Here is a 44,938-nt window from a genome sequence, read left to right as displayed (position 1 = left end):
CGTTTCCGACTCTATCAGACTCTTTCGTGTCCGATTCCCGGTCGAAGCGGGCCCTGCGATCCTGCTTGTTTCGCTTTCCAGGTCTTCGCTTTCGCGTTTTCCCTTTCCAGCGACTCCAACGTTACCAGACTCTTTTTCGTTCCGTTTCCGGTCCGAATTCAATTTCCGGTGGCCTGTGGAGTGGCCTTGCCTTTCGGCGGGCCCGACTTTATCAGAGATTCTGAGTCGGATTTCCCGCCCCGTCGGGCTCAGCTCCGGGCACGCAACCGTGCGCCGTGCTTCCCGTTCAGGCGGAAACGTAAACGTACTGGAGCGGGGCTCCCCGATGCAAATCGAGGGCCCCGCTCCAGGTCAGGCGGTCATCGAGGGGTCAGACCTCGACGACGACCGGAAGGATCATCGGGCGGCGGCGGTAGGTGTCGGACACCCACTTGCCGACCGTCCGGCGCACCATCTGCTGGAGCTGGTGGGGCTCCATCACGCCGTCCTGCGCCGACTTGTCCAGGGCTTCCTGGATCTTCGGCGTGACGCCGGCGAAGGCGTTGTCGTCGATGCCGGAGCCGCGAGCCTGGATGTGGGGGCCGCCCACGATCTTGCCCGAGGAGCTGTCGACCACGATGAACACCGAGATGATGCCCTCGTCGCCGAGGATGCGGCGGTCCTTGAGGGAGGTCTCGGTGACGTCGCCGACGGAGAGGCCGTCCACGTAGACGTAACCGGCCTGGACCTTGCCGACGATCTTGGCCTTGCCGTCGATGAGGTCGACGACCACGCCGTCCTCGGCGATGACGATGTGGTCCTTCGGCACGCCGGTGAGGGCGCCCAGTTCGGCGTTGGCGCGCAGGTGGCGCCACTCGCCGTGGACCGGCATCAGGTTCTTCGGCTTGCAGATGTTGTAGAAGTACAGCAGCTCGCCGGCCGAGGCGTGGCCCGAGACGTGCACCTTGGCGTTGCCCTTGTGGACGACGTTCGCGCCCCAGCGGGTCAGGCCGTTGATCACGCGGTAGACCGCGTTCTCGTTGCCCGGGATCAGCGACGACGCGAGGATCACCGTGTCGCCCGGGACGATCCGGATCTGGTGGTCGCGGTTGGCCATCCGGGACAGGGCCGCCATCGGCTCGCCCTGCGAGCCGGTGCAGACCAGCACGACCTCGTCGTCCGGCAGGTCGTCGAGGGTCTTCACGTCGACGACCAGGCCGGCGGGGACCTTCAGATAGCCCAGATCACGGGCGATGCCCATGTTGCGGACCATCGAGCGGCCGACGAAGGCGACCCGGCGGCCGTACTCGTGGGCGGCGTCCAGGATCTGCTGGATGCGGTGCACGTGGCTGGCGAAGCTCGCCACGATGATGCGCTTCTGGGCGTTCGCGAAGACCGTGCGCAGGACGTTGGAGATGTCCCGCTCCGGCGGCACGAACCCGGGGACCTCGGCGTTCGTGGAGTCGGAGAGGAGGAGGTCGATGCCCTCCTCGCTCAGCCGCGCGAACGCGTGGAGGTCGGTGAGACGGCCGTCCAGCGGAAGCTGGTCCATCTTGAAGTCACCGGTGGCCACGGCCATGCCCGCGGGGGTGCGGATGGCGACGGCGAGGGCGTCCGGAATCGAGTGGTTGACCGCGATGAACTCGCAGTCGAAGACGCCGATGCGCTCCCGCTGCCCTTCCTGCACCTCCAGGGTGTAGGGACGGATGCGGTGCTCCTGGAGCTTCGCCTCGATCAGCGCGAGCGTCAGCTTGGAGCCGATGAGCGGGATGTCCGGCTTCAGTCGCAGCAGGTACGGGACACCACCGATGTGGTCCTCGTGGCCGTGCGTGAGGACGATGCCCTCGATGTCGTCCAGGCGGTCCCGGATCGTGGTGAAGTCCGGCAGGATCAGGTCGATGCCCGGCTGCTCCTCCTCGGGGAAGAGGACGCCGCAGTCGACGATGAGCAGGCGGCCGCCGTACTCGAAGACCGTCATGTTGCGGCCGATCTCGCCCAGGCCGCCCAGCGGGGTGACCCGCAGGGCGCCCTTCGGGAGCTTCGGCGGGGTACCGAGTTCAGGGTGCGGATGACTCAAAAGACTCTCCTTACCACGCGCGCCACGTACCGCTGAGGCACGTGGCGCGCATGTCGTTCGTGCACTTGCTGTTGTCTTGGGTGCTGCTCGATGCGAGTCGCCTCGCTGTTCAGTTGTGAAGCTGTTCGGTTGTGAAGTCCGTACTCAGAGCTGTACCCCGCCGGCGGCGAGATCGATCTTGAGCTGGGCCGTCTCCTGGGCGCTGAGCTCCACCAGGGGCAGGCGCAGCGGTCCGGCCGGGAGGCCCTGGAGGGTCAGGGCGGCCTTCGTGGTGATGACGCCCTGCGTGCGGAACATCCCGGTGAAGACCGGGAGCAGCTTCTGATGGATCTCGGTGGCCTTCTGGACGTCGCCGCCCAGGTGTGCCTCGATCAGGGCGCGCAGCTCCGGGGTGACCACGTGGCCGACCACGGAGACGAAGCCGACCGCGCCGACCGAGAGGAGCGGCAGGTTGAGCATGTCGTCGCCGGAGTACCAGGCGAGGCCCGACTCGGCGATGGCCCAGCTGGCGCGCCCCAGGTCTCCCTTGGCGTCCTTGTTCGCGACGATCCGCGGGTGGTCGGCGAGCCGGACGAGGGTCTCGGTGTCGATCGGCACCCCGCTGCGGCCGGGGATGTCGTACAGCATGACGGGCAGGCCGGTGGAGTCGGCGATGGCCGTGAAGTGCCGGAGGAGGCCCTCCTGCGGGGGCTTGTTGTAGTACGGCGTCACCGCGAGCAGTCCGTGGGCGCCGCTGTTCTCGGCCGTCCGGGCGAGTTCGACGCTGTGGCGCGTGTCGTTGGTGCCGATTCCGGCGACGACGTGCGCGCGGTCGCCGACCGCTTCGAGCACCGCCCGTACGAGCTGGTCCTTCTCCGAGTCACTGGTGGTCGGGGACTCACCGGTGGTGCCGTTGACGATCAGGCCGTCGTTGCCGGCGTCCACCAGGTGGGCGGCGAGCCGCTGGGCGCCGTCGAGGTCGAGAGCGCCGTCCGCCGTGAAGGGCGTGACCATAGCGGTGAGGACCCGCCCGAAGGGGGTCTGCGGAGTGGAGATCGGAGCCATGGGTACCACGCTACTCGTTGCTCAGCGCGCGGGGTCCCCTCGGGGGGACGGGGAAGAGGAGCCCGGCACTGCCTGCTCGGGGGTTCAAGCAGTGCCGGGTCCGTTTGATCAGCCTATATGAACTTCACGAAACGCCGCAATACGGACACCGCCTATGGGGCGACCCGTCCATTTTTGTTGAAGGCGGCATGAGTCAGCGGCATGAGCTGCTCCCAGTGGGCCTCCATCTGCTCGCCGACCATCTCGATCTCGCGCTGCGGGAAGGACGGGACCTTCGCCAGCTCGTGCTGGGTGCGCAGGCCGAGGAAGTGCATCAGCGAGCGCGCGTTGCAGGTGGCGTACATCGACGAGAAGAGGCCGACGGGGAGGACGGCGCGGGCGACCTCACGGGCCACGCCCTCCGCCAGCATCTCCTGGTACGCGTCGTAGGAGGCCCGGTAGGACTCCTCCATCGCGCGGGTGGTGACGTCGTACTGCTCCTCGGTGCCCTGGACGAACTCGTACTTGCCGGGGCGGCCCTGCTGGACGAGCTTGCGGGAGGTTCCGGGGACGTAGAAGACCGGCTCCAGCTCCCTGTAGCGGCCCGATTCCTCGTTGTACGACCAGCCGACGCGGTGCCGCATGAACTCGCGGAAGACGAAGATCGGGGCGCTGATGAAGAAGGTCATCGAGTTGTGCTCGAACGGGCTGCCGTGCCGGTCCCGCATGAGGTAGTTGATGAGCCCCTTGGAGCGCTCGGGGTCCTTGGTGACCTCTTCGAGGGACTGCTCGCCGGCGGTGGAGACCCGGGCGGCGAAGAGCACGTCCGCGTCGCGCGCGTCGCTCTTCACCAGCTCGACGGTGACATCGCTGCGGAAACGGGGCTTTGCGGGTTCGGGGGTGTCGGTCACCGACAGGGGTCCTTCCAGTGGCGGCGCGGGGAGGCCCGAGGGCATCGCCCGGGCGGCGACCACTTTACGGCCCGGGCGAGGGAGGCATGTCGGCGGCGGCCTCGGGCAGCCGTTCGTGGAGTCTCCACAACAAGTACGGCGATTCGGGCACCGATCCGGCCGTTCGTACGTCTGACTCATTAGCAGCACCCGCCACAGAGATCAAGGAGAGTTTCCTCATGTTCCGCCGGCGTGAATCCGTCCCGTTCTCGTTCGTCGCCGAGTCCGAGCGGTTCCGCAGTAATGTCACTCCCCCGCCCGCCGCACGCGCCTCCGTTCCCGAACTGCTGGGGCGGTCCCTCGTCGGTCTGACCGTGGTCGCCGGGCTCGCGGGCTCCCTGCTGCTCGGGCTCCCGGCGCTCGATTCCGGGTCGTCCCCGGACCGGGGCACGCAGTCCACCGCGTCACAGGGCCGCTGACCCGTACGGACCCCCTGGGGTGGTCGGGCCTGCGGGACGCTCGGTAGCCTCACCGGGCACAGCAATCGAGCGTGCTTGTGAGTGAGGATGAGTCGTGCCCCTGCCCTTTCTGACGGCCGACCGCGCATTCGACGCGAGCGCGGAGGACGTCGCGCTGCCGTTCGACGACCACGACAGCTGGCGGCGGCCCTACCGCCCCGGCCCGTGGCGGGTCGCGGCGGCGGCCACCCTGTTGTTGCTGGCCTCGTTCGTTCTGCTCGCGGCCATGATCATCGGGGTGGCCGGAGCTCCTTCGGGCGCCACCGTGTGTCTGGTCCTGGCCGGTGCGGTGATCGCCGCCGCCCTGCGTCTGCTGCGGGTCGGCGCGTGGGTCAGCCGCCACGGCGTCCGTCGCGTCGGCTTCCTCCGGACCACCACGGTGGCCTGGGGCGACGCGGCGGCGGTCCGTACGGTCCAGCAGCCCGTCAAGTGGATGGGCTTCCCCCGTACGGTCCAGGGTCAGGCGCTCGTCGTGGTCCGGCGCGGCGGTGAGACCCTGCCGCCGCTGGCCAGCGACCACAACGCGGACTTCCTCGGACGCCAGGAGGCGTTCGAGCGGGCCACGGACGCGGTCGAGGCCTGGGCGGACGAGTACCGGCCCGGGTGAGTCGCCGTACGTACATGAGTGGGCCCGGAACCCCCGCGGGGGTTCCGGGCCCACTCATGTACGGCGTGAACGATCCGGAGACGTCCTCAGACGCCGGACAGGCGTGACCTGTGCAGCGCGATCGCCCGCTGCATGGCCTTGCGGGCCCGTGGCGTGTCCCGCGCGTCCTGGTAGGCGACGGCCAGCCGGAACCAGGCCCGCCAGTCGTCCGGGGCGTCCTCGGCCTCCTCGCGGCGCCGGGCGAAGACCGCGTCGGCGGCGTCCCGGTCGATCCTCCCGGACGGCGTACGGGCCAGGTCGTCGACCGGGAGGCCGCCCTCCGCGTCCAGCTCCGCCGCGAGGGCGTTGGCGCGGCGGACGAACTGGGTGTTCTTCCAGAGGAACCAGACGCCGATCACCGGCAGCACCAGCACGGCGACGCCGAACGCGACCGTGAGCGGCGTGCCGTGCCGGATGAGCATCAGGCCGCGGCTGCCGACCAGGACGAAGTAGAAGACCAGGACGACGGCCGTGACGATGTAGGTGATCTTTGCGCGCATGGGCTCAGTCAGTTCAGGTCGAGGTAGTTTTCCAGGCCGAACGTGAGGCCGGGAGTGGTCACCACGCGGCGGACGCCGAGCAGGATGCCGGGCATGAAGCTGCTGTGGTGGAGGGAGTCGTGGCGGATGGTGAGGGTCTCGCCCTCGCCGCCGAGCAGCACTTCCTGGTGGGCCAGCAGGCCGCGGAGCCGGATCGAGTGGACCGGTACGCCGTCGACGTCCGCGCCGCGCGCGCCTTCCAGGGCGGTGGCGGTGGCATCCGGCTGGGGTGCGCTGCCGGCCTCGACGCGGGCGGCGGCGATGAGCTGGGCGGTGCGGGTGGCGGTGCCCGACGGGGCGTCGACCTTGTTGGGGTGGTGGAGCTCGACGACCTCGACGGACTCGAAGTAGCGGGCGGCCCGCTCCGCGAACTTCATGGTCAGGACCGCGCCGATGGAGAAGTTCGGGGCGATCAGGACACCGGTGTCCGGGGAGTCCTTCAGCCAGGTGTTCAGCTGCAGGAGCCGGTCGTCGGTCCAGCCCGTGGTGCCGACGACGGCGTGGATGCCGTGCCGGACGCAGAAGTCGAGGTTGCCCATCACCGAGGCGGGGGTGGTCAGCTCGACGGCCACCTGGGCGCCCGCGTCGGCGAGCGCCTCCAGCTTGTCGCCCCGGCCCAGGGCCGCCACCAGCTCCAGGTCCTCGGCGGCCTCGACGGCCCGTACGGCCTCGGCGCCGATCCGGCCCCGGGCGCCGAGAACGGCTACGCGCAGCTTGCTCATCGTGATTCCTTAAGGGGTGCGAGCGCTTGGGAGGTCAGGGGGACCGGCGGATCGGGACCGGGTGCCGCCCCGATCCGCCGGCCGTTTCCTAGGAGACCGCTTCGTGGAGGCGGTCCGCCTGCTTGTCCTTGAGCGGGCCGATGACCGAGAGCGAGGGGCGGTGGGTGAGGAGTTCGCCCGCCACCTGCCGTACGTCGTCGGGAGTGACCGCCGCGATACGGGCCAGCATGTCGTCGACCGACATCTGCTCGCCCCAGCACAGCTCGCTCTTGCCGATCCGGTTCATCAGCGCGCCGGTGTCCTCCAGGCCGAGGACGGTGGAGCCGGAGAGCTGGCCGATGGCGCGGACGATCTCGTCGTCGTCCAGGCCGTGGGTGGCGACCCGGTCCAGCTCGTCGCGGCAGATCTTCAGGACGTCGTGGACCTGGCTGGGCCGGCAGCCCGCGTAGACGCCGAAGAGTCCGCAGTCGGCGAAGCCCGAGGTGTACGAGTACACGCTGTAGGCCAGGCCGCGCTTCTCCCGTACCTCCTGGAAGAGGCGCGAGCTCATGCCGCCGCCGAGGGCGGTGTTCAGGACGCCGAGGGCCCAGCGGCGCTCGTCGGTCCGGGCGAGGCCGGGCATGCCGAGGACCACGTGGGCCTGCTCGGTCTTGCGGTTCAGCAGCTCGACCTTGCCTGCGGCGCGCAGGGTGCGGGAGCCCTCGCGGGGCGCCATGGGCACCGCGTCCGTACGGGAGAGGGCGCCGGCCTTCTCGAAGGCGCGGCGGACCTGGCGGACGACCGTGGCGTGGTCGACGTTGCCCGCGGCGGCGACGACCAGGTGCGTGGGGTCGTAGTGCTTCTTGTAGAAGCGGGCGATCTGGCCGCGGTTCAGGGCGTTGATCGTGTCGACGGTGCCGAGGACGGGGCGGCCGAGGGGGGTGTCGCCGAGCATGGTGTGCGCGAACAGGTCGTGCACGCAGTCGCCCGGGTCGTCCTCGGTCATCGCGATCTCTTCGAGGATGACGCCGCGCTCGGCGTCGACGTCCTCGGGGGCGATCAGCGAGCCGGTCAGCATGTCGCAGACGACGTCGATGGCCAGCGGCAGGTCGGTGTCGAGGACCCGCGCGTAGTAGCAGGTGTACTCCTTCGCCGTGAAGGCGTTCATCTCGCCGCCGACCGCGTCGATGGCGGCGGAGATGTCGAGGGCGGTGCGCTGGGCGGTGCCCTTGAAGAGGAGGTGTTCGAGGTAGTGGGTCGCGCCGTTCAGGGTGGGCGTCTCGTCGCGGGAGCCGACGTTCGCCCAGATGCCGAAGGTGGCGGACCGGACGGAGGGCAGGGTCTCGGTGACGATCCGCAGACCGCCGGGGAGGACGGTGCGGCGGACCGTTCCGATGCCGCCGGTGCCCTTGAGAAGCGTTTGGGTACGGGCGACGGCCCGCCCCTCCGAGGAGGTGCGGGCCGTCGCGCGGGAACTACGGGACGTCACTTGTCGGTGTCGTCCTTCTTCTCGGACCCCGCGGCGGAGCCGCCGTCGGACTCAGCGCCCTCGATGACGGGGATGAGGGAGAGCTTGCCGCGGGAGTCGATCTCGGCGATCTCGACCTGGACCTTGGCGCCGACGCCGAGCACGTCCTCGACGTTCTCGACGCGCTTGCCGCCGGCGAGCTTGCGGATCTGCGAGATGTGCAGCAGACCGTCCTTGCCCGGCATGAGCGAGACGAACGCACCGAAGGTGGTGGTCTTGACGACCGTGCCCAGGTAGCGCTCGCCGACCTCCGGCATGGTCGGGTTGGCGATGGCGTTGATCGTGGCGCGGGCGGCCTCGGCCTGCGAGCCCTGCTGCGCACCGATGTAGATCGTGCCGTCGTCCTCGATCGTGATGTCGGCGCCGGTGTCCTCCTGGATCTGGTTGATCATCTTGCCCTTGGGGCCGATGACCTCACCGATCTTGTCCACCGGGATCTTGACGGTGATGATCCGCGGGGCGTTCGGGGACATCTCGTCCGGGACGTCGATGGCCTCGTTCATGACGTCCAGGATGTGCAGACGGGCGTCACGGGCCTGCTTCAGCGCGGCGGCCAGGACCGAGGCGGGGATGCCGTCGAGCTTGGTGTCGAGCTGGAGCGCGGTCACGAACTGCTTGGTGCCGGCGACCTTGAAGTCCATGTCGCCGAAGGCGTCCTCCGCACCGAGGATGTCGGTGAGGGCGACGTAGTGGGTCTTGCCGTCGATCTCCTGCGAGATCAGGCCCATGGCGATACCGGCGACGGCGGCCTTGAGGGGCACACCGGCGTTCAGCAGCGACATGGTGGAGGCGCAGACCGAGCCCATGGACGTCGAGCCGTTGGAGCCCAGCGCCTCGGAGACCTGGCGGATCGCGTAGGGGAACTCCTCGCGGGTCGGGAGGACCGGCACAATGGCGCGCTCGGCGAGAGCGCCGTGGCCGATCTCGCGGCGCTTGGGCGAGCCCACGCGGCCGGTCTCGCCGACGGAGTACGGCGGGAAGTTGTAGTTGTGCATGTAGCGCTTGCGGGTCACCGGGGAGAGGGTGTCCAGCTGCTGCTCCATGCGGAGCATGTTGAGGGTGGTGACGCCCAGGATCTGGGTCTCGCCACGCTCGAACAGCGCCGAGCCGTGCACGCGCGGGATGGCCTCGACCTCGGCGGCGAGCGTACGGATGTCCGTGACGCCGCGGCCGTCGATGCGGACCTTGTCCTTGATGACGCGCTCGCGGACCAGCTTCTTGGTCAGCGCGCGGTACGCGGCGGAGATCTCCTTCTCCCGGCCTTCGAAGGCCGGGAGGAGCTTCTCGGCGGCGATCTCCTTGACGCGGTCCAGCTCGGTCTCGCGCTCCTGCTTGCCGGCGATGGTGAGCGCCTGCTTCAGCTCGGGCGTGACGGCCTTGGCGAGGGCGTCGAGGACGTCGTCCTGGTAGTCCAGGAAGACCGGGAAGTCACCCTCGGGCTTGGCGGCCTTGGACGCCAGGTCGGCCTGCGCCTTGCAGAGGGTCTTGATGAAGGGCTTCGCCGCTTCCAGACCGGCGGCGACGATCTCCTCGGTGGGAGCCTCGGCACCGTCCTTGACGAGCTGGATGGTCTTCTCGGTGGCCTCGGCCTCGACCATCATGATCGCGACGTCGCCGTCCTCCAGGACGCGACCGGCGACGACCATGTCGAAGACGGCGTCCTCGAGCTCGGTGTGCGTCGGGAAGGCGACCCACTGGCTCTTGATCAGGGCGACGCGGGTGGCGCCGATCGGGCCGGAGAAGGGCAGGCCCGCGAGCTGGGTGGAGCAGGAGGCGGCGTTGATCGCGACCACGTCGTACAGGTGGTCGGGGTTGAGCGCCATGACCGTCTCGACGATCTGGATCTCGTTGCGCAGGCCCTTCTTGAAGGACGGGCGCAGCGGGCGGTCGATCAGGCGGCAGGTGAGGATCGCGTCCTCGGAGGGGCGGCCCTCGCGGCGGAAGAAGGAGCCGGGGATCTTGCCGGCCGCGTACTGCCGCTCCTCGACGTCCACCGTGAGGGGGAAGAAGTCGAGGTTGTCCTTGGGCCGCTTGGAAGCGGTGGTGGCCGACAGCACCATGGTGTCGTCGTCCAGGTACGCGACGGCGGAGCCGGCGGCCTGCTTGGCCAGGCGGCCCGTCTCGAAGCGGATGGTGCGGGTGCCGAAGGTGCCGTTGTCGATGACGGCCTCGGCGTAGTGGGTCTCGTTCTCCACTAGTGATTTCTCCATACTCGTCGTCTTTCGTCCTCACACCCGTGTGGCGCGGGACGGTGCGGGAGAGGCGCACCGTGGATGCGGGCCGGTCTTCGATCGAAGCTCCCGGGCATGTTCCCGGGGGCCACTACCGAGGACCGGCGGCGGCGTCGTAGCGCCTCTCCCTCGTTCGTGCTGCCGCGCGTGTTCGCCGCGCGGGTCGTGCGGGTGCCGCTGTCCCCAGGTTACTGAGGTCGGCACCGGTCTCGCACGTACGGCAAAGGGAGCGGTCCCCTCAGACGCGGGAACCGCTCCCTTTCCACAGCGTGCTTACTTGGCGCCGCCGGCCGCACCGCGGCGGATGCCGAGGCGGTCGACGAGCGCACGGAAGCGCTGGATGTCCTTCTTGGCCAGGTACTGCAGGAGGCGGCGACGCTGGCCGACCAGGATCAGCAGACCACGACGGGAGTGGTGGTCGTGCTTGTGCGTCTTGAGGTGCTCCGTCAGGTCCGAGATCCGGCGGGAGAGCATGGCGACCTGGACCTCGGGGGATCCGGTGTCACCCTCCTTCTGGGCGAACTCGGCCATGATCTGCTTCTTCGTAGCGGCGTCGAGCGGCACGCGTACTCCTCTTGATGTTCGAAGCGCCCACGAGTGCCCCTGGTCTTGGTCTCAGGGGAGCTTCCGTGACTCGGAGGCGAAGGTCCGATGAGCGCAGCCCCCAGGATGATCCGGAGGCGCGTACACAAACGGCCACTGGACAGGTTACCAGCCATTCGGGTCATGCCCCGCCGGTCGTCGCGCGGCGGGGGCCCGGGCCGCCCTCTCCGGTCAGCTGGTGAGGGCGCGGATGGAGCGGTAGACGTCGAAGACGGCGAGGCAGAGCGGGAGCAGGGTCAGCAGGACGACCGTCTCGGCGATCTCCAGGAAGCGGCCCCAGAACGGGGTCACCCCCTTGCGCGGCACGATCAGGCCGATGGCGGTGATGAGGATCGCCGTGCCCGCGACGGCCGCGGCGAGCCACACCGTACGGATGTCGAGGGCGGTCCCGTCGCCGCGCAGGGCGTCGCGGACCATGGCGACCGGCGGGTTGAGGGAGAGCCCGAGGCCGAGGAGGACCAGCGAGGCGAGGCCGGCGGCGAGCGCGCAGCCGACCTGGGCGGTGTAGCGGAAGAGGTGGGCGCGCATCAGCATGGCGACGCCGGTGGCCAGGGCGAGGAGCTGGCCCCAGACGTCGTCGGAGAAGCCCAGGACGGCGGAGGCCGCCACGGCGACCAGGGCGCAGCCGCCGACCAGGCCGAGGAGCAGTTCGTGTCCGCGCCGGGCCTGCGCGGCGAGGCGGGCGGCGTCGACCGGGCCGGAGGGGGCGGGCTCGGAGGTCCCGTAGTCGCCGACGGTGGTGCGGGGCGGTTCGAAGCCGATGGGCAGCCGGGCGAAGCGGGTGGAGAGTCCCGGGAGGAAGGCGACGGCCCCCACGGCGAGCGGGGAGCAGACGGCGGCGGCCTCGATCGGTTCCAGGGCGCTCAGGATGGCGACGAAGGTGACCAGGAGGCCGACGGCGCTCGCGAAGACGAAGGCGACGAACGGCCCGTCCCCGCCGGGCGCGACGATCATGAGGATGACCGCCACCACGAGGACGGCGGCGCAAGCGAGCAGGAACTGCAGCCGTCCGACGCCCTGCCCGGCGCTCAGGGGCAGCAGTCCGGAGCCGGCCACCGCCGCGTTGACCAGGGCGCCGGTGCCGAGCGCGATGGACGAGGCCCGGTCCTCGTAGACGCGGGCCCGTACGCACGCGAAGGCGAGCAGGAGGAGGGCGACGACGGCGGCCAGGATGCCGGGCAGGCCGTGCATGTCGTGGCGCGGGTCGGCCGTCCAGAGCACGAAGCCGAGCAGGGCCAGCAGGACGGAGCCGCCGAAGAGGCCGGCGCCGCGCATGAGGGCGTCGCCCCAGAGCGTGCGGTCCTTGGCGACGGCGATGGCGACGGCGTCCGAGACGTCGTCGAAGACCGCGGGCGGCAACGATGCGGAGAAGGGGCGCATCGACAGCAGCTCGCCGTCGAGGATGCGCTGCCCCGCGAGGGTGCGCGCGCTGTCCAGGACGGTGCCGTCGCGGCGTACGAGGTGGTAGCCGACGGGTGCGCCGGGTGCGGGGCTCTGGCCGGAGAGCCGGAGGATCTCGGGGTACAGGTCCGCGACGGGGATGTCCTCGGGCAGGGCCACATCGACGCGGCCGTCGGGTGCGACGACCGTGACCCGGCAGAATCCGGTGGCGCTGCCGGACGGGGTCCCGTGGCTCTGCCGTCCGGGTCCGGTCGCTGCCGCTTGGGCCGTCGTGGTCACCTGGTGCTCCCCCTGGCTCGTTCCGCGCTCGCCGCCGGTGCGGCTGGTTCCGCGCCCGCCGCGCGTCGCGCGCTCGTGGCGTGTGCTCGTACTCGTCGCGTGTGCTCGTGCCCGTCGCGTACCGCTGGCGTGCGTGTCGCGGGCGTGGCGCCCCGGCCCCGGGCGGTGCGTGCGGACGCTCCCGTCCGGACGCGTCCGCTTCCGTCCGGAACACGCGCCGGGAGCGCCGATCGCACCGCACGTCCCGAATGACCGCCTTCGCGGGACAGTTAGCGGATGCGTACGTGCGTCGCGACACCCTATCGCCATCGGGTCGCCGTCACGCCAGTAGGATCCCTCCCGCGGATGGAGCCCGTCGCCACGGGGGCGCCGATAGGAACACTTCCGTCCGGCAAGGGAATTGGTGAGCCGTGAGCCAGATCGTCGTCAAGCGCCCACCGCGGGCCCTGCCCTCCGAAGTTCCGGTGGAGCAGGTGCAGTTGCAACCTCCGCCGGAACTCCCCCGAGGCCAGCAGGAGGGGGCGCTGATGCAGCTCCTGCCGATGCTGGGCATGGGCGGTTCCGTCGTCTTCTTCTTCATGACGCCGAATCCGGTCATGCGCATCATGGGCATGATCATGATCGCCTCGACGGTCGCCATGGCCGTCGCGATGCTCGTGCGGTACCGGCGGGGCGCCCAGGGGGAGCTGGCGGACCTGCGCCGCGACTACCTCAAGTACCTGACGCAGACCCGGCGTACGGTGCTGAAGACGGCCCGCAAGCAGCGCGACGCGCAGTTCTACCTCCACCCCTCCCCCGAGCAGTTGTGGGCGCTCGTCGCCGAGGGCAGCCGGGTGTGGGAGCGGCGTACGGGGGACGCGGACTTCGCGCAGGTGCGGATCGGGCTCGGCAGCCAGGAGCTGGCGACGCCGCTCGTCGCGCCCGAGACGGCGCCGGTGGACGAGTTGGAGCCGCTGACCGCCGGTGCGATGCAGCAGTTCCTGGCGACGCACTCCACGCTGGACGGGCTGCCCATGGCCGTCTCGCTGCGGGCGTTCTACCACCTGACGGTCAGCGGTGACGCGGAGTCGGCCCGGTCGGCGGCGCGGGCCGTGGTGGGCGGTCTCGCCGCCCTGCACTCCCCCGACGACCTGGTGATCGCGGTCGCTACGGGCGCCGGGGAGGCGTCGCGGTGGGAGTGGGTGAAGTGGCTCCCGCACGCGCAGGCTCCGGGCCCGGCGGACGGGGCGGGCAGCAGGCGCCTGATCACCACCAGCCTCCCGGTGCTGGAGGATCTGCTGGCCGGGCGGCTGGAGGGCAGGCCCCGCTTCCAGCCCGGCGGCCAGCCGCTGGTGGAGCAGCCGCACGTCGTCGTGGTCCTGGACGGTGAGTCGGTGCCGCCGATGTCGGTGCTCGCGGCGGCGGAGGGCCTGCAGGGCGTGACGGTCATCGAGATCGTGCCGGGCGAGGTGACCGGTGCCCGCGGGAGCCTGTCCGTCGTGGTGCGGCCGACGTCGCTCCAGTTGGAGTCGGGCCAGGGGCTCGTCTACGACGGGGTGCCGGACCTGCTGAGTTACGAGGCCGCCGAGGCGCTGGCCCGCCAACTGGCCCCGCTGCACATGGCGACGGGCGGGGACGACGACGAACCCCTGCTGGCCAACCTGGAGTTCACCGATCTGCTGAACCTGGGCGATGCCGCGTCGGTCGATGTGGGCCGTACCTGGCGGCCGCGGTCCCAGGCGGAGCGGCTGCGGGTGCCGATCGGGGTGGGCGAGGACGGTTCGCCCGTGATGCTGGACCTCAAGGAGGCGGCCCAGGAGGGCATGGGCCCGCACGGTCTGTGCGTCGGCGCGACCGGTTCCGGCAAGTCCGAGCTGCTGCGCACGCTGGTGCTCGGCCTCGCCGTCACCCACACCTCCGAGACGCTGAACTTCGTCCTCGCCGACTTCAAGGGCGGTGCGACCTTCGCCGGCATGGCGCGGATGCCGCACGTGGCGGCGGTGATCACCAACCTGGCCGACGATCTGACGCTGGTCGACCGCATGGGCGACTCCATCAGCGGTGAGCTCAACCGGCGTCAGGAGATGCTGCGCGACGCGGGCAACTACGCCAACATCCACGACTACGAGAAGGCGCGTGCGGCGGGTGCGCCGTTGCAGCCGATCCCCTCACTCGTCCTGGTCATCGACGAGTTCAGCGAACTCCTCACCGCCAAACCCGACTTCATCGACATGTTCGTGCAGATCGGCCGTATCGGCCGTTCGCTGGGCGTGCACCTGCTGCTGGCGTCGCAGCGGCTGGAGGAGGGGCGGCTGCGGGGTCTGGAGACGTATCTGTCGTACCGGGTGGGTCTGCGGACCTTCTCGGCGGCCGAGTCGCGGGCCGCGATCGGTGTGCCCGACGCGTACCACCTGCCGAACGTGCCCGGTTCGGGGCTGTTGAAGTTCGGCACGGAGGAGATGGTCCGGTTCAAGGCGGCGTACGTCTCCGGGGTGTACCGCTCCGGTGGTCAGCGGGCCGCCGCGCCGGGCGCCCCGCTTCCGGTGGACCGTCGGCCGGTTCCGTTCACGGCGGCCCCGGTGCCCGTCCGGTACGCCCGGCCGGCCACGCCTGCCGGGGGCGTGCCGGAGCAGCGTTCGGCGGACGACGACGCGCTGGCGGACACGGTGCTCGACGTGATCGTGCGGCGGCTGGAGGGGCGCGGGGCGTCGGCGCACCAGGTGTGGCTGCCGCCGCTGGACAACCCGCCGTCGCTGGACGAGTTGCTGCCGGGGCTCTCCCCGGTGCCGGGCCGGGGGCTGACGCAGCCCGGTTTCGAGGGCTCGGGGCGGCTGGTCGTGCCGCTGGGCGTCGTCGACAAGCCGTTCGAGCAGCGGCGCGACACCCTGTACCGGGACTTCTCCGGCGCCGCCGGCCACATGCAGATCACGGGTGGCCCGCAGTCGGGCAAGTCGACGCTGCTGCGGACGCTCATCGCCGGCTTCGCGCTCACGCACACCCCGCAGGAGGTCCAGTTCTACGGGCTCGACTTCGGTGGCGGCGGCATGTCCTCGATCGCGGGCCTGCCGCACGTGGGCGGGGTCGCGTCCCGCCTCGATCCCGAGCGGGTGCGCCGTACGGTCGCCGAGGTGTACGGCATCATGGCGCGGCGCGAGGAGTACTTCCGCAGCGCCGGGATCGACTCCATCGCCACGTTCCGCAGGATGCGGGCGCGCGGTGAGATCTCGGTGGCGGACCAGCCGTGGGGCGATGTGTTCCTGGTCATCGACGGCTGGGGCAGCTTCCGTACGGATTACGAGGCCCTGGAGGCGGCGGCGACGGACATCGCGGCCCGCGGGCTGGGGTACGGCATCCACCTGATCGTCACGGCGTCGCGCTCCATGGAGGTCCGGTCCAGTCTGAAGGACCACCTGATGAACCGGCTGGAGCTGCGGCTCGGTGACGTCATGGACTCGGAGCTGGACCGCAAGGTGGCCGTCAACGTGCCGGCCGGGGTGCCGGGGCGCGGGATCACCCCGGAGAAGCTGCACTTCATGGCGGCGGTGCCGAGGATCGACGGCATCAACTCCGACAGCGACCTGTCGGAGGCGACCGCGGCGATGAACCAGGAGGTCGCCCGCCACTGGACGGCCGCGCCCGCTCCCGAGGTGCGGCTGCTGCCCCGCGCGCTTCCGGCGGCCGAACTGCCGGCGGGCCACGCGGTCCCGGAGCGCGGTGTCGCCTTCGCCATCGACGAGAACAACCTGGAGCCGGTGTTCCTGAACTTCGAACAGGACCCGTTCTTCCTGGTGTTCGGCGAGGGCGAGTCCGGGAAGTCCAACCTGCTGCGGCTGCTCGTCAAGCAGCTCACGGAGCGGTACGACGGCAGCAGGTGCAAGCTGTTCGTCATCGACAACCGGCGTTCGCTGCTGGATGTGACCCCGGCTTCGCACCTGGCGGAGTACATCCCGATGTCCAACAACATGGACCATCACATGACGGCGCTGTACGACCTGATGAAGCGCCGCACACCGGCCGCCGACGTCACGGCCCGGGAGTTGCGCGAGCAGAGCTGGTGGCAGGGTCCCGAGGTGTACGTCGTCATCGACGACTTCGACCTGGTCGCCACGTCGAGCGGCAACCCTCTGTCGGCGATCACGGAGATGCTGCCGTTCGCCCGCGACGTGGGCGTCCGCTTCATCATCGCCCGCAGCACGGCGGGGGCGAGCCGCGCGCTGTACGACTCCTTCCTCCAGCGCATGATCGAGCTGGGCGCCCAGGGCGTGCTGCTGTCGGGCGACCCGAACGAGGGGGACCTCCTCGGCAACGTACGCCCCCGCCCGATGCCCGCGGGCCGCGGCGTCTTCGTCACCCGCCGCCGGGGGAACCCGCTCGTGCAGACGGGGTTGATGGAGCAGTAGCGCCGGTACGGGAAGGGTCTGCGCCACGCGTGCGGGTCCGCGCACGGCGGGGTGGACACCTCCCGCGCATGTCCACCCCACCGTGTTGTGCCGTGCTGTGCTGCGGCTTCGGCGCCGCTCCTGCCGGACTCGGTCAGAAGTTCGCGGCCGCGCGCTTGTCACCGCTGCGGTAGATGGGCGCGGCCTCGGCGACCTTCTTGGAGATCTCCTCCAGGTTCGCCTTGATCGCGTCGGCGTTCGCGTTCCACTTGCGCTGGGCGTCGACGTACGCCCGCTTGGCCTCGCCCTCCCAGATGTCCGAGACCTGGGCGATCATGCTGCTGATCTCGTGGAGGTCCCGATCGAGATCGGCGGCCTGCTTCTTGATTTCGAGGGACGCGAGATCGAGGCTCGAATACGTGACGACCGTCGTACCGTCGTTGTGTGCCATGGGGTCCTCCGTCGATTCCGGTGTGCGGGGTGTGGGGCGAGGGTCAGAAGTCGTTCAGGCTGGACTTCGGCGGCGTGTAGCCGGGTACGACGTCCACACCCTGAAGGGCCGCCTTGATCGCCTCCTCGTTGTCGCCCGAGATGGTGCGGGCCGCCTTGATGGACTCCTGGAAGCTGAGGAGCTGATGGCCCAGGCTGACCATCCGGTTGTTGATCTCGGTCTGCTTCTTGTTGAAGTGGTTGGCGCCGATGCCCTGCCAGTTGCCCTCAAGGCTGTCGATCGTCGCCTGGAGACGCTTGAGCTTGTCCTTCACCGAGTCGAACTTGACGGTGAGGGCGTTCTCCACGCCCAGGAGCGCGGCATCCGATACCTTCTGGTCCACTGCCATGGTGGTCTTTCCCTTTCGGTTGTCACCGCGGGTCCGGCACGGATTGCCGGACCTCGCGGACGGAACGTGCGGTCAAGCGGCTCTGCGCCTGCGGACCACGGTGTAGGCGATTCCTCCGAGCACCGCCGCGGCCGCGGCGACTCCGAGGGCGAGGCCCGATCGTCCGCCGTCGGAGGGCCGGGGGTCCTTCGCCGCCGCGGGTCGCTCGCCCTCCGCGCCGTTTTTGGCGGGCTGCGGCGAGGCGGTGGCCGAGGGAGCGGTCTGCTCGGCGGAAGCGAACGTCCTCTTCCTGGTCAGCGGGCTGACGTCCGGTTCGCCCGGATCACCCTTGCCCCGAAGAACGCTCATGGAGGGGCGGATCAGCCCGTGCCCGAGGTACTCGCTCCGTGTGCCGTCCTTCCAGTCGCGAGCGGCCGTGTCGAAGAGGACGTTGAGGACCTGGTTGGCTGTCCAGTCGGGGTGGAGGGACCAGATGAGGGCCGCGGAGCCGGAGGCGATGGCGGTGGCCGCGCTGGTGCCGCCGTCGCCGTCGCAATAGCGTCGGAAGGAGTCGTCACACCATCGTGGGACGTCGCTCCCCGGCGAGGCGACGTCCACCGTCCCCGCGTGCTGGGAGTAGTAGGAGACCTTGCCGTCACGGTCCGCCGAGGCGACCCCGATCACCTCGGGGTAGGCGGCCGGGTATCCCCGCTCGTTCTGCTGATGTCCTTCGTTCCCGACGCCTGCGAAGAGCAGTTTCCCCTTGCCTTCGGCGTACTTGATCGCCTCGTGCTGCAGAGGCGAGACTCCGTAGCCTCCGAAGGACATGTTGATGATCCGTGCGTCGCTGTCGGCCGCGGCCCGGATGGCGTGCGCGATGTCGTCGTTCGCCTTGGTGTACTTCTCCTGGAACTCGCCCAGACCGACGCGCAGAGGGATGATCCTGGCCCCCGGGGCGAGCCCCTTCAACCCACCCCCCTGGCCTGTCCCGGCGATCAGCTCGGCCATCGTCGTACCGTGGCCGTCGTAGTCGTCGGTCTCGTCGCCCGGCGCCCCGGTGGCGTCGACGCCCTTGAGAACCTGTCCGCGCAGGGACGGCGTGGACGAGTTCACCCCTGAGTCGATGACAGCGACCTTGATGCCCTCACCGGTCGTGACCTTCCACATGTCCTCGGTCTGCATCGCGCCGAGGTGCCACTGCTTCGCCTGCGTGTCGGCTGCGGCGGGCTGCGCGACGCCGACGAGGACCACACTCCACGAAGCAGCCGCGGTCAGCGCAGCGAGCATCCGCACGTGCCTTTGCGGTCGGCCCATTCCTGCTGTCATCCCGGCTTCCGAACCTTCCCTGGGGCTGCTACTCGACCACCGGCGGCACGAATCCGCGCCGTCCGGTGTTCCACGTCTCTTCGTCCTCCGTCAGGTAATCGGGGCGGGCCGGTCGGTTGCTCTCCACCCCGCGCCCCTTGTTCCCGCGTCCGGCGGGTCCTCTCACGAGCCCCTCGCCTCCCGCTGTGAAGCCCTTGCCTCCCGAAGCCTTGGGGGCGGCGCCCACGACTCCGTTCGCGCCCGGAGCGGGAGTGGTCCGCCCGCCGACGCGAGAGCCGACGGCACCACCCCGGCCGCCGATCACTCCGCGTTGAGCGGAGCCTGTGGAAGGGGCTGTGTTCTGCGACGGTCGCTGCGGAGCGCCGCCGACAATGCCGCTCCTTCCTGCGGCACGGGGCCCGCCGACCGCCGGCGTGCCGCCCTGACCGACCGTGGGCCGCCCGCCCGTCACACCGGACTGGCCCGCGGATGTCGGCTGGGGGCTGCCCGGCGAACGGCCGGGGAAGGAGGCCCCGCCGCCGCCCAACGGTCCGGGACGACCGACCGGAGGGCCGCCCTGCCCTCGTGCGACGGGGCCCGCCCCGGTCGGTTGGGCCTTGCCCGGGCCGGTCGGGCCGACCGTGCGGGACGTGCCCGTGGGCCCCGTCCAACGCTGGGTACCGCCCCGCAGAGGGGTGATCAGGCCGGGCGGCAGCGGCGACGGCGGCCCACCGGCCTGCCCTGTCGTCGGCGCGGGGGTGGGGAGCGGCGGTGTAGCGGTGTTCGTCGGCGGAGCCGGATGGGGTGCGGTGCTGTTGATCTCCGTGGCGGGGGCCTTGTCCAGCACAGGCGAGGGCCCCAGGGGGTCCACACCGGATCGGCCGCCGAACGCACCCGGTTCTTCCGGCGCTTCCCCGAGGGAGCGCGCCGCAGAGCTCTGAGCTGCCGCGGAGCCCGCGAGGACGTCCTCGCGGGACGAGCCCCCGGGAACTGTCGGCAGCCCGACCCCGCCCACCGGCGGCGGCATGTCGATGGGCAGCAGTTCCTCGAATCGCGGCGGCTCCTGCTTCTCCAGGCGCTTCCCCGAGACCGCGTAGTACGAAGCCAGCCGGTTGATCTGGTTGATGGCTTCCTGGCGGTTCTTCTCCACCTTGAGCGCGGCCTGGTACTCCGGGTTGTCCGCGGTGCGGGCCGTGAGCTCGACGTCGTCCGGGCTCTTGCGGACCTGTCGGTCGTCGCGGGGCGGCATGGCGCTGCGTACGGAAGCCAGACCGGTACCCGCGACCGTGATCTGCGTACCCGCGACCTCCGCGAACTCACCCAGCTCCCGTGCGTGGGCCACCAGGCCCTTGCCGAAGGCGCGGAAGGCCGCGCCGGCCTCGCCCTGCCACGTGACCCCTTTGAGGTACGTGTCCAACTCCTCCGCGGCCTTGGAGATGGCGTCCCTGGCCGCCCAGAGCGACTTGCCCGCGCTCTCCAGGTCTTCCGGCCTGGTGTTCTCCACCAGATCGATCAGGGAGTTGAGCTCGGATCCCTCGAAAGAGGTACGGCCGGGGGGCGGGCCCCCGAAAGGCACCCCCTTGCGGACAGCCTCGGAGATGTCCGTCTGCGCGATCTGGATGGTGACCTGCGCCCGGTCGAGCGTCCGCTGCTCCGCGGGCGTCAGGTTCTCCCGCTTCTCGTCGCTCATTCGGCTGCCCACCCGCCCTTGACCTGCTTGACCTGGTTGACCGGACCGGTGTCGGTACCCGGGTCGAGACCGTCCTCGTACAGCCGCGTCTGGATCTCGTGGAAACGCCGCCGGATGTCGTCCTCGACGTTGTCGAAGCCGACCGCCGCCGCGTGCACCCCGAGGCTCAGGTACTCGATCTGGTCGCCGAGGGACCTGGAGAGCTTGATGAGGGAGGAGTGGACCCGGTCGTACTGCGTGTAGAGGCCGTCCGCCTCCGCGAAGCAGGTGTTCTGGCCGCTGAGCGAGGCCCGCGAGATCTTCTGGTCGGCGACCTTGCTCCGGCCGGCCGCCGAGCCCTCGAAGTCGACCAGCAGGTCGTCCACCCGCTTCTTGAAGGTTTCCAGCGCGCCCACGCCGCGCCTCAGGTCCCCCGCACCTTCGGACATGTCTCTGTCCTCCCCGTTCCACATCCCCGTTCGCCCGGACCGAGCCGCATTGCTATCGCATCGACACGGATCGGTCCAGTCGCACGCCGTCAACTCTAGTCACCGGGTACGACAGCGCCAATCGACTTGTCAGCCACGTGACTTGTCTCATGACGGCTTCTCCCCTGTTCGTCCGTCACGTCCCGGCCGCCGTACGGCCCATACGTCGCCGCCTGTCCCTTACCGCCACAGCCGTACCCGCGATCGCCGCCACCAGGACGCCGCCGCCGACCACGACGTAGGTCGCGAGGCGGGCGTTGCGTTCGTCCGCCGTTTCGCCCAGGGGGAGTTCGGCGGGGGTGGGGGCTTTGCCCTTGCTCATTCCCTCGCTCGCCACCGGACGGTCGATCGGCCGGTCGTCCTCGGTGAGGGCGCGGACCGGGTCGACGACGCCCCAGCCGACCGCGTTGTCGTGGCCGGCGACGGAGCGTTCCGCCGTCTGCTGGATCTGCGCGACGATCTGGGCCTGGGTCCAGTCGCGGTGCTTCGCCCGGATGAGGGCGGCGACCCCGGCGACGTACGGGGCGGAGAAGCTGGTGCCGTTGTCGGCGCAGTGTCCGCCGCCGGGGACCGTGGAGACCATGTCCACTCCGGGGGCGGCGATGCCGACGAAGTCCCCGGACTGGGAGAAGGGCGCGCGTTCGTTGTTGCGGTCCGATGAGGCGACGGCCAGTACGCCGTCGAAGGAGGCCGGGTAGGTCTCCTTGACGCTGCCGCCGAGCCCGTCGTTGCCGGCCGAGGCGACGACGACGACCTGCTGGGCCAGTGCCCGGTCCACGGCCTGCTTCAGCTTCGTGGACGGTTTCACGGCGTCGGCGGTGTCCTGGGAGATGTTGATGACGTCGGCGTCCGCCTTGTCGACGGCATAAGTGATCGCGTCGGCGAGGGTGGCGGTGTCGCCGTGGCCCTCGGCGTCGTTCTGCTGGATCGGGATGATCGTCGCGTCGGGGGCGATGCCGGTGAAGCCGGTGCCCTTCGCCTCGCGTGCGGCGATGATGCCGGCGACCTTGGTGCCGTGGCCCACCGTGTCCGTCGTGCCGTTCTCCTTGCCGCGCTCGATCTTCACGCCGTCGGGGGTCTTGAGCCCCTTCGGCAGGAAGTTGCGGCCCGCCTCGGTGTCCACGGCCGGCTTGAGCTGCTCGTTCCTCACGTCGACCCCGGTGTCGATGACCGCGACGCGTACGCCCTTGCCGGTGGACTGCTTCCACAGCTCGTCCAGCAGGACGCGCTGGAGCGACCAGGGGCGGCCGGGGTACTTCTTCGAAGGGAACGTGCACGGGGTGGTGTCCTCCGCCGCTGCGGGCAGCGCCGGCAGGGTGACCAGGAGGACGGCGGCGGCCGCCGAGACCGTCAACACGCGGCGGACGGCGGGGCGGTGGGCACGGACGTCTTCGGCCCGTCGCGTGTGCGCCGCCATGCTCACGAGCCCTGCGGCTGGCTGGCGGACCCGGTGGAGAGCCGGGGGCCGGTCGGCAGGAGGGCCGACCAGGCCGCCGGTACGGGGCTGGGGTCGACGTCCTTGTAGCCGAGCCGGTTCTGCGCCTGCTGCGCCTCCTCCTGCTGCTCCGCCCCCTCTTCCTTGTCGCCGGACTCACCGATGCCCGACCTGCGGTCCTGGCCGCTGTCGCTGTTGGACTGCATCGCGTAGCGCAGGCCGGTGTCGGTGACGAGGAAGAGGAAGCCGGCGCTGGTGGTGGAGCCCTTGAACTGACGGAAGAACTGGCCGGATCCGGGGGTGACGTAGGCGCTGCTGGAGCCGGTGGGGAGCGTCGCCGGGAAGCTCGTGCCCGCCCAGGTGCTCAGTGTGGTCGCGCCGCTGTCGGCGTCAACGCCGCGCAGTACGTTGCACACGGTGTTGCGGCTGCCCTTCTTGACGTCCGGGGAGTTGACGGGCTCGGGCCTGCTGACCGGCCAGTCGCGTTCCTGGTTGAACGGCGCGCCCGGTTCGAGTTCGGCGGCGCTGACGGCCTGGGCGTTGCCCGCCTGCCTCAGGTCGACGAGCTGCCGGCTGCTGAGCAGGAGTTTGGCGGTGAAGTCCGAGACGGGGGCGACCCTGCCGGGCAGGACGACATAGCTCTGCGTCCTGGTTCCCGCCGTGGCGGTGAGGACCATGCCGACCCGGTTCGTCCGCTCGCCCAGGGTCCCGGGGGCGCCGGCCGGGGCGCCCGGGACGCCGTCGACGGTCGGGAAGGTGATCGGGTCGCCGGTGTGGAGCGTGGCGAGCCAGGCGGCCGAGACCCGTTGGGGCTTGGGGTTCTGGGCGACCAGGGTGCGCAGCAGCAGTTCGTCCTTGCCCACGGGGTACGCCTTGCCGGCGCCGTCCACGATGTAGCGGGCCCGGTCCGGGCCCTCGACGTACATCAGCTCGCCGCCGCGCAGGGCGTTCTTCCCCTCGGTCTTCTTCTTCTCGCGCTCGGCGAAGACGAAGGTGGCCTTCTGGATGGCCCTGCCGCCCTCGCCCGGCCGTTCGCAGACCGCCCAGCGCTTGGCCGCGCCCGCTTCCTGGGCGTCGGGCAGCCGGTCGGGGGCGTACGGGATGCCGAGCGTCGCCCCGTGCGGGATCTCGCCGTTGTCCAGGACGGACTCGCCGACGTTGACGACGGTGCCCTTGTCGGGGGCGAGCAGGAGCTTGGCGGACGCCATGTTCAGTACGGGGTGCAGCTGCTTCTTGCCGTCGGTCTCCAACACCACGTACCGGGTCGTGGACTTGCTGGCGATGATGACGTGTTCCTTGGGGGTGTCCCACTTCTTCGGGGCGACCGGCTTGAACATGCCCCAGGCGCCGAAGACGGCGAGGACCACGACGGCGATGACGGCTCCGGGCACGACCGCGCGCAGCGGCCGGAGCGCGCCTTCCTCGGATCCGGTGGGGTTGGGTTGCAGGAACTGTGCGATCAACCTCCGCTTCGCAAAGGTATAGGCGTTGAGCTCGTCCCGCCGTGATGCCATGTCGTCCGCTGCCCCTTCATCCCCAGTGAGCGCACAGGGCCCCACACGCACCGTCGGGCCCCCGTTGCCGTACCGCGCCCCTACTATGCCTGCTGGGGTTCGGCGCCCGGTGCTCAGGTAGGGTGACGACCCGATCAACACCCGTGCACAAAGCGGTGAATACGGACACGAGGGGGCAACGGGGTGATGGGTGCGGCCACGCGTGAACGCAGCGGGCGGACCGGGCGTCGAGCGTCCGGTTCTTCCCGGAGGCAACGCAGCAACGAGCCACCCGCGCCGGCGTCCGCGCGGCCCTCCGGCTCCGCCGCCCCCGACGCGCGCACCGCGCCCGCCGCGACGACCCTGCGGTCGATCTCGCGGTCCGACCGGGTACGTCCCGTGCTGCGACAGCTGGTGATGGTGGAGGCGGGTCTCGCGGTCGCCGCCGTGGGCGCGGCGCTCGGCGGCGCCTGGCTGATCCCCTCGCTCGCGGTGCTGTGCCTGCTCGTCGCGATCGCGGTGGTACGCCGTCGGGGCCGGGCGCTCCAGGACTGGGCGTCGACCGCGCTCGGGCTCCGCGCCCGGCGCCGGGCCGCCGCCGTCCCGCCGCCCGGGGACACGGAACCGATGCTGGCCCCCGTGGCGGAGAACGTGCCGGGGTTCGGCCCGCGGGTCTACGTGGACCGGGCGCACCGGACGGTGGGCATGCTCGGCGACGGGACGTTCCTCACCGCCGTGGTGCGGGTGCAGGCAGGCGGCGAGTCCCTGCGGCCCGCGTTCGGGGCCCGGTCGCTCCCGCTGTCGCTGCTGGGCGACGCCCTCCAGGTGGACGACATCACCCTGGAGTCGGCGCAGTTGGTGCAGCAGGTCCGGTGCGCTCCGGCCCCGCACCTTCCGCAGCAGTCGGTAGCGCGGCTCTCGTACGCGCCGTTGCAGGATCGGACGGGTGCGCCGGCGCTGCGGATGACGTGGGTGGCGGTGAAGCTCGACCCGGAGCTGTGCCGCGAGGCGATCGAGGCGCGCGGCGGCGGGCTCGAAGGGGCGCAGCGCTGCCTGGTGCGCGCGGCGGACCACGTGGCGAGCCGGATCACGGGCGCGGGCTTCCACGCCGTGGTCCTCGACCAGGACGAGCTGAACTCCGCCGTGGCCACCTCCGCGTGCGCCAACCCCATCCTGTCGGGGCGGGCGGGTCGGCCGGACGCGGCACCGCAGCGGCGTACGACGGAAACCTCCCGGGTCTGGCGGTGCGACGACCGCTGGCACACCACCTACGCGGTCGACCGCTGGCCCGAGTTGGGCCGGGGCGCGACTCCGCTGCCCCAGTTGGTGGCGTTGCTGACCTCGGTGCCCGCGCACGCGACGACGTTCAGCCTCACGGTGCGCCGCGGGGTGCGCCAGGGTTCGACGCGGGTGGCCGGGCATGTGCGGGTCACCGGCGGATCGGACACCGAACTCGTCGGCGTACGAAGGACGTTGGAGCAGGCCGCCCGGCACGCCGAAGTGGGGCTGGTACGGCTGGACCGCGAGCAGTTGCCGGGCGTGCTGGCCACGCTCCCGCTGGGAGGTGCGGAGTGAGTATCCGGACCGAGCTCCGACGCGGGCTGCGCGGCCCCCGGCACGCGGGCCACACGGTGGCCGCCGACCACCTCGGCGCGCTGTCCCTGCCGGTCGGCGACGACGGGGTGATCATCGGCAACGATGCGAACGACACACCCCAGTTGATCGGTTTCCACCGTCCTGTGCCGTACGACGTGACGCTCATCGGGGGGCTGTGGACGGCCCAGGTGCTGACGCTGCGGGCGGCGGGCACCGGGGCGCGGGTCGCGGTCGAGACCGGCCGCGTACAGGCGTGGACGACGCTCGCCCAGGCGGCGGGCGCCGGACTGGAGTGCGTGTCCCTGTACGACGTGGGCCGTGTGCCGCCTACCGGGGCGACCGTGGGCAGTCCCGTGGTCGTCGTCCGGGACTGCGGCATGCGCCCGCCGCGCGGCCGGGTGGTGTCCTCGCCCTGGCAGTCCGTACTGACGCTGCTCCCCTATCTGAGCCCCGTCGCACCGCGGTTGATGCGGGCGTCGGCGCTGGTCGGCGTCCAGCGGGTGTCCCCGGGCGAGGCCGAGCAGATCGGCCGTATCCTCGGGCTGGCCCGCGCCGAGTACGAGGCGCTGCCCACCCTGGCGGACGGGGTCACGCTGTGGGTGGCGGGGAGCGAGCACCACTGGGTGATGACGAATCCGACGGACGCGGAGACCGGTCTGCTCGGCACCGCTCGCCGGATGGACTGAATCCCGTCCGTTCGGCCCCGCGCACTCCTCCCGCCAGGGAACATGGACCCCGCACAGATTCCGTTCGATCGAAGGGACGCCGTCATGGGCACCCAGCAGGAAAAGGACGAGCTCTACGCTCTCGACATCTCCGGCGTGACGTGGCTCAGCGCACCGGGCACCGAGAAGGACGAGGAGCGGGTGGAGATCGCCCATCTTCCGGGCGGGGCCGTCGCGATGCGCTCCTCACTGGACCCGGACACCGTGCTGCGGTACACGGAGGCGGAGTGGACGGCGTTCGTTCTGGGCGCCCGCGACGGGGAGTTCGACCTCAAGTAGCCCCGGCCCCGCCGCTTCGCCCCGTCGTCCTGGGCGGGTTCGGGCCGGATCGACCGTCTCGCCGTCGCCGTTCCGTCGTACCCGCTTCACCGGGGTGTGACCGTGGGCGGCGGGGTGGGACGGGCCGTGCACCACGCCCTGCCTGAGTTCGCCGGATGGCGATTAGGGTGGGTGGGACGCGGCGGAGGAAACCTGCGTGCAGGTGCTGCGCGTCGCAAGGGGGAGAGCCGGGCGAACCGGCACATCCGGAACGGTCGCCCCCACCCACCACGGCACAAGGGTGCTCGACCACACCAGGAGGCAAAGTGAACGGCGATCGGGACGAGATCCGCGGCGGATGGGACCTGCCCGTCGACGAGTCGTCCGACGCGGATCCCGCCGAGATGACGGGTGAGTTCACCATCGACTACACCCCTCCGGCCTGGTACACGCAGAACGCGGCGGGGGACTCGTCCGGTGGGGCGGGCTCGCATCTGGCGCCCCCGCCGCCGGTCGGGGCGCCGCTGGCCTCGCCCGAACTGCCGCCGACGCCCGGCGGATTCGACCCCGCCTGGGCGCCCGCACCGCCGTCGCCCGCGCCGCCCACCGGCCCCGTGACGCCGGGGCCCTCCGCGACGCCCGACCGGCCTGCGGCGGCCTCGGCTCCGGGAACCCCGGAAGCTCCGGCGGCTCCGGGGTCTCCCCCGGCATCGGCCGCCGGAAGCGCGGACACCGGCGCGTTCGGCGGTGGCGATGTGGAGAGCGGCGCGACGATGCGGTTCTCTCCCGCCGCGCTCAAGCGGGAGATCGCGGAGCGCGAGGCGGCGGACTCCGCCGACCAGGGTCCCGCCGCGGGTTCGTCCGGGGACTCCGCTTCCGGGCCGGCCACGGGCCCGGACACGACCGCCGGTTCCGGGGCGGCCGCCGTCGCCGGTCCCGGCGCCGAGGACTCGTCCGGGGCCGGGGACCGGGGCGACCGGGAAACCGGTGCCACCGCTTCCGGTACGGGCCCCGAGGACGCGACCCCCGAGCCGTCCCCCTCGCCTGCCACGGACGCCGCGGACGACTCCCGTACGGACGCGGGCACTGATGCCCGTACGGACGCGGGCCCGGCGGACGCCGAGCGCGACGGTACGGCCTCCGGCGCGGGCGACGACGACGCCCCGGGTCGCGACGGCGCGTCCGGCACCGCTTCCGCCGCGGAGCCGCAGGACGCGGGCCCCCAGGACGCGGGCCCCCAGGACGCGGGCCCCCAGGACGCGGCTCCGCAGGACGCTCCGCAGGACGCCCCGCAGGCCGCCGCCGCACCGGTGCCGTGGTCGCCGCCCGCGCAGGGCGGCGCGCTTCCGCCGCTGCCGCCCGCCTTCCAGCCGGCCGCCCCGGCGCCCTCCGCCCCGCAGCCGGCGGCGCAGTGGCCTGGCGCGGCCCCGGCCGACCAGACCCCCGGCGGCTACGGCTTCCCGCAGGCGGCCCAGGCGCCTCAGGCGCCCCACGGGTCTCAGCCGCCGCACCACCAGCAGCCGTTCCCGGGACAGCCCGGCTCCGGCGCACCGCTGCCGGCCCAGGCGCCCCAGGGCGCGGGGGGCTACGGCTTCCCGCAGCAGGGCGGCTACGGCTTCCCCCAGCCGGGCCAGGACCAGCCGGGCCATCCCATCCAGGGCCACCCGGGCCAGCCCGCCCATGGCCACCCGGGCCGGCCCGATCAAGGTCAGCCCGTGCCCGCGCAGCAGCCCCTGCCCGGTCAGGCGCCCGACGCCCCGCACGCGGCCCTCCCGCCGCAGGGCGGTGCCCCGAACCTCCCCGCCCCCGTCGCCCCGCAGCAGCCGGAGCCGTACGGACAGCAGGCCCAGCCGCAGGGTCAGCCCCAGCAGCCCGCGGACCCGCGTGCGGGCGGCGCGTGGCCCACCCCCGTCGCGCACGACCAGCGCGCGCGGTCGGTGCCCGGCGCCCCGCTCGGGTACACGGCGGCCGTCGAGCTCTCCTCCGACCGGCTCGTGCGCGGCAAGCAGAAGGCCCGGAGCAGCCGCAACCCCTCCGCCGCCTCCCGGTTCAAGCTGGGCGGGAAGAAGGAGGAGGCCGAGCGGCTGCGCAAGCTGGAGCTGATCCGCACCCCGGTGCTGTCCTGCTACCGGATCGCCGTCATCAGTCTCAAGGGAGGCGTGGGCAAGACGACCACGACCACCGCGCTGGGTTCGACGCTGGCCACCGAGCGGCAGGACAAGATCCTCGCCATCGACGCCAACCCGGACGCCGGCACGCTGGGCCGCCGGGTGCGGCGCGAGACCGGGGCGACCATCCGCGACCTGGTCCAGGCGATCCCGTACCTCAACTCGTACATGGACATCCGCCGGTTCACCTCGCAGGCGCCCTCCGGTCTGGAGATCATCGCCAACGACGTGGACCCGGCGGTCTCCACCACCTTCAACGACGAGGACTACCGGCGCGCGATCGACGTGCTCGGCAAGCAGTACCCGATCATCCTCACCGACTCGGGCACCGGGCTCCTCTACAGCGCGATGCGCGGAGTGCTGGACCTCGCCGACCAGCTGATCATCATCTCCACGCCCTCGGTCGACGGCGCGTCCAGCGCCTCGACGACCCTGGACTGGCTCTCGGCGCACGGCTACGCCGATCTGGTGCAGCGGTCGCTCACCGTCATCTCGGGGGTCCGCGAGACCGGCAAGATGATCAAGGTGGACGACATCGTCCAGCACTTCGAGACGCGCTGCCGCGGAGTCGTCGTGGTGCCGTTCGACGAGCACCTGGCGGCCGGCGCCGAGGTCGATCTCGACATGATGCGGCCCAAGACCCGGGAGGCGTACTTCAACCTCTCGGCACTGGTGGCCGAGGACTTCGCGCGGGCCCAGCAGCAGCAGGGGCTGTGGACGGCGGACGGTCAGAACCCGCCGCCGCAGTTCGCCCCGCCGATGCCCGGACAGCAGGGCTACCCGACGCCCGGCCAGCAAGCCCCCGGCCACCCCGGCGGGCACGTCCCCGGTCAGCCGTACCCGAACCAGCCCGGCGGACCCGTCCCCGGTCAGCCGTACCCGAACCAGCCCGGGCAGCCGGGGCACCCGGGGCAGCAGCAGCCGGGCCCGGCTCCGTACGGCGGGCAGGCCCCCGGCCACCCCGGCCAGCAACCCCACGGCCAGCAGCCCCACGGCCAGGTCCAGCCGCAGCCGGGCCACCCCGGCCAGCACTCCCCCGCCCAGCTCCCCTACGCCCCGCAGCAGCCGGCCCCCGGACAGCCGTACCCGCCGCAGGCCCCCCAGCCGCAGCACCCCGGGCAGCCGCACCAGGCGCAGCAGCCGTACGCGGGACAGCAGCCCTACGGCGGACAGCCGCCGTACGGGGGATATCCGGCACCCGGTCAGCCGGGCGCGCCCCAGGCCCCCTACCCGCCGCAGCCCGCGCCGGGCGGACCGCAGCAGGGGTGGCCCGGGACGCCGCCCCCGCAGGCGGGACCCGGTGCGCCCGGGGCCGCAGTGCCGCAGCAGGGTCAGCCGCAGCAGCCGGACGGCCAGGGCGACCCCGCAGGCGGGGCCGATCCCCGGGGCCCGGTGCCGCCCGCCGGACAGCGGCAGACGCCCCCTCAGCAGCCGCCGGCGCCCCCTCAGCAGGGGTAGCGGCAGGCCGGGGACCCGGCCGAAGAGGTGTAGACCAATGAGGGCTCGCATCGCTCACGCGGTGCGAGCCCTTCCGCATTCCCGCAGCCCACACGCGGTTTGACAGACCGTTGACGACCCTCGACCCCCGCTGGTAGACCTTCGCTTCACCAAATGGCGAACCAGAGATCAACCCGCCTTCTCCAGCGAGTGATGACGCGAGGTCCCCGTCCATGGTCACAAGAGTTCCCCACCGCTCCCTCCGGCCACGCCGGCGCCTGCGCCTCCTGCTGGCCTCCGGCGCGGCCGCCCTGGCGCTCGCCGCCGGGTCCGTCGTCCCGGGCAATCCGCTCGCGCCCGCCCCTACCGAGGCCCGGGCCGACGACGGAACGACGACGCTCACGGTCGCCGTCGCGCAGAGCGTCGACTCGCTCAGCCCCTTCCTCGCGCAGCGGCTGGTCAGCACGAGCATCCACCGGCTCATGTACGACTACCTGACCAACTACGACGCCAAGGACAACAAGGCGATCCCGGGTCTGGCCACCGCGTGGGAGCCCTCCGCGGACAAGCTGACGTGGACGTACACGATCCGGTCGGACTCGACATGGTCCGACGGGCGGCAGGCCACCGCCGAGGACGCGGCCTGGACGTTCAACACGATGATGACCGACGAGGGCGCCGCGACCTCCAACGGCAGCTTCGTCGGCAACTTCGAGGAGGTGACCGCTCCCAGCAAGGACAAGCTGGTCATCAAGCTCAAGAAACCGCAGGCCACGATGACCGCGCTCGACGTGCCGATCGTGCCAAAGCACATCTGGGAGAAGGCCGGCGACTTCTCGAAGTTCAACAACGACAAGGACTTCCCCATCGTGGGGAACGGTCCGTTCATCCTGACGGACTACAAGGTCGACAGCTACGTGAAGCTCAAGGCCAACAAGGACTTCTGGCGCGGCTCGCCCAAGTTCGACGAGCTGGTCTTCCGCTACTACAAGGACCAGGACGCGGCCGTGGCCGCCCTGCGCAAGGGTGAGGTCTCCTTCGTCGCGGGCAGCCCCAGCCTGACGCCCGCGCAGTCAGCCTCGCTGGAGAACGCCCCCGACATCAAGGTGAACGACGCCCCGGGCCGCCGCTTCTTCGCGCTCGCCGTCAACCCCGGGGCCCGCACCAAGGACGGGCAGAAGTTCGGCGACGGGCACCCGGCGCTGCTCGACCAGAAGGTGCGGCACGCCCTGTTCATGGCGGTCGACCGCAAGACCATCATCGACAAGGTCTTCCAGGGCCACGCCGTCGAGGGCGAGGGCTACATCCCGCCGCGCTTCGGGGACTACTTCTGGAAGCCCTCGGACGGCCAGAAGCTCGCCCACGACCCGGCGAAGGCGTCGGCCCTGCTGGACGAGGCCGGGTACCGGAAGAACAGCGCGGGCAAGCGCGTCGGCAAGGACGGCAAGCCGCTCGACTTCCGCATCCTCTGCCACGCCACCGACCCCAACGACAAGGCGATCGGCAAGTACCTCCAGGAATGGTGGGGCGACCAGGGCATCGGGCTGAAGGTCGACTGCCTCGACAACGTTTCCGACCCCTGGTACGCCGGTGAGTACGACCTCGCCTTCGACGGCTGGTCCGTCAACCCGGACCCCGACTTCGTCCTCTCCATCCACACCTGCGCCGCCCTGCCGGCCAAGGCGAAGGAGACGGCGGCGACCGACAACTTCATCTGCGACAAGCGGTACGACGAGCTCTACAAGAAGCAACTGGCGGAGTACGACCCCGCCAAGCGGGCGGATCTGGTCAAGCAACTGGAGTCGCGGCTGTACGACACCGGGTACATGAACGTCATGGCGTACCCGAATGCCGTCGAGGCGTACCGCACCGACCACATCGCGTCCATCACCACCATGCCGTCGGCCGCGGGCAACATCTACGGCCAGGACGGCTACTGGAGCTGGTGGTCGGCGGTCCCGGCCGCCGGGGCCTCCTCGTCCGGTTCCTCCGACTCCGGCTCCTCCTCCACCGGGGTGCTCGTCGGGATCGGGATCGCCGTCGTCGTCCTCGCCGGTGGCGGACTCCTGTTCGCCATGCGTCGCCGCTCCACCGCGGAAGACCGTGAATAGCCCATGAGCTCAGAAAGCACCCCCGCCCTGGTGAAGGGCGCGGCGGGCGTGGAGAGCGCCGCATCCGGCGGTCCGGCTCCGGCCGGGCCGTCGGCCCGCTCCCCGCGCTCGCGCTCCGCCGCCGGATACGCCCGCTACGCGGCGGGCAAGCTCGCCGGGGCGGCCGTCTCCCTCTTCGCCGTCCTCGTCACCAGCTTCTTCCTCTTCCGGCTGATCCCCGGCGACCCGGTCAAGCAGATGACCGGCGGCCGTCAGGTGTCGACCGAGCAGATCGCGGCGATGCGCCGTGAGTTCGGGCTCGACCTGCCGCTGTGGCAGCAGTTCACGCAGTACTGCGGCAAGGCGCTGACCGGCGACTTCGGTACGTCGTACCAGTTCCGCGCCCCGGTCGTCGACAAGATCGCCGAGGCGCTGCCGGCCACTCTGCTGCTGACCGGCACCGCCTTCGTGATCTACACCCTGCTCGGCATCTGGCTGGGCGCCCGCTCCGCCTGGCGTAACGGTTCTGCCGGTGACCGGGCCAACACCGCGCTCGCGCTGACGCTGTACTCGGTGCCCTCGTTCTGGCTCGGTCTGCTGCTCATCATCACCCTGTCGGTGGGCGTCGGCCCGATCCCGGGGCTCTTCCCGACCGGCGGCATGGAGTCCGGGGACACCGCGGGCTTCGACCGGGTGCTGGACATCGCCCACCACATGGTGCTGCCCGTCGTCACGCTGGTCGCCGTGGAGTACGCGCGCACGCTGCTGGTGATGCGCTCGTCGCTGCTGGACGAGATGGGCGGCGACTATCTGACGACGGCCCGCGCCAAGGGGCTGCGCGACGACCTGGTCCGCCGTAAGCACGCCGTGCCGAACGCGATGCTGCCGACCGTGACGCTGCTCTTCGTGAACCTCGGCACGACGGTGGCCGGGGCCATCCTGGTGGAGACGGTCTTCTCCTGGCCGGGCCTCGGCGGCCTGTTCTACCAGGCGCTGAGCGTGCCCGACCTGCCGTTGGTGCAGGCGCTGTTCTTCGTGTTCGCCTCCGCGGTGATCCTGATGAACACCCTCGCCGATGTGATCTATCCGCTCCTCGATCCCCGGGTGGGCCGATGACGACGTCGATGGAGAAGCCCTCCGAACCGCGCGAGCCGGAGCTGGGCAAGCCGTCCGGCGGTCCCGGGAAGGCGGCCCCCGCCCCGAGCCCTCGCGCGCTGACCCGGGCCCGGCGGCGGCAGGCCGTGGTCCGCTTCTGGCAGCAGTACCGCACACACCGGGCCGGTCTCGTCGGCCTCGCCGTGCTCGCGGTGATCGCCCTGCTGGCGCTGACCGCCCCGCTGCTGGTGGGGGCCGGTTCGCAGAGCGTGACCGACGCGCCGGGCGGCCCGATGGAGGCGCCCAGCGGCGAGTTCCCGCTCGGCACCGACCAGTTCGGGCGCAGTCTGCTCGCCCTGATGCTGTGGGGCACCCGGGTCTCGCTGACCGTGGGACTGCTCGCGGCCTTCCTGTCCGTGGCCATCGGCACGCTGGTCGGGATCACCGCCGGGCACTTCAAGGGCTGGTACGCCACCGTCGTCATGCGGGTGACGGACTGGTTCCTGGTGATGCCGACCCTGGTGCTGGCGATCGCGCTGGCCACGGTCCTGTCCCGGTCGGTCTGGACGACGATCCTGGCGATCGGCGTGACGACCTGGCCGACCACCGCCCGCCTGGTCCGCGCCCAGACGCTGTCCGTCGAGTCGCGCCCGTACATCGAACGCTCCCGGGCGCTCGGGGGCGGGCACGGGCACATCATGTCCCGCCACGTCCTGCCCAACGTGATGCCGCTGGTGCTCGCGCAGACCACGCTCGTGATCTCCACCGCCATCCTCACCGAGGCGACCCTCGCCTTCCTCGGGCTCAGCGATCCCACGATCGTCTCCTGGGGCGGGCTGCTCCAGGACGCCCGGGAGGCCGGCGCGGTCAGCTCCGGCAACTGGTGGTACCTCGCCCCGCCCGGACTCGCCATCGCGGTGGTCGCCCTCGCGTTCACGCTCTGCGGCCGCGCCATCGAGTCCGTGCTCAACCCCAAGCTGGGGGTGTCCCGTTGACCGCCACGACCACGACCGGCACACCGGACCCGCATCCGTCCGGAGCGCTCGGAGCGACCCGGCCGACCGGCGAACCGCCGCTGCTGGAGGTACGGGACCTGACCGTCACCTACGGCGGCGGGGCCGGCGCCGTCCCCGCCGTACGGGGGGTCGACCTGCGGGTCGAGGCCGGGCAGAAGCTCGGCATCGCCGGGGAGTCCGGCTGCGGGAAGTCGACGCTGGCCCTCGCGCTGCTGCGGCTGCTGCCCGCGACGGCGAAGCTGTCCGGCGAGATCCTGCTCGACGGCGAGGACGTCCTGACCATGAAGTGGGGACGGCTGCGGGCGGTCCGCTGGGCGGGGGCGTCGATCGTCTTCCAGGGCGCGATGCACTCCCTGAACGCGGTGCACCGGGTCGGCGACCAGATCGCCGAACCGATTCTGCTGCACAGCCGGGCCACCCCGGCGGCCGCCCGGCGGCGCGCCGGCGAGCTGCTGGAACAGGTGGGGCTGCCCGCCGCCCGCGCGCAGGCGTATCCGCACGAGCTGTCGGGCGGTCAGCGGCAGCGCGTGATGATCGCGATGGCGCTGGCCTGCGATCCGCGGCTGATCGTCGCGGACGAGCCGACGACCGCGCTGGACGTGATGATCCAGGCGCAGATCCTGCGGCTGATCGAGCAGTTGGTCGCCGACCAGAACGTCGGCCTGATCATGATCAGCCACGATCTCGCGGTGCTCGCGGACACCTGCGACCGGCTCGCGGTGATGTACGCGGGCCGGGTCGTCGAGGAGGGCCCGGCGCGGCGGGTGTACGCGGACGCCCGCCACCCATACGGCAGGGCGCTCTCCGCCGCGTTCCCGAGGATCGGGGACCCCGCCTCCCGGCACGCCCCGCGCGGTCTGCCTGGCGATCCGCCGGACCCGGCGGCCCTGCCGGGCGGCTGCACCTTCCATCCGCGCTGTCCGGTGGCGCTCGACCGGTGCGCCACCGAGGACCAGGAGCTGCGGGCCGCCGGGCCGGAGCGCCGGGCGGCGTGCGTACGGGTGGACGAGGCGCCCGAGGGCCCGGCCCCGTGGCGGGCCGACGACACGAGGAGCACCGCATGAGCACCACCCCTCCGGTCGGCGCGGCCTCTCCCCCCGGCCCGCCCCGGTCCGCCGCCGCGCCGCTGCTCAGCGCGCAGACGCTGAAGGTCGCGTTCCCCGGCCGGCGCGGGGCGGCGACCGCCCGCGCGGTGGACGGCGTGGACCTCGACATCCGGCCCGGCGAGATCGTGGCGCTGGTCGGCGAGTCGGGCTGCGGCAAGACGACGCTGGCCCGGTCGCTGCTCGGCCTGGTCCCGCCCTCATCCGGCCGGGTCACCTTCGGCGGTGAGCCGCTGGACTACGGGGGCCGGGCGCTGAAGGCGTACCGCAAACGGGTCCAGCTCGTCCTCCAGGACCCGAGCGGCTCGCTGAACCCCCGGCACACGGTGTACGAGGCGGTGGCGGAGGGGCTGCGCATCCACGGGTACGCCGGGGACGAGCGGGCGGCCGTCTCCGACGCCCTGTCACGGGCCGGGCTGCGTCCGCCGGAACGGTTCTTCCTGCGCTACCCGCACGAGTTGTCGGGCGGACAGCGTCAGCGCGTGGTGATCGCCGGGGCGCTGGTGCTGGAGCCGGAGCTGATCGTGGCGGACGAGCCGGTGGCGTCGCTGGACGCGTCGGTACGGGGCGAGATCCTGGCCCTGCTGCTGCGGCTGCGGGACGAGCTGGGGCTCTCGGCGCTGGTGGTCACCCATGATCTGGGGCTGGCCTGGAACATCGCGGACCGGGTGGCGGTCATGTACCTGGGCCGGATCGTCGAGACGGGCCCGGTCGAGCAGTTGCTGACGGCCCCTCGCCACCCGTACACCCGGGCCCTGCTGTCCGTCCTTCCCGAGGCGGAGGGCGAGCCGGTGGTGCTGGCCGGGGAGCCGCCGGACCCCTCCAACGTCCCGTCCGGCTGCCGTTTCCACGTCCGCTGCCAGATCCTGGCCTCGGGCGAGGCGGAGCGGGCGGGGGTGGCGGAGGCGTGCCGGACGGTGGACCTGCCGGTGCTGCACGGGGGCGCGGAGACGCAGGTGGCGTGCCACTGGGCGGCGGCGTGCGGCGGGGAAAACGGAGGCGGGGACGGGACCGCCGACGTGCCGACGCTCTGAGCACGCCCCTCCCCGGGCCGCCGGCTCATCTGCGGCCCGGGGAGGGTGCTGCTTTCAGCGGGTCCGGTAGCGGGCGTGGACCAGCCCAATGGCGATGGCGCGCTCCTCGACCGGTTCGAGATCGAGGCGCACGCCGTCGGGGAAGAACCGCTTGCGCGCCCGTCGTTCCATCGGCCCACCGGCAGCATCGACTACGAAGAGTTCTTTGCGAAGAAACCTTTGCGAAGAACTCTTCGCAATCTAGTGTGTGCCCCATGACCGACACGACACCCCACCCTTCCGACGACCCCTCGCAGGACGAGGGATCGGTCGTCCTGGACGCCAAAGGGCTCCGCGCCATGGCGCATCCCGTCCGTGTCCAGGTGATCGGGCTGCTGCGGAAGCACGGCCCGTCCACGGCCACCCGGCTCGCGGAGCAGTTGGGGGTGAACTCCGGAACAGCCAGCTACCACCTGCGCCAGCTCGGGGCGGCCGGCTTCGTGGAGGAGGACACGGAACGCGGCAACGCCCGTGAACGGTGGTGGCGCTCCGTGTACCGGTCGACCTGGTTCAACGACCCGGAGCTGGCCGAGCGGGAGCCCGCGGCCGCCCTCGCCTACCAGCAGTCCGTCGCCTCCATCTACGCGCTGCGCGCCCAGCAGACGCTCAACGGACTCCAGACGATGCCCCGCGCCTGGCGGGACCGGTTCGACCTGAGCGACTGGGTGCTGCGGCTCACGCCCGAGGAGACGGCCGAGCTCTACCGGGAACTGGCGGACGTCCTCGGCCGCTACCGGCGCGACACCCCGGAGAACGCGGCGACCGCCCCGGCGGGCGCCGAGCGGGTCGGCGTCATCACCCACATCCTGCCCGAGCCGAACACGCCCGCGACGGAAGCGGAGGCGCCGTGAGCGCCGGCGGCCCGGCCGGCGCCGGCGTGATACCCGCCGAACGGTCGTTACGGCCGCTGGCCGGAGTTCTGGCGGCCATCGCCGCGTCCGTGACCGGCACCCGGATCTCCCTGATCGCCCTGCCCTGGTTCGTCCTGGTCACCACGGGCAGCGCGACCCTGACCGGGCTGGTCGCCTTCTGCGAGATGGCGCCGTACGTCCTGGTCAAGGCGTTGGCCGGGCCGCTGGTGGACCGTACGGGCCCGCGGACCGTCTCCTGGACCACGGATCTGGCGAGCGCCGCCTCCGCCGCGGCGATCCCCGTGCTGCACACCCTGGACCTGCTCTCCTTCCCGATCCTGCTGGGCCTGGTCGCGGCGATCGGGGCCGCTCGCGGTCCGGGCGACCTGGCGAAGGAGGTCATGGTCCCGGAGGCCGCCGAGCGCGCCGGCACCCCCCTGGAGCGGGCCATGGGCCTGTCCGGGGTCATCGAACGCCTCGCCTCCACCATCGGCCCGGCGGCGGGCGGCGCCTTGGTGGCGCTGCTCGGCCCCATGACGGGCCTGATCGTGAACGCGGGCTGCTTCGTGCTCGGTTCGCTGATCGTCGCCATCGCGCTGCCGCGCGGCACGGGGCGTCCGGTCGTCGACTCCTCGGCGCCCGCCGACGCCCGGGAGCCGGGCTACTGGCGGCGGTTCGGCGAGGGCCTCACCTTCCTGCGCCGCGATCCGCTGCTGCTCACCGTCATCGTCATGGTCGGGATCACCAACCTGCTGGACGCGGCGATATCCACGCTGCTGGTCCCCGTCTGGGCCGGGGCGTCCGGCCACGGCCCGGCGGCGATCGGCCTGATCAGCACCACGATGGGGGCCGCCGCGGTGGGCGGGAGCCTCATCGCCTCGATGGCCGCGCACCGGATCCCCCGGCGGCTCGTGGTCCTCGGCGGATTCCTGCTGGCCGGCGCGCCCAGGTTCCTGGTCCTCGCGCTGGACGCCCCCCTGGGCGCGGTGCTGGCCGTCTTCGCCGTCAGCGGGTTCGGGGCGGGGTTCATCAACCCCGTGCTGGGCGCCGTCCTCGTCGAGCGCGTACCGCGCGGAATGCTGGGCCGGGTCAACGCCCTCGGGGACTCGCTGGCCTGGTCCGGCATCCCGCTCGGCGGGCTGCTCGCCGGGGCGGCGGTGACGGCCACCGGGCTGACGCCGGTGCTGCTCGTCTGCGGGGCCGCGTACCTGCTCACCACGACCCTGTCCGGACTGCGGCCGGAGTGGCGGGAGATGGACCGCTCCCGCGAGGACGGCGCACCGCGGGAGGCCGCTGCTCAGGACGGTGCGCGGGCGGCACCCTGACCAGCGTGGGCCGGCCGGCGGAGGCCGCACCGGTCAGCGCGGCGGGGCGGGCCCGCCGGGGTGGTGGATCGCCCCCGTCAGCTCCCCCAGCGGCCGTCCCGTACCGCCCCAGCGGTGCTGGATGATCTCGGCCGCGATGGAGACCGCCGTCTCCTCCGGCGTACGGGCTCCGAGGTCGAGGCCCACGGGTGAGGCCAGGCGGGCGAGCCCCGCCTCGTCCACGCCGGCCGCGCGCAGCCGGGCGAGCCGGTCGTGGTGGGTGCGGCGGCTGCCCATCACCCCGATGTACGCGGCGGGCGTGCGCAGCGCGGCGACGAGCAGCGGCACATCGAACCTCGGGTCGTGGGTGAGGACGCAGATCGCGGTGCGGGCGTCCACCTCGGTGGACTCCAGGTAGGTGTGCGGCCAGGCGCGGACCACCTCGTCGGCCGTGGGGAAGCGCTCCCGGGTGGCGAAGGCGGGGCGGGCGTCGCAGACGGTGACCCGGTAGCCGAGGAACGCGCCGATCCGGGCGGTGGCGGCCGCGTGGTCGATCGCGCCGAAGACGAGCATGCGGGGCGGCGGGGCGTACGTCCGGACGAAGACGGCCACCTCCTGCATCCGGCGCTGCCCCAACGCCCCGTACCGCTGGACGCCGGTGCGTCCCTGGGCCAGCAGGCCGCGGGCGTCGTCGGTGACGGCCGCGTCGAGCCCCTCGGAGCCGAGCGTCCCGGTGGTGGGCCCGGCGCCGGCGGGGCGGACGACCAGCCGGGCCCCGGTCTCCGCCGCGCCGGACAGGACGGTGGCCTCGGCGACGGGCCGGCCGGCGGCGATCAGCTCCAGCAGGGCCGCGAGTCCGTCGCGCTCGGCCCCGGTCGCGTACGCGCGCACCAGCACCTCGATCGTGCCGCCGCACGTCAGTCCGGCGCCGAACGCCTCGTCGTCGCTGATCCCGTACGCGACCACGCGCGGAGGCGCCCCGGCGAGCACCTCGCGGGCCGCCTCGTACAGATCACTTTCCACACAGCCGCCGGAGACACTGCCGAGCACGGCGCCCGCCGCGTCGACGGCCATGACCGCGCCCGGGTCGCGGGGCGCGCTGCCGTGCACCGCGACGACGGTCGCCAGGGCGAAGGGGACGCCGTCGGCGCACCGGGCACGGAGGTCGGGCAGGATGTCGCGCACCCTGTCAGCATCCGCCGTCCCCGGTCGCGGCGCACGGGGAGACGGGGCGTCAGTGGGTCCGGGCGTAGGCGGCGGTCAGCTCGCCGCAGCGCTTCACGTCGGCGGCCATCGCGACGACCAGGTCGTCGATCGTGTCGAACTTCAGCATGCCGCGCACGTACGCGAGGAAGTCGACGGCCACGTGCAGCCCGTACAGGTCGAGGTCGACGCGGTCGATCGCGTACGCCTCCACAGTGCGCTCGACCGCGTCGAACTGCGGGTTCGTGCCGACCGAGATCGCGGCGGGCATCGACTCGCCGTCGACCTCCAGCCAGCCGGCGTAGACGCCGTCGGCCGGGATCGCGGTGTGCGGCAGGGTCTCGACGTTGGCCGTGGGGTAGCCCAGCTCGCGGCCGCGCTGCGCGCCGCGCACGACGATGCCCTCGACCCGGTGCGGGCGGCCCAGGATCTCGGCGGCCCCGGTGACGTCGCCCTCGGCGATCAGCCGGCGGGTCAGCGTGGAGGAGAACGGCAGTCCGCCGCCCGCCTCCCCGGTGACGTACAGGTCGATGACCTCGACGGTGTAGTCGTAGGCGGCGCCCAGCTCGGCCAGCAGTTCGACGTTGCCGGCGGCCTTGTGCCCGAAGCGGAAGTTGGGGCCCTCGATGACGGCCTTCGCGTGGAGGCGGTCGACGAGGACCTTCGCGATGAAGTCGGCGGGCGCCAGCTTGGAGAACTCCGCGGTGAACGGCAGGACCAGCACGGCGTCCACGCCCAGCTCCGCCATCAGCTCGGCGCGCCGGTGGTGCGGGGCGAGCAGCGGCGGGTGGCTGCCGGGGCGGACGACCTCGCTGGGGTGCGGGTCGAAGGTGACGACGACGGACGGGACGCCCAGCTCACGGGCGCGCTCGACGGCGCGGCCGATGATCAGCTGGTGTCCGCGGTGCACACCGTCGTAGGAGCCGATGGTGACGACGCTGCGTCCCCAGTCCTGGGGGATGTCCTCCAAGCCACGCCAGCGCTGCACTGAGACCGCTCCTCGCCCGAACCTGTGTACGTGTCTTTAGTCGATTGCGCAGGTCTAAGACTGCCATGCTCCCGTCCCGCCGCCTGCATCGGCATCGGCATCCGCGGACGTGATGTCTCCGATGCGGCCGGGGCGTCCGGCGGATCAGGACCGGACGGGCCGCGGCACGGATCCGGTCAGGGTCGGCCGGGGACACCCCAGGGCCCGCCGGGTGTCCGGGCCGAGGACCGCGGCCCACTCCTCGGGGGCCTCGGTCAGCCATCGGGTGAGGAGGCCGGCGAATCCGGGCACGTCACGGGCGCTGTCGACCAGCACCCGGTCGAAGCGGGCGGCTCCCTCGGGGGTGCGGACGAGGAGCATGCCGGTGCGGTGGACGAGGGCGCGCGTACGGATCTCGGGGCGGCACTCCGATCCCTCGGCGGCGGCCCGCAGCAGGGCCTCCAGCACGTCCGGGTCGCGTCCGGTGGTCTGCTCGAACTCCAGCAGGACCTCCAGCAGCTCGGCGCGCAGGGGGCGCGAGTCGGTGCTCCCGGGGCCGGCGAGGACCCGGGCCAGCGCGGCCCGGACCGGCGGCGGCGCGGGGCGGTCCCGCAGCAGCCCGGTCACCAGGGGCAGCAGCAGGGCGCGGGCGGCGGGCCCGTGTTCGAGGCGGAGGTCGACGTACTCGGCGGCGTGCGTGCCGTCGTCCGGGTGGGCGTCGATGTACTCCCGTACGAGCCCGGCGACGTGCAGCGCGAGTGCGGGCGTGTCGAGACCGGCGAGGGCCCGCAGCACCGACGCCCCGCCGTCGCCGGGGCGGGCGAGCCGGGCGCGGAGGGCGGCGAGGACGGGCTCCGGGTGGGCCGGGAACACCTCGGCGAGGAGTTCGAGGGGGACCCGGGTGTCGCCGGTGGCGAAGGCGCGGAGGGTGTCCGGGAGGTGGCGGCCCCGGGACTTGGGGTCGCGGACGAGGACGGCGCGGGCGGACGCGTGCAGCTCGGCGTCCTCGGGGCGGTCCAGGACGGTCTCGGCGGCGGAGCGCAGCAGGGCCCGGTCGCCCTCGGCGGTGACGCGCTGCTGGAGGAGGCCCGCGTACCGGGCGGCGGCGGCGCGGCGGGCCGGTCGGTCCTCGTCGCGGGCCCAGCGCTCGACGGCGCGGCAGAGCGCGGTGGGCTCGTCGTCCGCGAGGGCGGCGAGCAGCTCCCCGGCGCGCTGGTGCGGGGTGGCGATCAGCGCGTCGGCCAGGGCGTCGGGGGCGAGACCGCGGCGGGCGTACAGGAGGGCCTGCGCGGCGGCGGCGACGGTGGGCCGCCGCGGCGCGTCCGGCGCGGCGGGTCCCCCGAGCAGCGGGCGCTCGTCGGTGAACCAGCGGCACAGCAGCGGCTGTACGGCGGGGGCGTCGAGGGCCAGGCGGTGGGCGACGGCGTCCAGGTACCGTACGTCGCCGTCGGCGCGGGGCAGTCCGTCGGCGGGCACGAGGCGGCGGAGCAGATCGATCCGGTCCTCCTCGGGCAGCCGCAGCCGCCGCCAGAACGAGGGGCCGAACTCCGCGTACGCCCCGGGGTCCCCGGCTCCCCCGGGGGCGGCGGAGCGGCGGGTGATGCGGCCGGCGAGGACCCGCAGGACACCCAGGTACGGGCGGGCGTCGGCGACCCGGAGGAGGCTGCCGCCCAGCAGATGGGCGGCCCACCAGGCGGCGTCCTCGTCGCGCGGGCCCTCGTCGGGCCAGAGCCGGTCCAGCGCCTCGATGAGGTCGGCCATCCGGTGGGCGAGGGCGGCCGAGCCCTGGCGGCGGCCGAGGAGCACCATCGCCTGGATGACCGGTCCGATGCGGTGCCGGGGCACGGGCAGGCTGCGGGGCTCGTCCGGGCCGTGGGGGTGCGGGGCCCGGTCGCGCTCCTCGCTCCCCCGGTGCCAGCGGTGCACCAGGGAGCGCAGGGCCGCGTCCAGGTCGAGGTGGGCGCCCTGCACCCAGTCGCCCAGCTCCTCGTGGGCGAACCGGTAGCCGGCCCCGGCGGGGACGAGCAGTCCCTCGGTCAGCACGGCGGACGCCCAGCCGGTGCGCCAGGGGAAGATCTCCTCGAACGCCTCCCGGTCCAGCTCGCCCTGGCCGGGGCCCAGGCAGCGGCGGGCCGCCTCGTGGACCTGGCCCGAGACCCGGGCGGCGAGCCGGCGCACATCGGCGCCCCGCGGCTGTTCGTCGGCGGCTGCCGCGATGCGGACGGCGGCGCGTACGCAGAGCAGGTCGAGGTGGGCGCCGAACACGTCCTCGGTGTCGGGGCGGCCCGGTACGTCCGGCGGCAGGGCGGCGCGGACCTCGGCGAGGAGGCGCAGGGTGAGCGGATGCCGGTCGTGGCCGGGGGCGAGGGCGGCGGCCGGGATGCCGTACGCCTCCTTGGCCCGCTCCGCCTGCTCGGGGGTGAGGTCGCCCAGGCGCAGGGCGGGCGGCAGCCGGCGGGCGGGACGGCCCGGCCGGTGCGGGGCGTCCGGGGGCCAGAGGGCGCCCGCGGTCTCCCAGTGCTCGGGGCGGCAGGCGACGACGAGCCGGACGCCCCGCTCGCGCAGCCACGCGGCGGTGGCGGCCGTCCACTCGGCGAGCCGGTGGGCCAGCGGCGGCGGCATCTCCTCGGGGCCGTCCAGGACCACCAGGAGCGGCTGCCCTGCGTCGGCGGCGAGCCGGGCGACGCGCTCGGGGGTGGCCGTGTCCATGGTGCCGAGGGCGCCGCCGGCGGTGACGATCCGGCCGGAGCGCAGGAGCGCCCGCTCCGCCGCGTCCGCGATCGAGGCGTCCTCGGCCAGCAGGTCGGCGCCGCGCAGCCAGAGCGTGGGGGCGGGAGCGCCGCCGTCGGCGCGGCGGGCGGCGAGGGCGGCCAGCTCGGTGGTGCGGCCGGTGCCGGGGGCGCCGACGAGGCCGAGGACCAGGGCCGTACCGGAGGTGAACCCGGCCAGCTCGGCGTGGACGTCCTCCCGCTCGACCGGGGCGACGCGGGCCCCGGGGCCGTCCGCCGAGCCGACGGAGGTGGCGGTGAGCTGGAGGGCTCCGGCGAGGTTGAGGTGGGCACCGTAGGCGGGGGCGACGGCGGCGTTGCGCCGCAGCAGGGCGTCGAGCGTGTCGTCCGCTCCCCGGGCGATCGGCAGCGCGAGCCCGGCGGCCTGGTGCGCGGCGGTCAGGGTGGTGCACAGGACGCCGAGGACCGCGCCGGTGGCCGGGTCGGTGACGGGGCCGCCGACGGCCGCGCCCCCGGAGCGCAGGGCGTCGCGGCCGTCGGTGCCGAGCGCCAGCTCCAGGGCGTCGGGAACCGGGTGGCCGGTGCCGTCCGGGCCGGTGTACGTGGCGGGGGTGGCGCCGAGCACCCGGGCCTCGCGCCGTCCGTGGGCGGCGATGTCGACGTAGCCGCCGGGTTCGGGACGCTCGCGCCCGGCGATGGGCAGGGGCTCGGCGGCGAGGGTGTCGGGGCCGCCGGTGCGGAGCAGGGCGAGGCCGAGTGCGGGCAGGGCGGTGATGTCATCGGGGGCGACGGAGCAGGTACGGCCGCCGGTGCCGTGGAGGAGGAGCGGGCCCGGGGAGGTGACGGCCTGGTGAGCGGTGACGACGGTGCCGCGGTCGTCCGCGACGAATCCCGTCCCGCGCGGCCGGCCGGCCTGATCACAGATGCTCACCAGTTTCGACCGGTCCCCACTGCCCATGGTGCGACGGTAGGCCGCCGGTGATCGCCCGGAGCGCGCGGGCGGGGAAAGCGCCCCCCGCGCCCCCGCCGTTCACTCCGAGCGCCCGTCCGTTGGGGTGAATAAGCGTGTCCCCCGGGGAGCAGGAATGGTGCCGGGGAGGGGAACGTGGAGCGGGCACCGGGTGGGGGCGAGGGTGCCCGCTCCACGCAGGGGCGGGAAGACACGACGGCGGTACGGAACCGGGGCCTGGCACGCGGCCCGGGGTGCCGTCGCCGGGGGGCGGGAATCGCGAAGGCCGGGGTGCCGGCGGGCCCAGGCCGGGGGGCCGGGCACAGGCCGGGGGGCGGCCGGGCACAGGCCGGGGCGGGAATCGCGGAGACCGGGGGCCGGGTGCTGCGGGGC

The 44,938-nt window shown here is 72.5% G+C and carries 33 protein-coding genes and 1 pseudogene; 14 read left to right on the top strand and 20 right to left on the bottom strand.

What is annotated here, in order from left to right:
* Window positions 1-370 precede the first annotated feature (370 nt).
* From IF19_RS0132175 to thyX, 3 genes are all read right to left on the bottom strand, one after another.
* Complete coding sequence (locus IF19_RS0132175; protein ID WP_003965846.1) at window positions 371-2,056, bottom strand: ribonuclease J; 1,686 nt, start codon at window positions 2,054-2,056, stop codon at window positions 371-373.
* Between the two features lie 144 nt (window positions 2,057-2,200).
* Complete coding sequence (gene dapA, locus IF19_RS0132170) at window positions 2,201-3,100, bottom strand: 4-hydroxy-tetrahydrodipicolinate synthase (RefSeq protein ID WP_030116548.1); 900 nt, start codon at window positions 3,098-3,100, stop codon at window positions 2,201-2,203.
* A gap of 152 nt (window positions 3,101-3,252) precedes the next feature.
* Window positions 3,253-3,990: an FAD-dependent thymidylate synthase gene (thyX, locus tag IF19_RS0132165; protein ID WP_030116547.1), complete on the bottom strand. Its 738-nt coding sequence runs from the start codon at window positions 3,988-3,990 to the stop codon at window positions 3,253-3,255.
* A gap of 218 nt (window positions 3,991-4,208) precedes the next feature.
* Between thyX and IF19_RS0132160 the strand changes: the two genes are divergently transcribed.
* Together IF19_RS0132160 and IF19_RS0132155 are read left to right on the top strand one after the other, a co-directional pair.
* Window positions 4,209-4,448 (top strand): hypothetical protein, encoded by a 240-nt coding sequence (locus tag IF19_RS0132160; RefSeq protein ID WP_030116546.1) that lies wholly within the window; start codon window positions 4,209-4,211, stop codon window positions 4,446-4,448.
* A 94-nt stretch (window positions 4,449-4,542) separates the two neighbouring features.
* Entirely contained in the window at window positions 4,543-5,094 is a 552-nt protein-coding gene (locus tag IF19_RS0132155; RefSeq protein ID WP_030197696.1) for a hypothetical protein, read from the top strand.
* Window positions 5,095-5,180: 86 nt separating this feature from the next.
* Here the strand turns inward: IF19_RS0132155 and IF19_RS0132150 are convergent, their stop codons facing one another.
* The 6 genes from IF19_RS0132150 to eccD all read right to left on the bottom strand — a co-directional run bounded on the left by IF19_RS0132150 (window position 5,181) and on the right by eccD (window position 12,415).
* Entirely contained in the window at window positions 5,181-5,633 is a 453-nt protein-coding gene (locus IF19_RS0132150) for a tetratricopeptide repeat protein (RefSeq protein ID WP_030116544.1), read from the bottom strand.
* An 8-nt stretch (window positions 5,634-5,641) separates the two neighbouring features.
* The gene (gene dapB / locus IF19_RS0132145; RefSeq protein WP_030116543.1) at window positions 5,642-6,394 is read right to left on the bottom strand and encodes a 4-hydroxy-tetrahydrodipicolinate reductase; all 753 of its coding nucleotides are present in this window, start codon (window positions 6,392-6,394) and stop codon (window positions 5,642-5,644) included.
* An 88-nt stretch (window positions 6,395-6,482) separates the two neighbouring features.
* On the bottom strand, window positions 6,483-7,862 hold the full coding sequence (locus IF19_RS0132140; RefSeq protein ID WP_030116542.1) for a M16 family metallopeptidase: 1,380 nt from the start codon (window positions 7,860-7,862) through the stop codon (window positions 6,483-6,485).
* Window positions 7,859-10,096 (bottom strand): polyribonucleotide nucleotidyltransferase, encoded by a 2,238-nt coding sequence (locus IF19_RS0132135; protein WP_030116541.1) that lies wholly within the window; start codon window positions 10,094-10,096, stop codon window positions 7,859-7,861. The genes IF19_RS0132140 and IF19_RS0132135 overlap by 4 nt, the downstream gene beginning before the upstream one ends.
* Before the next feature lie 309 nt (window positions 10,097-10,405).
* On the bottom strand, window positions 10,406-10,696 hold the full coding sequence (gene rpsO, locus IF19_RS0132130; protein ID WP_014048684.1) for a 30S ribosomal protein S15: 291 nt from the start codon (window positions 10,694-10,696) through the stop codon (window positions 10,406-10,408).
* A 210-nt stretch (window positions 10,697-10,906) separates the two neighbouring features.
* On the bottom strand, window positions 10,907-12,415 hold the full coding sequence (gene eccD / locus IF19_RS0132125) for a type VII secretion integral membrane protein EccD (protein ID WP_030116540.1): 1,509 nt from the start codon (window positions 12,413-12,415) through the stop codon (window positions 10,907-10,909).
* A gap of 410 nt (window positions 12,416-12,825) precedes the next feature.
* Between eccD and eccCa the strand changes: the two genes are divergently transcribed.
* On the top strand, window positions 12,826-16,794 hold the full coding sequence (gene eccCa / locus IF19_RS0132120) for a type VII secretion protein EccCa (RefSeq protein WP_030277899.1): 3,969 nt from the start codon (window positions 12,826-12,828) through the stop codon (window positions 16,792-16,794).
* A gap of 133 nt (window positions 16,795-16,927) precedes the next feature.
* Here eccCa and IF19_RS0132115 read toward each other — a convergent pair whose 3' ends face one another.
* From IF19_RS0132115 to eccB, 7 genes are all read right to left on the bottom strand, one after another.
* A complete protein-coding gene (locus IF19_RS0132115; protein ID WP_030116536.1) occupies window positions 16,928-17,224 on the bottom strand; it encodes a WXG100 family type VII secretion target in 297 nt (98 codons plus the stop codon).
* A 43-nt stretch (window positions 17,225-17,267) separates the two neighbouring features.
* Complete coding sequence (locus IF19_RS0132110) at window positions 17,268-17,612, bottom strand: WXG100 family type VII secretion target (RefSeq protein ID WP_030116535.1); 345 nt, start codon at window positions 17,610-17,612, stop codon at window positions 17,268-17,270.
* A gap of 72 nt (window positions 17,613-17,684) precedes the next feature.
* Entirely contained in the window at window positions 17,685-18,878 is a 1,194-nt protein-coding gene (locus IF19_RS0132105) for a S8 family serine peptidase (protein ID WP_401417424.1), read from the bottom strand.
* Between the two features lie 67 nt (window positions 18,879-18,945).
* On the bottom strand, window positions 18,946-20,586 hold the full coding sequence (locus IF19_RS0132100; RefSeq protein WP_030116533.1) for a hypothetical protein: 1,641 nt from the start codon (window positions 20,584-20,586) through the stop codon (window positions 18,946-18,948).
* Complete coding sequence (locus IF19_RS0132095) at window positions 20,583-21,038, bottom strand: hypothetical protein (protein ID WP_030116532.1); 456 nt, start codon at window positions 21,036-21,038, stop codon at window positions 20,583-20,585. Before IF19_RS0132095 ends, IF19_RS0132100 begins: the two co-directional genes overlap by 4 nt.
* A gap of 151 nt (window positions 21,039-21,189) precedes the next feature.
* On the bottom strand, window positions 21,190-22,470 hold the full coding sequence (gene mycP / locus IF19_RS0132090; protein WP_050494056.1) for a type VII secretion-associated serine protease mycosin: 1,281 nt from the start codon (window positions 22,468-22,470) through the stop codon (window positions 21,190-21,192).
* A 2-nt stretch (window positions 22,471-22,472) separates the two neighbouring features.
* Window positions 22,473-24,002: a type VII secretion protein EccB gene (eccB, locus tag IF19_RS0132085; protein ID WP_030116530.1), complete on the bottom strand. Its 1,530-nt coding sequence runs from the start codon at window positions 24,000-24,002 to the stop codon at window positions 22,473-22,475.
* A gap of 186 nt (window positions 24,003-24,188) precedes the next feature.
* On the opposite strand from eccB, the gene eccE reads away from it, so the two are divergent.
* The 9 genes from eccE (at window position 24,189) to IF19_RS0132040 (ending at window position 36,503) form a co-directional block, all read left to right on the top strand.
* Window positions 24,189-25,556: a type VII secretion protein EccE gene (gene eccE / locus IF19_RS0132080; protein ID WP_030116529.1), complete on the top strand. Its 1,368-nt coding sequence runs from the start codon at window positions 24,189-24,191 to the stop codon at window positions 25,554-25,556.
* Window positions 25,553-26,263 (top strand): hypothetical protein, encoded by a 711-nt coding sequence (locus IF19_RS0132075; protein WP_030116528.1) that lies wholly within the window; start codon window positions 25,553-25,555, stop codon window positions 26,261-26,263. The genes eccE and IF19_RS0132075 overlap by 4 nt, the downstream gene beginning before the upstream one ends.
* 84 nt (window positions 26,264-26,347) lie before the next feature.
* Window positions 26,348-26,581 (top strand): DUF397 domain-containing protein, encoded by a 234-nt coding sequence (locus tag IF19_RS0132070; protein WP_030116527.1) that lies wholly within the window; start codon window positions 26,348-26,350, stop codon window positions 26,579-26,581.
* Window positions 26,582-26,886: 305 nt separating this feature from the next.
* Entirely contained in the window at window positions 26,887-30,186 is a 3,300-nt protein-coding gene (locus IF19_RS0132065; protein ID WP_030290239.1) for an SCO5717 family growth-regulating ATPase, read from the top strand.
* Between the two features lie 212 nt (window positions 30,187-30,398).
* The gene (locus tag IF19_RS0132060; protein WP_030116524.1) at window positions 30,399-32,276 is read left to right on the top strand and encodes an ABC transporter substrate-binding protein; all 1,878 of its coding nucleotides are present in this window, start codon (window positions 30,399-30,401) and stop codon (window positions 32,274-32,276) included.
* A gap of 3 nt (window positions 32,277-32,279) precedes the next feature.
* Entirely contained in the window at window positions 32,280-33,371 is a 1,092-nt protein-coding gene (locus IF19_RS0132055) for an ABC transporter permease (protein ID WP_030116523.1), read from the top strand.
* Window positions 33,368-34,345: an ABC transporter permease gene (locus IF19_RS0132050; protein WP_030116522.1), complete on the top strand. Its 978-nt coding sequence runs from the start codon at window positions 33,368-33,370 to the stop codon at window positions 34,343-34,345. Before IF19_RS0132055 ends, IF19_RS0132050 begins: the two co-directional genes overlap by 4 nt.
* Window positions 34,342-35,430 carry an ABC transporter ATP-binding protein gene (locus IF19_RS0132045; protein ID WP_030277902.1) on the top strand — a complete coding sequence of 363 codons (1,089 nt, stop codon included), beginning with the start codon at window positions 34,342-34,344 and terminating at the stop codon, window positions 35,428-35,430. Before IF19_RS0132050 ends, IF19_RS0132045 begins: the two co-directional genes overlap by 4 nt.
* Window positions 35,427-36,503, top strand: coding sequence for an oligopeptide/dipeptide ABC transporter ATP-binding protein (locus tag IF19_RS0132040; protein WP_030116519.1), 1,077 nt, complete (start codon window positions 35,427-35,429; stop codon window positions 36,501-36,503). Before IF19_RS0132045 ends, IF19_RS0132040 begins: the two co-directional genes overlap by 4 nt.
* Before the next feature lie 54 nt (window positions 36,504-36,557).
* On the opposite strand, the pseudogene IF19_RS1000000138860 reads toward IF19_RS0132040, so the two are convergent.
* A pseudogene (locus tag IF19_RS1000000138860) lies at window positions 36,558-36,656 on the bottom strand (dihydrofolate reductase family protein); the annotation flags it as partial.
* Window positions 36,657-36,757: 101 nt separating this feature from the next.
* Between IF19_RS1000000138860 and IF19_RS0132030 the strand changes: the two are divergent.
* Both IF19_RS0132030 and IF19_RS0132025 read left to right on the top strand, forming a co-directional pair.
* Complete coding sequence (locus IF19_RS0132030) at window positions 36,758-37,393, top strand: ArsR/SmtB family transcription factor (protein WP_030277904.1); 636 nt, start codon at window positions 36,758-36,760, stop codon at window positions 37,391-37,393.
* The gene (locus IF19_RS0132025; protein ID WP_030116517.1) at window positions 37,390-38,718 is read left to right on the top strand and encodes an MFS transporter; all 1,329 of its coding nucleotides are present in this window, start codon (window positions 37,390-37,392) and stop codon (window positions 38,716-38,718) included. Before IF19_RS0132030 ends, IF19_RS0132025 begins: the two co-directional genes overlap by 4 nt.
* 33 nt (window positions 38,719-38,751) lie before the next feature.
* Here the strand turns inward: IF19_RS0132025 and IF19_RS0132020 are convergent, their stop codons facing one another.
* The 3 genes from IF19_RS0132020 to IF19_RS01000000135165 all read right to left on the bottom strand — a co-directional run bounded on the left by IF19_RS0132020 (window position 38,752) and on the right by IF19_RS01000000135165 (window position 44,554).
* Window positions 38,752-39,882 (bottom strand): XdhC family protein, encoded by a 1,131-nt coding sequence (locus tag IF19_RS0132020; protein ID WP_030277906.1) that lies wholly within the window; start codon window positions 39,880-39,882, stop codon window positions 38,752-38,754.
* A 49-nt stretch (window positions 39,883-39,931) separates the two neighbouring features.
* Window positions 39,932-40,888 carry a bifunctional riboflavin kinase/FAD synthetase gene (locus tag IF19_RS0132015; RefSeq protein WP_030119652.1) on the bottom strand — a complete coding sequence of 319 codons (957 nt, stop codon included), beginning with the start codon at window positions 40,886-40,888 and terminating at the stop codon, window positions 39,932-39,934.
* A gap of 144 nt (window positions 40,889-41,032) precedes the next feature.
* Window positions 41,033-44,554, bottom strand: a complete 3,522-nt coding sequence (locus tag IF19_RS01000000135165; protein WP_078581025.1) for a trypsin-like peptidase domain-containing protein — start codon at window positions 44,552-44,554, stop codon at window positions 41,033-41,035.
* Window positions 44,555-44,938: the final 384 nt, after the last annotated feature.

It is taken from the genome of Streptomyces californicus (assembly GCF_000717645.1).
GTDB classification, from domain to species: Bacteria; Actinomycetota; Actinomycetes; order Streptomycetales; family Streptomycetaceae; genus Streptomyces; species Streptomyces californicus.
This window is presented reverse-complemented; position numbering and strand designations above follow the sequence as displayed.

Bases quoted from the DNA above. Each gene is read 5' to 3' on its own strand.
- IF19_RS0132095 (WP_030116532.1), bottom strand. From the start codon at position 21,038: ATGTGGAACGGGGAGGACAGAGACATGTCCGAAGGTGCGGGGGACCTG.
- mycP (WP_050494056.1), bottom strand. From the start codon at position 22,470: ATGGCGGCGCACACGCGACGGGCCGAAGACGTCCGTGCCCACCGCCCC.
- dapB (WP_030116543.1), bottom strand. From the start codon at position 6,394: ATGAGCAAGCTGCGCGTAGCCGTTCTCGGCGCCCGGGGCCGGATCGGC.
- IF19_RS0132070 (WP_030116527.1), top strand. From the start codon at position 26,348: ATGGGCACCCAGCAGGAAAAGGACGAGCTCTACGCTCTCGACATCTCC.
- IF19_RS0132150 (WP_030116544.1), bottom strand. From the start codon at position 5,633: ATGCGCGCAAAGATCACCTACATCGTCACGGCCGTCGTCCTGGTCTTC.
- IF19_RS0132110 (WP_030116535.1), bottom strand. From the start codon at position 17,612: ATGGCAGTGGACCAGAAGGTATCGGATGCCGCGCTCCTGGGCGTGGAG.
- eccE (WP_030116529.1), top strand. From the start codon at position 24,189: ATGGGTGCGGCCACGCGTGAACGCAGCGGGCGGACCGGGCGTCGAGCG.
- IF19_RS0132040 (WP_030116519.1), top strand. From the start codon at position 35,427: ATGAGCACCACCCCTCCGGTCGGCGCGGCCTCTCCCCCCGGCCCGCCC.
- IF19_RS0132050 (WP_030116522.1), top strand. From the start codon at position 33,368: ATGACGACGTCGATGGAGAAGCCCTCCGAACCGCGCGAGCCGGAGCTG.
- IF19_RS0132055 (WP_030116523.1), top strand. From the start codon at position 32,280: ATGAGCTCAGAAAGCACCCCCGCCCTGGTGAAGGGCGCGGCGGGCGTG.
- IF19_RS0132105 (WP_401417424.1), bottom strand. From the start codon at position 18,878: ATGCTCGCTGCGCTGACCGCGGCTGCTTCGTGGAGTGTGGTCCTCGTC.
- IF19_RS0132100 (WP_030116533.1), bottom strand. From the start codon at position 20,586: ATGAGCGACGAGAAGCGGGAGAACCTGACGCCCGCGGAGCAGCGGACG.
- IF19_RS0132160 (WP_030116546.1), top strand. From the start codon at position 4,209: ATGTTCCGCCGGCGTGAATCCGTCCCGTTCTCGTTCGTCGCCGAGTCC.
- dapA (WP_030116548.1), bottom strand. From the start codon at position 3,100: ATGGCTCCGATCTCCACTCCGCAGACCCCCTTCGGGCGGGTCCTCACC.
- IF19_RS0132115 (WP_030116536.1), bottom strand. From the start codon at position 17,224: ATGGCACACAACGACGGTACGACGGTCGTCACGTATTCGAGCCTCGAT.
- IF19_RS0132060 (WP_030116524.1), top strand. From the start codon at position 30,399: ATGGTCACAAGAGTTCCCCACCGCTCCCTCCGGCCACGCCGGCGCCTG.
- IF19_RS0132030 (WP_030277904.1), top strand. From the start codon at position 36,758: ATGACCGACACGACACCCCACCCTTCCGACGACCCCTCGCAGGACGAG.
- IF19_RS01000000135165 (WP_078581025.1), bottom strand. From the start codon at position 44,554: ATGGGCAGTGGGGACCGGTCGAAACTGGTGAGCATCTGTGATCAGGCC.
- eccB (WP_030116530.1), bottom strand. From the start codon at position 24,002: ATGGCATCACGGCGGGACGAGCTCAACGCCTATACCTTTGCGAAGCGG.